Consider the following 41,985-nt stretch of genomic DNA (forward strand, 5'->3'; position numbering starts at 1 on the left):
GGACACCGCCGGACAACACCAAAAAGGGTAGAGGCCCCACACCACCAGGTGCGGGGCCTCCCCACCTTTAACACCACAAACACCACCAGCCGCCCCCCAGGCGGCTCCACTTGTTTAACACCACAAAGACGTCCCAAAAACCGCGGAAATACGCACAGGTGCGTAATGCGCGATGTGGGTGCAGGTGTCCGTGCCCCCTCGATATATGGTGGGCGCATCGATAGCTATTGGGAAGACTGACACATGATTTCATTGACTCCGCACCACGACGGGTCCGCACTGTATGTAACAGGCGGTGGCACTCTTGGAGAACGCTGCACTTTAAGATTGCGGGTGCCCCAGAGCTGGGGTAAAGCAGAGCGCATTTGGGTTCGCAGCGTGCAGGACGCCGAGCCCCGTTACGACGAAGCCACAGTGATTGGTGAGGGCGACGGGTGGGTCTGGTGGGAAGCCAGCATGTTGCACGTGAACCTTGTGGCTCTCTACCGCTTTGTTATTCAGGTTGCTGGCAACGAGGTGGGCAACAGCGAGCAGGACGGGCCCAGCTATTGGCACCTGAATAATGCTGGCCTGCACAATCGCGACACCTCCGATTACAACGACTTCCGGGTCACCACGGCCAAGGCCGCTCCGGCATGGTCGCACGATGCCGTGATGTATCAGGTCTTCCCTGACAGGTTCGCCCGATCATCGAAAGCTGACGCGCGGCCCACCCCTGACTGGGCCGTGGCTTGTGACTGGGATACCCCGGTGCAAGGCAGTGGCCCGGACGTTGGCAGGCAGTTCTACGGCGGCGATCTGGACGGGGTCACCGGCAAGCTCGACGAGCTCGAAGCGCTGGGTGTGGATATTGTCTACCTGACACCATTCTTCCCGGGGCGCTCCAACCATCGCTATGACGCCTCCACCTTTCATGCCGTGGATCCTTTGCTCGGTGGGGATCAGGCTTTGATTAACCTGGTGGAGGCGGCTCACGCCCGTGGCATGAAGGTCATGGGCGATCTGACCTCCAATCACACCGGCGATGCTCACGAGTGGTTCAAGAGGGCGCAGGCGGACCCCAGCAGTGTTGAAGCCGGCTATTACTATTTCAACGAAGACCACACCGCGTATGAATCTTGGTGGGGTGTGCAATCGCTCCCGAAACTCAACTGGGGATCAGAGGCGCTGCGGGAAGCGTTCGTCACCGGCGAGGACTCCGTGGTGGCGCATTGGCTCAAACCTCCTTTCAACCTTGACGGCTGGCGCATTGACGTCGGCAACATGACCGGAAGGCTGGGCGCTGTGAACATTAACAAGGAGGTGGCCGCGTTGATTCAGGACAGGATTCTTGGGATCAACCCGGATGCCCTGCTCCTGGGTGAGGAAACCTCCGACGCCGGCGCTGGCGTTGACGGTTTCGGCTGGCAGGGTGCCATGACTTACTCCAATTTCACCCGGCCCATCTGGCAATGGCTGGGTAACCCGAGCGCGCGCGTTGACTTTTTTGGCACCCCGCTGCCGGGCCCGCCCAAGGTAAGTGCCGACGTCGTGCTTGCCACCCATAAGGACCTCTCCAGCGCCTTCAGCTGGACGGTGCGCAAGGCAACAATGAACGCTCTGAATACCCATGACACCGCGCGAGCAGCCAGTGTCATGATTGCTGGTGGGCCGTTGGTGGCGGCCACGTTGTCCATGCTGCTGCCGGGGATTGCCGTGGTTTTCGCTGGGGATGAGTACGGGCTGGAGGGGTGGAATGGTGAGGATTCGCGCACCCCGATCCCGTGGGATGAGCCGGCGCGTGTGGTGACGGATTTGCGTTCCGCCTATGCCGCGCTGGCGGCGGTGCGGCACTCCAGTGCGGCCGTGGCGGACGGTGGCATGCGGTGGTTAATGGCCGACGGCGATGTGCTGGCTTTTGTGCGGGAGTCGCCGACAGAGTCGTTGCTCGTGGTGGCTGTTCGGGCGGCGGCAGAGGTGCCTGTGGCGGACCTGGGTTTGAGTTCGGAGGATGTGCAGGCGCTGCAGGGCCCGCCAGTAATCCGGACGGGCGAAGTTGCAGCCACGGAGCAACGGTTGCATCTAGCGGGTCCTGGCGCTTATGTGTGGCGTCTAAGTGGCGTCACGGTGCCAGCTGTCTAAGCGGAGCGCTCCAACGTGTGTCCTGTGTGTATTCCTCTTAGACTGGAGGGACACACAGTTGTTTTTAGGAAGGTCTGCAAGGACATGGCAGTACAGAAGATGACCCTCAGCTCACCGTTTGCCAGCGCGTTGGAGGAGGTGCTGCGGCCGGATCAAATCAGTGTCGCGGAAGAGGACTTGCAGACGTTCGCTATAGATCAGGGACCTGTCACCGATTACCAAGAACCGCTTGCCGTGGTGTGGGCTGAAACCATTGCCGAGGTGCAGTCAGTAGTGCGGCTGGCAGCTGAGTACACGGTACCGCTGGTGACTCGAGGCGCAGGAACCGGGGTCTCGGGCGGAGCCCATGCCACTGTGGGATCTGTGGTGCTGAACCTGACCCGCATGAACAAGATTTTAGAGATTAACGCAGCCGATGAGATTGCCCGGGTGGAGCCGGGCGTCATCAACGGGGACCTGAACGCTGTAGCTGCTGAGCACGGGCTGATGTTTGCCCCGGATCCTGCCAGTTACAAGATCTCCACTATTGGTGGCAACATTGCCACGAACGCGGGCGGGCTGCGCTGCGCTAAGTACGGCGTGACCCGCGACGCCGTACTGGCGCTGGATGTTGTTTTGGCCGACGGTACTTTGATCCGGACCGGACACCGCACGTTCAAGGGTGTTGCCGGGTATGATCTCACCAGCCTTTTTGTAGGCTCTGAGGGGACCTTGGGCGTTGTGGTGGGCGCTACCGTGCGGTTGAAGTACCTGCCCACCATTGTGCGCACGCTGGCAGTGTTCTTCCCATCGGTGCAGGCTGCGGCTGCGGGCGTGCTGGCACTGGGTACGGCCCGTGTACAGCCGTGCATCCTGGAATTATTGGATGGACCGTCACTGACCGAGCTTGACTTCCGCAATGGCAGCAACCTCTCCACCCGTGGGACAGCGCTGCTATTGATTCAGTTCGACGGGTTGGCGGCTGAACAGGAAGAGGCCTTGGCAGCTACCGCTCTCGAGGCACTGGGCGGGACCATCAGCCGTGAGGACCCGGCAGAAGCCCAGCGCCTGGTTGATCTGCGCCGCAACAACCGGGGCTTGGACGTAGATGCGCAGAACCGGGTAGGCGAAGATGTAGCGGTGCCGCGCTCCCAGCTGGTCCACTACATTACGGCGCTGGAGGAAATGGCGCGTAGGCACGGGGTGGACTTGCAGGTGATTGCGCACGCTGGCGATGGTAATCTGCACCCCACATTCTCTGTGCCAACCTTTGAACCGGCCGGCATTGCCGCGTTAAACGCTGCCCTGGATGAATCCATTGACAAGGCGTTGGAACTGGGTGGGACCATCACGGGCGAACACGGGATAGGGCAGTACAAGCTGCGCTGGCTGGCGTTGGAGCAGTCGGCGGAGGTACTGGCAATCCAGCGCCACATCAAGGCGCTGTTCGATCCGCAGGGCATCCTCAACCCAGGCAAAGCCATCCCGGCGTGACCCCGTACCCAAGGCAGGTCCTATCCCACTAATGGCGTGTTTTTCCCGGACCCTATCCCACTAATGGCTGAAAACAACGGGACGCTGTCGCATTCACGGTTGATGATTGCGACAGCGTTCCTGTTTAAGTAGCCGTTGCTGCACTAGCGTCGACGAAAAAGTGACCATTGGTGGGATAGCGTCCGCGGTAGGTGGCGGGAGCGTCTGGTGGTGGTGGCGGTGGTGGGTTAGTCTTCGAAGGCGGCGTCGGGGAGGACTCCGCCTTCTAGCATTTTGATGGTGTCCGTATCGGTGCTGAGCATGATGGCGTCCTCATCGCGGCGGTAGCGCAGGATGTTATCCACGTACGATTGCACGGCCTCGGCGAGGGGCACATTGCGTTCCTCATCCTTGGATTTAAACCAGCGGTGCTCCAATATTTCGTGAACAACCTCGGCGGGTTCTAATTTGCCGCCGAGCTCACGTGGGATGGAGCGAACAATGGGTTCGAAGATGGTGCTGACCCAGTTGTGCGCGCTAAGTTCCTCATCCACAGCGGTTCCGGAATCGGCCCGGAAGGAGTCCATGTCGTTGAGGAGCCGGCGGGCCTGGTTCTCCTGCGCGTCAATGCCTGTCAGACGCAGCAGACGGCGCTGGTGGTGACCGGCGTCCACCACCTTGGGTTGGAGCTGGATGGTGGAGCCGTCCGGAGTGGTTTTGATGGCGTATTCCTCCACGTCAAAGCCGAGCTCGTTGAGGCGGCGGATGCGGGCGCCCACGCGCCAGCGGTCTTCCAGCTCAAAGGATTCCTTCTCGGTGAGCTCGGCCCAGAGCCGGCGGTAGCTTTCCATGATGAGCTCGCTGGTGGCCACTGGGTCAACTTTTTCCTCAATGAGCCCACCTTCCAGCAGGTCCATCAGCTCCCCGGCAATGTTGACCCGGGCAATTTCGAGATCGTATTCGCGCTGGCCCGTGGACAGGTCAGGGTAGAGTTCACCGGTTTCGGCATCCACCAGGTACGCGGCAAAGGCTCCGGCGTCGCGGCGGAACAGCGTATTGGAGAGGGAGACGTCACCCCAGTAGAAGCCCACCAGGTGCAGGCGGACCAATAGCAGGGCCTGGGCGTCAATGAGCCGGGTGAGGGTATCGCGGCGCAGCTTCTGTGAGAACAGGGCACGGTAGGGCAGGGAGAACTTCAGGTGCCGGGTGACAAGGACGGGATCCAGGGGCGCGCCACTGGGTGTGGTGCGTCCGCTGATGACGGCAACAGGTTCCACGCAGGGAACATCCAAGCGGGCCAGCTTGCGCAGCATGTGGTATTCGTGGCGGGCCACGTGTTCGGAGGTTTCCTTGATGGCAATGACTGAGCCATCCAAATGGGCGAAGCGGACCACGTGCCGGGAGATGCCGCGGGGGAGTGCGGCAAGGTTCGCGGCCGGCCATTCCTCCAAGCGAATGTGCCAGGGCAGATCGAGCAGGCCCGGATCGGCGCTGGCAGCCGTGATATTCAAGGAGCCCATGACAGGCACGGGAGGTGTGCTCATACGGGGTAGCTTGCCACGCTGGTCAAAGTCGGTGGGCTCGTGGTTCCACTTGGCGCCTGGTTGTTCAGTCATTGATCAAATTCTCTCTTAAAAGGTGAGGCGCGGTTGCCTGCTGGAAATCCAACAGGCAACCGCGCCTCAAGAACTACTAGTCGCGCGAGATGGCCTTGTCGCCCAAGCGGGCGCCGGAGGTTGCATCGAAGAGGTGCACGTGGCCAACCTGCGGGCGGACGTGGATGGTATCGCCCTTCATCGGTGGGCGGCGACCGTCAACACGGACCACCATGTCACGCTCGTTGCCGTCGATGATGGCGTGTCCGTAAACGTAAGCATCGGCACCGAGTTCCTCGACGACGTCGGCCTCAACAGCCAAGCCTTCACCGGCGTCAACAATCTCGAGGTCTTCGGGACGGACACCCACGGTGACCGTGTTGCCTGCGGCTTCACCCAAAACGGCGCTCTGTACGGGGTAAATTGATCCACCGAACTTCACACCGCCGTCAACAACGGGCAGTTCCAGCAGGTTCATGGCGGGGGAGCCAATGAAGCCGGCAACAAACACGTTCTGCGGGGCATCGTAGAGGTTGCGCGGGGTATCAACCTGCATGAGCAAGCCGTCCTTGAGCACTGCAACGCGGTCACCCATGGTCATGGCCTCAACCTGATCGTGGGTCACGTAGACGGTGGTGACGCCCAGGCGGCGGGTCAAGGATGCAATCTGCGTACGGGTCTGCACGCGGAGCTTGGCATCCAAGTTGGAGAGGGGCTCATCCATGAGGAACACCTGCGGGTTACGCACAATGGCGCGGCCCATGGCAACACGCTGACGCTGACCACCGGAGAGGGCCTTCGGCTTGCGGTCCAGGTAGGCCTCAAGGTCAAGGAGCTTGGCGGCTTCCAGAACACGCTTGGCGCGCTCTTCCTTGGAAATGCCGGCAATTTTCAGGGCGAAGCCCATGTTATCTGCCACGGACATGTGCGGGTAAAGAGCATAGTTCTGGAAAACCATGGCAATGTCGCGGTCCTTCGGCGGAACGTCAGTGACGTCGCGGTCGCCAATGAGGATGCGGCCTGCGTTGACATCTTCCAGGCCGGCGAGCATGCGCAGCGAGGTGGACTTGCCACAGCCCGAAGGGCCAACGAGAACGAGGAATTCGCCATCGGCGATGTCAATGTTGAGCTTGTCAACGGCGGGCTTGGTGGTGCCCGGGTAAATGCGTGTTGCGTTATCAAAAGTTACTGTAGCCACAGTGATAAATCCCTTCATCGGCAGGTACGTGCCGAACGATCCTCAAGTGAATGGTTGTTTCATGCACAATCCGCACACTACCGAGGCAGTGAACGGACTGATCTATGAAGTATGACACATTTTAGTTATGGCTGGGGTCACGTTAAGGACTCAGGTAGGCCGTGCGCTCTGCGAGCAGCAGCTCCAAAACGTCAGGGAGTGAGGCCGGGGCCGCTATGCGAAATTGGGCCTGTGTGTTGCCGGGGCCAACCTTGATGCCCAGATCGCCGGGGCGCAGGGCGGCAAAGGCGTGCTCGTCAGTGACGTCATCGCCAGCAAAGAAGATGGCGGTGGCACCGGTTTCTTGTCGCAGAAGGTCCAGGCTTTGGCCCTTGTTGGCGTTGATGACGGAAATTTCTAAGACCATTTTGCCGTGGCTCAGGTGCAGGGCCGGAGTGTGCGCCAGTTCCGCCATGAGGCGTTCGACGCCGGCCCGTGCCGCGGCTTCTTCAGCCAGCCGGTAGTGCAGAACCACGCCAGCTGGCTTATTCTCCGCTAGCGTTCCCGGGATGCGGCTAAGTTCCCGGGCGACGGCGGCGCGGGCCGTTTCCAGCGCGGATTCCTGTTCCGCTGTCAGGGACACGGCGGGGGAGTCTGGGCCCAGCCAGGTCTCAGCGCCGTGGCTGCCTACCAACAGTGTCCTCTGCGGTGGGGTGGCGACCAGCCGCAAACTGGCCAATGCGCGCCCGGAGACCAGGGCCGTCGTCGTGCGGGGCAGTGCGGCGAAGGCGGCCAAGGCTGCGGCGGAGCGGGGGAGTGGGCGGGCGTCCTCGGCATGGTCTACAAGCGGGGACAGGGTGCCGTCAAAGTCCAGAGCCAGCAGTAACTCTGGGGTGCGGGCCAAGGTCTGCAGGGCCACCCGCAATTCTGCCGTGATACCAAGTGAAGGGATATCAGCTGTCATCGCGGACTGCCTTCTGCGCCAGTGTGGAGAGGAAGTCCTCACTCCAGCGCTGGACGTCGTGGGCGAGGATTTGCCGGCGCATGGAACGCATCCGGCGGCTGGATTCGGCCTTGGGCAGCGTAACAGCGCGCAGGATGGCAGCTTTGAGGCCGTCAATGTCATGCGGATTGATCAGGAGGGCCTGCTTGAGTTGATCGGCTGCACCGGTGAACTCGCTCAGCACCAAGGCTCCGCTGTTATCGCCGCGAGCAGCAACATATTCTTTGGCGACCAGGTTCATGCCGTCGCGCAAAGCAGTGACCAGCATGACGTCTGCGGCGAGGTAGAGGGCCACCATTTCCTCCACAGGGTAGCTGTGGTGCAAATAGCGGATGGCCGTGTTTTGAATGGTGTCATGCTGGCCATTGATGCGGCCCACCATGCCTTCAACATCTTCGCGCAACTGCTTGTAGGTTTCTACGCGCTCACGGCTGGGGCTGGCCACCTGGATGAGGGCGGCGTCTTCTACCTGGACAGTGCCGTCATCGAGGAGCTCGCCGTAGGCCTTGAGGCGGTGGGTGATGCCCTTGGTGTAGTCCAGCCGGTCCACGCCCAGAAGCACTGTTGTGGGGTTTCCCAAATCCTCGCGGATCTGCTTGGCGCGGGCAATGACATCCGGGTTCTTGGCAAGCTGCTGGATCTGGGCCACATCAATGGAGATGGGGAACGGTTCTGCGCGGGAGATGTGGCTGAAGTGGCCGGAGGCGTCATTTACGTGGACCTGCCGGGCCTTGACGCCGGCGCCGAGGAAACGACGGGCCGAGCGCAGGAAGTTGGCGGTGTCATTGGGGCGCTGGAAACCGAGCAGATCTGCGCCGAGTAGGCCTTCCAGGATTGCCTTACGCCAAGGCATCTGGGCAAAAATCTCCGGTGACGGGAAAGGGATGTGATTGAAGAAGCCGATCCTCAGGTCCGGGCGCAGAGCGCGTAAATACTGCGGGACCAGCTGGAGCTGGTAATCCTGCACCCAGACGGTGGCGTTGGGTGCAGCTGCGCTCGCAGCTGCCTCGGCGAAGCGCTTGTTGACTACCTGGTAGGTATCCCACCAGGTTCGGTGGAACTCGGGCGTGGCAATCACGTCATGATAGAGCGGCCAGAGGGTTGAATTGGAGAAGCCCTCGTAATAGAGCTCCACCTCATCCGCGGAGAGGGGGACCGGGAACAGGTCCATGTTGCCATGGTGGAACGGTGCCAGAGTCTCATCAGCAGCTCCATGCCAGCCGATCCACGCACCTTCACGGGTAGCCATGACGGGAGCCAAAGCGGTGACGAGCCCGCCGGGGGAACGCCGCCAGCCGTCGTCCGACTCTTCTTGCGGAACCCTGTCCACGGGGAGGCGGTTGGAGACAACAATGAAGTCTGAACTGCCGGGCTGGGCAACGGGGTGGGCTGGATCAGCGGTGGCCTTAGCGGGCTTGGCGGGCTTGGCGGACGATTCTTGTGACACGAACAACTCCCAATAATTGGTCCCTCGGTTTGTACCAGCTTATCTTGTAGGGGTTCGAGGCCGTCATGAACAGTGTTTTTAGGGTGGGTTTGGGGTGCTGGTGAGGAGCTTTCGGGAAGGTTCCGGGAAGGTTTCGGGGAGCTTTCGGGGAGCGAGGGCAGTTTTCGGTCTTCTCCAAGGTTTGTCCCATAGGATGATCCGTATCTAGCCGTACCACGGCCTTTTTTCATGCCCAAAGACTTGAGGAAATATGAGCTCCAAAAACGAACCGCGGTTGAGCAAAGCAGAGCGCACAGCACAGGCCCGCGAGCAGGCAAAGGTTATTCGCGATGCCCAAATTAAGGCGGAAAAGCGCAAGGGCTGGCTGATCCGTGGGGGTGTTTTGGCGGCGGCCGTGGTGATCATAGTGATCATTGCGCTGGTGGTCATCAACACTCAGAAGGCTAATGAGCCGGTAGCGGATAGCGGGCCGGTGGCGGCGAATATGAACGCCTATGGCGGCATCACGCTCGGTAAAGGTGACACCGTAGTTGCTCCCACCACCACGGAAAAAACCGTAGACGTCAACAACTTGGGCGCGGCTCCCACGGCTCCAGCAGAGAAGGCATTTGATCTGGACAAGATTGGTATTGAGGCGTCTGCGACCGGCAAGCCGGTCCAGACCGTGGTTTACCTAGACTTCCTGTGCCCGGTCTGCAATCAGTTTGAAAAGACGTACGGCGAAAAGCTGGACACGTTGCGCAACGACGGCAAAATCACTGTTGAGTACCGTCCGCTGGGTTTCTTGGACCGTCTCTCCTCCGGTACAAACTACTCCTCGCGTTCAGGAGCAGCTGCAGCATGCGTTGCTGACACCTCACCGACTAGCTACAAGAAGTACTTAGACATTCTCTTTGTCAACCAGCCTGCTGAGAACAGCAAAGGCTTGGATAATGCGACGCTGAAGAAGTACGCAACCGAGGTAGGAGCCGCTGACATCAGCTCCTGCGTGGATGCGAAAACCTTCCGCCCGTTCATGGCCAACACCACGGGATTGACCTCCGTTCACGGCATCAATGGCACACCCACGGTGTTCATGGATGGCCAGCAGTGGCAGACCCCGGAAACCTTCGATGACTTCATGACGCGGATTCTGGCTGCGAAGAAGTAAGTTCTTTTGCCGGTGAAAAGCGGCCCTTCTCTGCGGCATTACTGCAGGGGAGGGCCGGTTTTCTTTTTTCTGAAGCGGTACGGTAGCCTTGTCTAGCGCTTGATTGCGTTTGCCTCCTTAGCTCAGCTGGCCAGAGCACCGCTCTTGTAAAGCGGGGGTCATCAGTTCGAATCTGATAGGGGGCCCAAAAAGCCCGGATTTACAGGGATTTTGGATGTGAGAATGGCCCCGAAAGGGGCCATTTTCAACTTAACTCATTAAAAACTCATTAAATTGACGCTTCTTTTTGGGGTTGAGGGTTCGCTGATTACGGCGGTTTGTCGACAGTGGTCGACAATTTTGAGGCTCAGCGCGGCAAAACGAATCATTCCTCGGCGTCAGATTCGGAGGCTTCGGGCTGGGCCTGAAGTGGCTTTTTCGCTTCGATGGCCAAGGGAGAGGCGAATCCATCGAGAGCTGCGCGGGTGTCCAGAGCTTCCTTGTATTCCTCGATGTAGTGCTCTTGGGTCATCGCGATTTTTGAATGCCCGAGTTGGTAGGCGGCGGCTTCGGCACCCATGGATCTCGCGATGACGGTGGCATTGGACTTTCTCAGGGTCCTGAAGGTGACCCAGTCGTAGCCGATGCTATCCGCGGCCTTCCGCCAGACCTTGCCAACGTTGTTTGCATCGATGAGAGTACCGGTGGACGAGGGAAAGACGAGGTCTATTGGATTCGGCGAACTGGCATTTTCCTGGCGCACTAGCCTCTTTCGAAGTTCGACAACCAAGAACGCCGGCAGCGTCAGACGGCGGACGCCGTGTCTGGACTTCGGATGGTCCTGAATCCTCACACCGCCGCTGGTGGTTCTGATCACCGTGGCGCTGATCGACACCGTGGGCGGGTCGGATTCCAAATCGATGTCCTCCCAGTGGAGCGCGAGGAGTTCGCCGGGGCGAAGCCCTGTGCCGACAAGGAAGTCTGCGATTTCGTGTAGTTCTTGCATGCGGGGCCTGCCGAGGGCAGGTGCCTGCTCCCAAGCGATGAGTTTGCGGCGCAGGTCTTGATATTGCGTCATGTCGAGCGCCTTGGGCTTTGCTGTCGAGTTCTTGGGGATGGAAACGCCGACGACGGGGTTTACAGTGACTGCGTCGTGGCGGAGCGCAACCTTGAACATCCACGACAGCACAGCCCCGCACGACCTGGCGGTGGACGAACCGACGTCCGAGACGAGCGTCCGGATGAAATGGTCAACGACTCCGGAAGTCACTTCGCTAATGCGGACAGAGCCGAGAGCTGGTTTGATGTATTTCTTCACGCAATATGAGTACTTATCCTTTGTGCGGTCTGCCTTGTCGGAGGCTTCCATTTCAACGAGAAATACGTCAATGAGCGTGTTAACTCTGTCCTTAGCAGACACGACTCCATACCGGGGTGTTTGGCGTTCCTTTAGCTTCACTTGAATGTTGCGCTGGGCCGCAGTAGACGATGGGCCACGTGCCTCGACCAGCCGAAGCGCGCCGTCCATGTCGCGATAGTAGGCGCGGGCGCGCCAAGAATGGGGTGTCATCCGTTTTGTCCGAATAACACCCCAGTTTCCCAAGGGGATGGGTAACCTGGACATGATGATTCCGTCGGTTCTGCAGGGCTTACGGATCCGACCGGAGCGAGAGCCAAGCTTCAAAGTCTTCCTTGCTGACGCGCAGGTGACGACCGATCCGGTAGGCGTGCGGACCGATACCCTTCGCGCGCCACTGGTAGAAGGTCTGCAGCGGAATCTGCAATTCGCTGCAGATCTCCGTGGGGGAGAGCCACTGAGTGGTGTCGGAATTGATGTGACGGCTGTTCTGGGTGGAGATGCTCATGTCGGTACCTTGCCTTCAATCTTGCCGGCGGCTGAGTGCCGGAAGGATGGATTCGATACCTAACCATGGCTGGAAATGACTTTTACTACGTGACCGCAATCTTTGCCGAGGTATCCCCGGCTCACAGCCAAGGCGAAAAGAATTGGCGCGCCTGTGCTATTTCGGCGACAATCGTGGGTATGTCCACGGTAAATAGTGGCCGGGAATCGGCGGAAGGGGAGCCAATCACTCTGATGATGCCGGCGTCTGACAGGATGCCTATTTCCTTGGTCAACGTGACTGGACTTATGGCCAGCGTGATAGCAAGGTCTTCGGCCGTTGCAGGTCCGAGGCTCGCCAGCATGTGGACGATTCGGCCACGCCTCAGATTCATTAAAATTGAAGGTTCCATGGAAACGCTCCCTGGCGGCGCACACGACGCGTGCCGATTGGATCTGTCTAACGAAAAATCTACTCTCACTTAACCATGGTGTAAATGCTGCTAAACGACATGACCGAGATAGGTGGACGTGTTGTCAGGAGACAGCTGACCGCAGCAAGTAGTAGTCGACGGCAGACCGGTGTCGCATGACATGGAGGCGTGCAAGCGCCGCAACGTTGCTCGAGACGTAAACCCCGTTCTGATAGGGCGCTAAACTCGGCCAGGTGACACTACAAACACCATTTACTGGGCAGCTGGTTTTCGCCGACCTCATCGACGCTTCGAGAGTCGATCGGCAGCAGGTCTTGCTCCTACGGCACACCTACAATCCTGATGGGCTGACCGGCCCCGCCGATCTGACGCCGGAAAAAATACATGAGTACGTGCGGTGGCAAGGAATCGGCAACAAGATCGGGAAAACGCCGCCCAAATATTGGTTGAACTTCATCGCTGCCGGCGGCCGCCGCTCACGGTTCCTTTTCGCATACGAAAATCACGGAGAGATAGACGACCAGCGGACCGAGGGCATGCGCTGTTTCGATCTGCAGCCGTCAACATTCCTCAGCAACCTCAATGAGCGGCTGGTCATTGAATGGGCCAAGGACACTGTCAACTGGGCAAAGACGGCCGGGAGTGCGCTCAATTTCGCGGTCACCGAGATCGCCGATGCACGCCCAGAACCTTTTCCCGGCTTTGACCAGTTGGTCATCCCCTTCAGCGAACTTCAGGCTGTCGTAGCCGATTCGCGCTATGAGCATTGGCGCCAGGCACTGAGCTCCGTCCAAGGCATTTACCTCATCGCAGACACAAAATCAGGACAGCTATATGTAGGCAAGGCCGACGGAGCTCAACGAATCTTGGGGCGCTGGAGCGAATATGCGAAGACGGGCCATGGTGGCAATGTTGCGCTGCGTGAGCTCAACAGCCTGGACATGGCTCATCGGCAGCACTTCCAGTTCAGCATCTTGCGGGTCTTCAGCCCAGGAGCATCAACCGCCGAAGTTGACGCGGCCGAGAGTCATTTCAAGCATGCCCTTCTCACGCGTCAGTTCGGCCTGAACAGGAACTGAACTCCCGAGGTCCAATGCCAGCACCGCAATGGTGTGTCCACCAAAGGTGGGCCGCGCTATTTAGCGCGCTCTTGCAGGGCTGGACGCCACGGACAATACTGGAGAAGACAAAACGGTGAAACCAGATGCTGTTGGCCAACCGGCCCCGCCATCGTGAGGAGTCCGTCTTGAATGCTGGACGCGACGGCAACGCTTCTGAGCTGCCAACGCCTCAGGTGGTCATGGGCAAGCGCATCAACCTGCTCTTAGACGCCGCCGCAGAGAAGCGCGGTTCTGCAGTGCTCTTTCCTGAGATCAAGGCCGAACTAGCGGCTCGCGGCGTGGGCATGTCGCGGGCCCGATGGTTTTACATGAAGGACGGAACAGGGCCCCTGGTTAAGGACGAAAAGGTCTTGACGGCCATTTGTGGCATGTTCGACGTTGCTCCGTCGTATCTGCTCGATTTGGATTCCAGCGAACTTCCCGAGAATATCCAGGCCCGGCTTGAATTCGTCAAAGCGCTGAGGGTGGCCCGGATCCAGGCCTTCGCTGCACGTACGTTGGATGACGTTACGCCAGAAACCTTGAATGCGATCGCAGAGTTCCTGAACCATGGCATCCCGGCGCCTGATGACCGAACTACCGCTTTGGGGTCGTCAAATGATGAAGATGGGCCTCGAAAAGAACCCTAATACGATCGGGATTGACGAAGTATCTTGGTGCGCGGCCGTGCCGGCGCCCTGGTTCGACATCGGCACCGACGATTCCGGCGTCTTCTAGGAATACTAAGTGCTTGGCCACGCTGGCATCGCTGGCGTCCACATTGGCGACAATTTCCCCGCGAGGCTCCGGGCCGTGCTCAAGTAAATAGAGGATGATGTCATTGCGCGTTTCGTTGCCGAATGTGGTCATGGCAATCCTAGCTTCGGGTGACCAATCCCTGACTACTGGATGCGTGTTTCGTGCCATGTCTTCATTCTGCCCCATAGTTGTCAACAGTGTAAGACTGACCCCTTGACAATATTATCTTGATACTTGCACACTAGAAATATTACATTTTGACGAGGGTTGTCCGCGATCGTTGACCACGCCCAGCCCGCTGGGTCCGGCTCCCACCGGCACGATCTTGCCGCCACCAACGGTGTCCGCAAGGTTTTCCACGCAGCGCCTAACGGCGTCGCGCTTGATAGTCAAGCAATCTACAAAGCGGTGATCATCATGGGTCCCAGGGCCAGCAAAACTTATGAAGCATTTGGCACCAGCACGGCGGAACTTTCACTCATCCGGCCGCCCGAATACGATATTCCCACTGATCAGCTGATGAGGGCCGTCGAAGGTGTGCGGCCCTACGTCAAGATTCACTTGGGCAGGTTTGGGCTCAGCGACGACGTTGACGACGTGTTGCAGGACATCCGGTTCGCCGCCTGGCGAGGCACAGTTCGGGGAAGCTACCAAACGGTTCCCGGGGTGAAATTTGATGCTTGGGTGCAGGGGATCGCCTGCAACCTGTGCGCCCATCACGCACGGCGGAGCATTGCCAGGTCAACGGTGCCGCTGGACGAGCGGTTTGAATCCAAAGTCAACGAGGTGATGGACATCCAGATGACGCGCCTCGAAGAGCAGTCCATCAACCACATCTGGGTCATGGAAATTCTGCAGCTCGTCAAGACGCACGTCCCCGAACGCACTTGGGAACTGGCGTTGGTCAGTCTGGCTGATTGGAAAGACCAGTCTGCAGTGGCGATGACCAAGGACGCATCGACCAGGACTCGCTGGCACGCGATCTTTGTGGTGCGCCAGATGGCACTGACCATAAGTCACGCATTGGACGTTGAACCGCAGCAGATTGTCGATCTGGCAGCTCTGCGAACCGCCACTGTCGCTGCACTGCCGACGCCGCTGTTCCAGCTCATCGCCAGGGACATTGTCATGCCAGCAGTGGTCCGGAAGACCCGTGCCGCCGCTGTCTCCGGCGTCGCCGAAGAGGCTGGTGTGAGCGTGCGCTACGTGAAGGTGCAAATTGGATTGGTACGCGACCTGGTCCTGGCGGCCGAGGAAATCCTCCGTGCTGGTGCCTCATTGGAAGGCTCAGTCATTGAAACACCCGCGGCGCTGATGGGCCACGCAGTGTCCGCGGCCTGAGCAGTTGCGAAGCTATGAGGTGGACGCATGAACACGAGATGGCTGACATCCAGGGGCAGGCCAAGTCGACGCCGAGCTTGGCTGCTGGTGCTGGTCACTGTTCTGGCTGTGGCCGGAATCGCAGTGGTGTTATCGCTCAGAACCCCCGCGGTGACGCCTGAAGGAAGTAGTCGGACCCGGTCGACTGCGCCCGCGATCTCACCTTCTTCTGCGGCGCCGACTGCCGCCGTGTCACCGGCTACAAGCTCGTCGGTAAATCCGCAGATTGCTCCAGCCGATGAACCTGTCACGCTGGACTTCCGCCAACTGGCTACAGCAGCTGCCACCACCATTTATACGTGGGATACGCGTGAGGCCACATATTCGGAAACCTACGGAAGGATACGTGCCTGGTGGCATGTGCTCCCCGACGGCTCAAACCCCTTGACCGTTTTTGCTGATCAGTTCGAGGCCACGGGGACCAACGCGGCAGCATATGTGTCCCTCACCGGCGCGCATGGACATCGCACGGCCAAGGCTGAGAATTCCACGTGCGACGCGCAACTGGCCCAATTTGTCCAGTATCCCGCGCCGTGGGAAGGCCTTCATGTTTGTACGGTGACCTTGGCTGTGACGGAGCATGCAACCTCGGGCACGAACAGCTATACGGCGCCCATCAGCGTTATGGTGAACTGCCCACCGGCCGCGACTGCTCCGGCTGATCACTGTGAAATGGTGGCGTTCTATGCGTCGCCGGACAGAATCGTCTACTGATGCCAGCCCCGGCGCTCCTCCTGGGACTGATCAAGAAGCGGGCCGCGCTGCGACTGATTGGAGCGATGGCCAGCGTATTGGTGCTGTGTTGTGTCATGGGACTTTGCGGGTCAATCGCTCTGGTGGCCTTCGCGTCACAGGGAACGACGGCCGCCTGTACTGTCGCCGCAAGTGGATCGGGGGCAGCGGTATCGATCACGGTGCCCGCGCAGTCAATAGCCACGTTGAGCGACTCCCAAGTAACGGTGGCGAAGGCGTACATTGCTGTCGGACGCGCTCTGGGTATCCCAGATGACGGCATCGTTATTGCCCTGATGATGGGTCTCCAAGAATCCAACCTGCAAATGTTGGCCAACCCATCAGTACCCGAGTCCCTGACATTCCCTCACGACGGCGTCGGAAGCGACCATGACTCCATTGGTAGCGCCCAACAGCGCCCTTCGGCAGGATGGGGAAGTGTCGGGAACCTCATGCAACCGGCCTACAACGCCGAAGCGTTCTACGGCGGCCGGCAGGGACCCAACCATGGATCTCCGCGGGGTCTGCTGGATATCCAAGGATGGCAGAAGTTGGACAAAGGCGCCGCAGCACAAGCGGTTCAAGGATCGGCTTTTCCGGAGCGGTACGCCAACTGGCAGCCCGAAGCTGCAGCCATTCTGGCCGGGCTTGGGGCAGCGACGGCACCGGCTGCGTGCAGTCCTGACAAATCGGGTGTCTCCCAACCTGTGCTGCCCTCTGACCTGAGTCAGCTCCGGCGTGAAATCCTCGTATACGCCCAGGAAGGCGTTGGTGGAGTCTACGTCTGGGGCGGCACGGCGTTCAAAGCCTGGGACTGTTCGGGCTACGTTCAGTGGGTCTACGGCAAGGCCGGCATCACGTTGCCACGCACGGAACAGTGGACGGCGGGAACGCCAACGAACAATCCGCAACCCGGGGATCTCGTGGTCCAGAATCCAGACGGGCCAAACCACTGGGGGCACGTGGGCATCTACGCCGGCAACGGGATGATGTACAGCGCTCTCAACCCCGCCGTTGGGACGCTGCTTCACCCCGTGACGTGGAATAACGGAACAATCTACTTTCGCGTTCCCAAATGATTCTAGTCTGAGCGGAAGATCGTATGGCTTGGCCTCACCGGGCTCTGCTTGCGGAATGTCACGATACTTGAACTAACTGCGGTAATGATGAATGTTGAGCAATTCGACCAGTTTATTCTCGAAGAAGTTTAGAGGAGAGAGAATGTTGAACTTTATGTACACCACCGAGTGATCTAATGAATGAATTTCGGCAATCTGCAAGTTCAACAAACGCTTTCCGATATCGTGGATTGTCTTCGAAATTCCATTCACGAGGGACCTCTAGGTATTCTTTATTACCCTTTTGCCACATAAACTCGTCGATTTTTCTTTCGTAGGCGTTGGCGGACTTTTCGAGCTGCTCCCATGCGCTGATGACGACTGGATTCGCGAATTCTCGGGAGTCTCGGTTCCAGCTGGCTATAGAATCTTCGAGCTCTTTGACCAGCTGCATGGGGAGTTGGGTGTGTGTCACGTTCTCGGATAGGTAGATGTAGGTACTGCTTTCCAGTTCCCAGTGAGTCATGCGGTCTGACAGGAGAGGGAGATCCAAGATCCAATCCTGGCGAGAAATTGCGTCGATTTTTGCGTTCCATCGCTCAGTTAGTGTTGCTTCTTGCTTATGCCAGTGTGAAGAAAGCGTTTCCACCTTGCCTCCCCAATCTGTTTCAAGATTCTTCTTGATCGATCGGGTTCTTATGGCTATATATTTCGAAGATGCAAGTATTGCGACGGCAAATAGAAGCCATCCCACTAGGGAGTGCTTCAACATGAAGTCTTGAATTGGGCCGGGGGCGAAAGTAAGCGCGATTGTGATGAGCGATGCTACGGTCCCGATAATTTCTGCTGTTGAGACACTTCCAGAATGATCCTTTGACATGAGTAAAGTATATCCCGAGAATTTCAAGGAAATACAAATATGGATGGCGTCGCAAAATAGTTGATTGGTGTTCGTCGGAGTTTGACTTGGACCGATTGTGGCTAACCAATACTCGAAGGCCCTGCATGAGAGAGAATGGCGAATGTCTGCATGGTGCCGCTACTTCCGATTTGAGTCTTGCCTCTGCATGCCCCTCCAGTCACGTCCATCACTACCATGGCAGCAGACCATGCGTCGGCCTCGGCCTGCACTCCTTACCAGCCTGAACAGGGGAAGTAGATTGAAGCCAGCAGGTGGCCGAACGTGTCATTTGCAATCAATTTGTCGGTTTTTAGACAATGCCGCGAATTGGTAGGAAGAGGCATAGATGTTCCTATCATCGTCAGTCATCGACGACAGTCCACTCGCCAAGCTTAACCAATCTGTGCCGGGCACTAGAACCAGCGAGCGGAGGGTGAATGACCCCGGCAGCAGTTCCCAACTCTCCCTGAATTGTCAGACCTCCTTCGCCTGTAGTCGTCAGATCCGTCAACCGCACCGACTTCGCTTCGCAGGCTGTTCCATTTCCATATAGTCTCAAATCGCCTTGCACGTCGGCACCCCAAAGATCGACGTCACCTTTCCTGCTTCCGTCGGCAACGGTGATCAGCAGCGTCCCATCGGCGTCGATCATGGCCTTGCCCAAGCCGATTCGAGTCTTCCCACCGTGCGAACTCGGTGACAGCGACATCCATGCACCGCCATGAATGTGCAGCCCCCATGCCGACACGTGGCCTTCAGCGTCACCCAGGTGCACACTGGCATTTCCTATGATTTGAGTGTCGCGCATGCTCAAACGCCCGCCGTCCAAGTCCGCGCGTAGATTAAAGTCATGAAGATGTGCGCGATCTAGGATTAGGTTCGTAAATCGGTTCCCACGTGCCTGGAGGTCATCAATTCGAGCATCCGATAGGTCTAGACGCAATGCGCTCCACGATCGCTCCTCTAGGCCGTCGATCCGAGTATGATCCAGAATCTCATCTAGGATCGCGCGCTTCAATACGGCATCCAGCGGGGTCACGTCATTGTTGGTTGGGCTTGAAAGTCGCAGGTTGGCACAGAGGACGTCAACACATTGCTGACGTTGGGCGAGCCACTCATCGGCAAGCCTGGACATCGCATATGCGCCTGCCAATCGAACGGCCTCCCGGTCGTGTCCCAGCTGATTTGCTGCATCTTGGTAGCGTTGCGACAAATGCTGGCTATCTTCTCGTCGACCAGCAGCTTCTTGGACTCTCTGCTTCCTGTATGCGTAAACTATGGCAAATATTCCAGCCAAAATGCCAGCTGCAGTCGCAGTCGAGCGAACGAGATCGAAGACCCTCTCCGGCGGTAGAGATCCTAGCGACGGGTTCCAAGGAGCCAGATCGAAACCCGCTAGCCTGGAAAAGCCGACAAACAAAAGCCAGACTGTGAGAGAGGATATCGCAAATACTGCCAGCAAGCTCGGTAGGAATTTCGGCATTCGTGGGGCATGTCTCCCGTTGAGAGGAGTAAGTTCATCCTCAAATATTAGGTTCCTTCCCGTTGTTTGAATTCGCCGAAGCCGTAAACGCCTCGGCACTTTCTTGGGCTTAGATGATGTCACCATTGCAAGCTACCAGACCCGCCCATGCTCGAAATCCCTGACTCCGCGGACTCAAGCGCGACCCACTCGTCAACATCGACCGCACTCTGTGAAAATGCGTCGCCCGCTTCCCAGAAGGACAGATCGCAGGTTTGGACGTCATGCCGGAGGCTGTGACCCTATGTAGATACCCTCCGCGGGCAATGTTGCCGGCAAATTCGTTCCGACCAACTCGCGTGCCTCCAACGCGGCCGGAACTCCTAGCCAATGCGCTGGAGTTCGTTCCGAAAGGCCAGATCCTGGAGTTCGCTTGGCTCAGGAGGACCTTGAAGTCCTAGTAGCAGGAAATACCGAACTCCTACAAGACGATGAGAGTAACAAACGAGCTCCTCGGCTCAGCCAGAGCAGTCATGTGGCAAATTCGGCGTGATGGTACGGGCAGTCCGGGTAGGTGGTACCGCTGGTTTCGGGGACCGGATACTGACCAGAAACCGGTGGTCTTGATTTCTGGTCAGTACTGGGGGTTACCGCCGGCGGGAGCCGGTCATTGCCGTTGGCAGGGTGTGGTGGTTATTCCCAGTGGTCGGTAGCGGCGCGGGCTTCGTCGGCGTGCAGCCGGCGCATGTCGATGATGCCGAGGTTGATCGTGCGGGCCCGGCTGGCGAGCCGGTTCACGATTGAGCCAGCGGCAACCCGCTCGGGCAGACTTTCTATCCAGTATCTTGGTCCGGATTGGCTGGCGATCATGGTCGGCAGGCGCTGGTCCCTGTTGACCAGGATCGTGAACAGGTCGTTCGCGGCTGTCTCATCGATGCCGATGCTAAGGAAATCATCGACGATCAGCAGGTCCACGTTGCTGAGTTTGTTCAGCAGGTTTTGGTGGGCAATCCTGTCGCCGCGGGAGATGGCCAGTTCAAGGGCCAGCTCGTCCATGCGGGTGTAATGGACCGATTGCTCGGCGTGGCACGCGGCGATTCCTATGGCGCAGGCGATGTAGGTTTTCCCGGCGCCGGTGGGAGAAATCAACAGCAGATTCGTGGGGTCTGCCCGCCAGTCGTGGGCTGCGTAGCGTTGCATCCGCACCGAGGAGACTCCGCGTTCTGGCAGGTACCGTATCTCTTCGATCGATGCGTGCGGGATGGGGAATCTCGCCTTGCTAATGAGCTTGTCGATCCGGGTTGAGCGCCGGACCTCCAGTGCCTCGTCAACGGCGGTCAGGAAGAGCTCTTCGGGTCTTTTGAGGTCATTGCCATCGTCTGTGAGGAGTTCCTCCAGTTGGAGGGCGACCTGGGTGATGCGCAGCGCCCGGAATTTCTCATAGTCAACACTGGTGAACATTCCTTGTTACCAGCCTTCCTGGTAGTAATCGGCGCCGCGAACATACACATCAATGTGTTCATCAAGATCTGGGCTGGCGGCTGGCTTCTTCGTGTTCGGCGGTGCCGGCACTGGCGGCGGGGCTTGTTTGCTGTCGCTGTTCATCGAGGCCGTCAACCGCTTCAGTGTGGTGTAGGTCGGGTATCCGTTTTGGTTCAGGATTTGCTGGCATGTTGCTTCCAAGCGCTGCCTGTTGTTCTTGCCGAGGCCGCTGAGGATGTTTTGGCAGTCCAGGAAGGCCTGGGCCGGAATTTTCGCTCGTTCAAGGATCGCCGTGATGACCGCGACGGTCGCCGGCCCAAACGGGCGGGCGCGGTCAAGGAACCATTTCGGGGACCACAACCCGTCGATGTTTTGGTGCTGCTTGGGCACATGCTCGGCCAGGGTCGAGTATTGGCCCTTGCGACCATGCTTGCGCGGATGTTCACAGGCCACAGACTCGCCGTCAAAGACCGTGATTTTCACGCCGGTCAGCCGGACCTTTAGAATCTGTCCGGTCAGTTTGTAGGGCACCGAGTAGTGCTGGTAATCGGCGGTGACATGGTAATTCCGCCCGGCTTTGAGCTGCTTCCATTCCACGGACTCAAAGCGATCCGCCGGCAAAGGCTGCAGCAGTTGCGCTTCTTCGGTGGTGAACTGCCCGGCCCTGGTCGACCCATCCACGCGTTTGATCTGCTCGTTGATCTCATCAACCCGCTCATCGATGGCCGTGTTCAGCTCGGCCAGGGTCATCCAAACTTCCTCGCTCAGATACCCGATGACCCGCTTGTTGACGACGTTGACCGCAGATTCCGCGGCGGCCTTGTGGCGAGGGCGATTGGGTCCAGCGGGCACGATCGCCGTGCCATAGTGGTCAGCCAGTTGCTGATACTTGGGATTGACGACCCGGGTGCTGTCACCCTTGCTATGCCGGTTCGTTGCGGTCGCAGCGTTATCGGGCACGACGATCGGGGTGACACCGCCATAGGTCTCAAAAGCCTGAACATGGGCGCTGTTCCACGCCTCCTGCTTCATGTCGGTAAACGCCTTGCAAAAGACCATGCCCGAATACGGCAACACCGCCACGAACAGGTACGCCTTGGCCACCTCGCCGGTCACAGCGTCAACGAGCGGCAGCGTGTCCCCGGCCCAATCCACCAACATCGTCCGCGCTGGTTCATGGTGCAACGTGGCCACGACCTCATGAACGGCCGCGTAGTCATTGAACAACTGACAGAACTGCGTGTACCCGTACTTCTTCTTGTCCTGTCCTGCCGGCGCCTGCACATACCGGTGCCAAGCCTGCTGCAAGGTGTAATGCCGATTGAATTTCATCGACTTCACAACGCCGGCGAAGTCCGGCTGCACGAACCCGGCAGAGACGTTCTTCCGTCCGTCAGGGAACAACTCAGCCAGCTCATCCCGGCTCAACGACGCGGCCAGTGCCGCCGTGATTCCCCGTGCCTTGACGGTCTTGCTCACCAAGGAAATCTCCCGGCGTGAACAACCCAACATCTGAACAATTTCGCTGTAGCTACGGCGTTCCAACACCAACGCCATGATCGCACTGTAATCCGCCATCAAAGAGCCCTCCGATTCCACACGGCAGCACCGAATGCGCCGCCGGTTTCACCAGAAGACCACAACCCAGACCCCAGCGGTACCGCCTAGCCGAAACGCGCAGTACCACCTACCCGGACTAGCCGTACCCTAAAGCCGTATTTGCCAGTCATGGAGACGCCACGGTGGATCGCGCGAGACTTCTAGAGTTTCCGAACTACAGACTGCTCGCTGCAAACGGCAGCAGCCAGTGTCGAAACAGATACGCAGGCCATGCCTCAATGCGAAGAGCCGTACGAAAGATGGATTGCGGTCCCATTCTGAAGGCATCGAATTTTTGGAGCGACTGGTCATGTAGTTTTCCCTTCCCAGCGACATGAAGCAGGTGAACAAAACGTCCACGCATGTGGGCAACCAGCGATTGGAGTTCACTATGTTGTATCTGGCCGCGGTGGATCCCGGGATCACCCCGAACACCAACTTCCCATTCCTCGAGTCCCTCAAAGAAATCGGCGGCGGTATTCTCGTCGGCGCGTTCATCGTGATTGCCATTGTGGCGATCATCGGCGCCGCCATGCTGTTGGCTGGCAAGCTCAGCCAATCCTCGCGTCTGGCATCCGGCGGTGGCATGATCTTACTCTGGACGGGGCCCGTCGCGGCTATCCTGGGTGGCATCAATGGCTACATCCTGTGGTCCCAGAACGCGTTCAACCTCGGTTTCTAGGCGTGGACCATGCTACCGATGGTCAAATGCAGCATGGGCGGCTGGTGGCCGCCCGGCTGTGGCATCGTGTCCCAAGCGAACGACAACTTCGCCTCGTCGGTTACCTCCTACATCGCCGGCATCCTCGAGAGCATGGCGTCGTGGATGTGGTCGTTTATTTCTGGTGCATTCGGTGTGTCAGACATTGACGCATCAGAATGGGGCATTGTCAGCGGCCTGACGAATTGGTGGGTTGTCGTCATGATGACGCCTTTGGTTGTGGTCATGATCGTCCAGCTCATCGCAGGCTTGGTCAGTCAACAGCCGCGTCGTATCGGCCGCGCCCTTCTTGGCGGCGCGCTGGCTGTCCCGTTGGTCTACTTGGCGACGAACCTCATGGCAAAGCTCTCCAGCTTCACAGATTCGGCGTCCACAGCCTTGCTCGCATCGCTCGGTAAAGATCCGTATGTGGTGTTCATGAGATTGTTCGGCTTCCAGCGAGCCGAAGCTGGTTCTGGACGTGAGTGGGATGTCGTGTCCCTTAGCGCCGGGACGAACGGAGACCTATCCGGGGCAGTGGTCGTGACGGCCATCGCCGTTCTTGTTGTGTGGGTTCTGGCATTCATTCTCATGTGCTCAATGATCTTTCGGTCATTTGCACTGATTGTTTTGGCTGCTGTTGCTCCGGTGGCTCTCATGCTCCTGCCCTGGGAGAAGACGAAGTCCTGGAGCAGGATGTGGTGCGAGACGGTCATTGCGCTGTTGATTGCGAAACCACTCGCTGCGACTGTCCTTGCGGTGGCAGTGAAATTGTTTGCGGATTCGACGTCGTTCAGCGGACTTGCGTCTGGCGCCGTGGGAATGGTGTTGGCCTGCGGGGCGCCATTGATGGCCCTCAAGCTCGTTAGCTTTGCCGGCGGTGAGATTGCCGGCGCTGCCCAGATGGCAGGTGGCGGCCATGTTGCCAGTCGGGCCGGAAGCTTCACGAGCCGGCAGCTTGGTCGTCAGTTTGGCGGCAAACTGCACATGCCAGGTGTAGGTAGCAAGGGGCCGACGCCGGTGGCGTCCAAGCATTCTGCAACACCCTTGCACCCCGCCGCCATGCATGCAGGGGCGAGTAAGGCCTGGATCGGCAACCCCTCACAGACAGCGGGCCCAACAGCCTCGAGACCTAAAACCCATGGTTCGGCCCATGCAGGAGCACCGGAGCATAATTCCGGAGCGTCAACGGCTTGGCCCATGCCGCCAGGTCCATCGGCCAAACGGGGACAAGCCAGTGCCCCGTCGAGTGGACACGAACCACCTGCTACCTCTGGCCGATCTGCCTCGACACCACCGACGGCGTCCACTGGGCCAACTACGTCTCGTTACCCCGGAAGGAGCACTGGCTCCCCAAATGGCACACCAATGCCACAAAAAGCAGGGTCGTCCCGGCCGGCTCCGCCGAAGGTGGCCCCTCCGGACCCGGCGCCAAAGGCTGGCCCAACGAGTCCTGTGCCTCGCCCGGCACCGACTGCACCGCACTACCCGGTGGACCCTTCCAAGCGTCTACCGAATAAGCCTCCCACGCATGGAGATGGACATCATGACTGAAGACACCCGCGTATTGCAACCTGTTCGATTCCCGCGCCATGAACGGCATGGACTGTTTATGGGGTTGCAGTGGTACCAGCTTTCCCTGGTTGCTTTGGGAATGCTGATTGCTGCCCTCTCATCGGCTACGGGCGGCCCGATTGCCTTCATCTTGATGGCTCCGGTGTGGCTAGGGCTCATGCTGTTCGGAGTCCTGCAATACGCCCGCATTCCTTACCCTGTGTGGGCATTTACGGCGTCGATCTTCTTTCTGCGTTCAGTCCTGAACGAGACCCGCTACCTGGCCCGCCCGGAGCAACCGAAGAAGGTCGGAACCATGGCATTGCCCGGCGGTCTGGGCAGTCTGGAACTGTGCAAGACAGTGAGTGGCGAAGGGTTCGTCCTGGACCGCAACGGGCATGAGGCCATGGCCTCGCTGCGTTGCACCACCACGTCCTTTGCCCTCATGGACAACGACGACAAAGCCTTCGCTGTCCAGTCCTGGTCAAGGGTTCAGGCGGCCATGGCCCGGCGGCCAGCCATTGCCCGGATCGCCATTCAGGATTACACCGTGCCCTACCCATCGAGTGCGCTCCGCGCCTACTACGAGCGTGCCGTGCCCCCGGAACGAATTGCCGACGCACAGTGGGGAGACGAGTCCTATCTGGACTTGATCGAAGCAGCAGGGTCTGCCATGAGTCACGAGATCATCATGACGATTGTTCTTGATACGGCCAAGGCGCACCGCAGGATCAAGGATGCAGGCGGCGCCATGGCCGGATTGGAGCACGTTCTTCGCTCGGAAGTCGAGGCCTTTAGTACCGGGTTGAAAACGCACGGAGTGACGGTGACGGAGTGGTTGTCAGACACGGCTGTGACGGCTGTGGTCCGCGGTTCGTTTGATCCAGAGACGGTGGCGAAGTGGGCGGCTGCGACAGGCACCGGGAAAAGCAGCACAGTGGTGTCACCCGGACCTATGGCCACCGAGGAGCACTGGACTTATCTGCGAACCGATTCAGGGTTTCACCAAACATTCTGGGTTGCCGAGTGGCCCCGCCAGCAGGTCTACCCAGGGTTTCTGCAACCGCTGATCTACGTGGGGGAGTTCCGGCACATCATCTCCCAAGTCATCCGGGCCGTACCTACTGACCAGGCGCTGCGGGACATTCGTTCCGCACAGGAAGCCCATGAAACACGGCGCCGCATCAATGCCCGGCTGGACCGGCCCCTCACGCGGGAACAGCGTGCGGAGGAGGAAGAAGTTGCCCAGCGCGAGGAGGAAATTGTCGCCGGTCATGGGGATGTGCGTCCTGCGGCCTATGTAACTATTACCGCGGCAACACTGGACGAGTTGTCGCGTTGTCGCCAGGAACTTGAGTCCGCCGCTGCCGGTGCCTTTGTCGAGTTGCGGCTCATGCCAGGTCAACAATGGCCCGCGTTCATCGCCGGCGCTTTGCCCTTGGGAAGGGGACTGAAATGAACAAGCATGTCGCCACCGTCAGTATTGCTCCTGCCGATGAGAACCGTTCGGAGCGGAAGGAACGACGGCGGCGCGAACGTTCGCTGGACACCTCGCCGACACTGTCGTTGAGTGAGTTGAGGGCACAGCGAGCCGAAGAGTCAGGGCAACGCGGCTTGGCTGTGGATTGGGGCAAGCGGGATGGAGCCACGCTCTGGGGCCCGCACCGGGTACACCCAGCCCCGCATCGGGCCTCGACCCTGACCATGGCGGCAGCGTACCCGTTTCTTACCGAGTCAGGGCTCGGACCGGAGGGAACCTATATCGGCACGGATCTCTTTGGATCTGGTGCGTTCTGCTATGACCCGTGGGTCATGTACGACAAGGGGTTCATCAGTGGCCCGTCCATTGTCGTCATCGGAACAGTGGGCACGGGCAAGTCCATGTGCGGCAAGTCCCTCGTGACCCGTTCGGTCACCCTGGGTCGCAAGGCAGCAGTTGCTTCGGATCCCAAGGGGGAGTGGGTTCCCGTCGCCAATGCCATCCCGGGAGGGAAAGTCATTTCCGTGGGTCCGGGCCGTGCAACGAGGGTCAATCCCCTCGACGCCGGCCCACGCTCCAGCGCGTTGTCCGATGCGCAGTGGCTGGCAGTGGTTCGTCAACGCCGCCGCCACCTGCTGGTTGCACTTGTCTCGCTCATGAGACCCGGCGTTCCGCTGAGCCCCGTTGAGCACACCGCCTTGGACATGGCCCTGACCGATGCAGTGGCAGCCAACAGCACGCCAACGCTGCCCATGGTCCTGCAGTACCTGCTCAACCCAACTCCAGCGACGGCCGCGCTGGTCGGACCGGACGGAGGGATCGGCGTCGGACATTCACTGCGGAGAACAGTCTCAGGTGACCTGGAAGGCATGTTTGACGCACCCTCCACCGTCGCCTTCGACGCCGATGCCCCCATCATGGTCATGGACACCTCGGCCCTGATCGGCGCCTCGGAACAAGCTTTGTCCCTGGCGGCTGCCTGCGGTGCGACCTGGCTGGAAGCGGCCGTGACGAACCCCGACGGAGCCAAGAGGATCGTGGTCTATGACGAAGGCTGGCGGATGCTCGCGGACCCTTACATGCTCGCCAAGATGAGCGAACAATGGCGACTGGCCCGCGGCTACGGGATTTCGAACCTGCTCATCATGCACAAGATTGCCGACCTGAACGAGATTGGCGACAGCACCAGCGGTCTGCGGCAAAAAGCACTGGGCCTGCTCACCGAGGCCGACACCAGAGTCATTTACCGGCAAAAGCACGACGCCATGCAACTGACCAAGGAAGCACTGGGCCTGACCGAAGCCGAATGCGAACACGTGGAGAAGCTCCCCAAGGGTGTGGGCCTGTGGAAGGTCGGCAACCGCTCGTTCATTGTGGCGAACCAGGTCACCACCGACGAGCTGGCTGTGTTCGGCACCGATGAGAGGATGCTCTGATGCCCCGGCGTCTGGATGATGGCAATCCGATGGTCACCTTCGGACTGGTTTCCACGTCAATTTACGTGGTCCTCAGCCTCTTCATCGATGCTGCTGCCCACATTGCCTACTCAACGCAATGCGAAAGGACTGCGCCCTGGAATCTCAGCCCCGCCGTTCTGCCCGGCCTGTTCAGCGGACGGATCCAATGGATCCTGCCCGCACAAGGCACCTGCCGCATCGGCACCGGACAGGTCTGGCTCATCGTCGCACCCATCCTCGTTCTCATAGCTGTTGCCGCACTCGCAGGCATCCTCGGCTGGCATGTCTGGCGCCAATCCGGAGCCTGGCTCCGGCAAGACATCCTCAGCCGCGACGGCGTGGCACGACGGGCAGAAATCGCCCGCGAATTCGGCGCCAAGGCAGCACTGAAGAGAGGCCGGTACACCCGCCCCAGCGCCAAAGACCCCAAAGTTGAAGAAGTCTCCTGGACCATCGGTAAATCGCGCGGCGTCACAGTCCACGTCTCCACCGAAGAGTCACTCGTCATCCAAGGCGCACCCCGCTCCGGCAAGGGCCTCTACGTCATTATCAACGCCATCCTCGACGCACCAGGCGCCGTCGTCACCACCTCAACCCGGGCAGACAACCTCGTCGTGACCATGAAAGCCCGCGCCACCAACGGCCGCCCCGTCACAGTCTTCGACCCACAAGGCATGTCCGGCCTGCCCACAACCCTGCGCTGGTCACCAGTGAGAGGCTGCGAAGACCCCGACGTCGCCACCCGCCGAGCACTTGTCATCTCTGCAGACGCCGCACTCAAAGGAGAGAACGCCGCCTGGCAAAAGCGCTCGCAGATAGTGCTGCAATGTTTGCTGCATGCCGCTGCGCTTTCGGGTGAGGGAGTTTCGTCGTTTCGCCGCTGGGCGTCAAACCCCGTGCTGGCCAGGGAGGCCCTCAACATCCTCGGCCGGCCCGAGGCTGCTCTGGGCTGGCAAGCCGATTTGATGGGCATCGTCGACGACGATCCCCGCAACACCTCCAACTCCTGGATCGGCGTGACAGCCGCCGCAGCGCCGCTTTCCTCACCCAAGGTCCTCGCTGCTCTGAACCCGAGAGAGAGCAGCGAACAATTCGACCCCAAAGTCTTCATCGAACAACGCGGCACTCTTTACCTGATCGGGACCAAGAGCGGTGCAGCCGCGGCAGGCCCCTTCCTGTCCGCGTTGATCGATGACATCGACTACGCCGCCAGGGAGATGGCTTTCGTCTGCGCGGGTGGTCGGCTTGATCCGCCGTTGTCGCTCATCCTCGACGAAATTGCCAATCTCTCCCCATGGCCGGGGCTGCCGGTGGTGCTGTCGGACGGTGGCGGTATTGGCATCTCCACCATTGTAGTGTTGCAGTCCCTGTCTCAGGCCCGCTCCGGCTGGTCGATGGACGAGGCCGCCACCATTTGGGATGCCGCCATCATCAAGGTCATCTTCGGCGGCGGCTCGGACGAACGCGACCTCCGCGCACTCGCTGGCCTCATTGGCGAACGGACGCTGACGTTCAACACCCGATCATGGTCATCGCAGGGCCGCCAGGACGGCGAGCAAATCCGTGAGTCGCCGGTAATCCCGTTGCATGAAATCCGGCGGCTCCCGGCCGGTACGGCCATCATGCTCGGGCGACGCAGCCGCCCCATCCTCTTGGACCTGCGCGAATGGCACAAGCGTAAGGACGCGGCGCAACTTCGGCGGTCCAAGGAGCAGACCGAGCTTGAACTGCTCACCGGCCACCTCAAACGACAGCACGAACAACAAAAGCCAATCCCCGCACAAGAACAGGAGTCATAGCCATGGACGAGGACGAATCCTTTGAATACGACGTCGAGAACGGTGCCGAAGACAATTTCGCGGCGCTGCTCTTCGGCTCAACGCGCGGCCTGCGCTCCGAGCGGGTACCCATGACGTACCGGTGGAGGGACATGGACCCCCGCACCTCGGAGACCGTGTGGAACCACCTCGGTAGTTGGGTCCGCTGGTTCGTGGAGACCTACCACCTGCCCACTTCCGTGATCCCTGACTGCTGGTGGCGGCACTCGGACATTGTGGCTGAGCTGTATGCGCTGCAGCGGGCGGAGCAGGCCTCCTATACCGAGGACGACGGCGGTTTCGGCCCCTTGGGTTTTCATGAGCGCATGGAGCACAGCGTCGTCCGGTTGAGGGATCTGACCAGGACGGCTGGCTGCGTCAGCTTGCAGAAACACCGCGAACCGCCTGTGCGTCGGTTGCCTGACGACGGCCCCGCGATGACGGGGTTGCCGCTTTCAGGCGTGGACGGAGCGAAACAGTCCGATTCGGGAACACCCGGCGGTGCGGATTCAGGCACCACCGATTCCGGGCAGTAACGGAGGAATGGAGCCATGGAAGCTACATCCGAACCAACACCACGATCGCTGACGGTAGTACAAGCAAATGGGGGAGCGCCGCCAGCCACCCACCCCAGTCCTGAACAGCGCGTTGCCGAGCTGACGGAGGGCCTATATGCGCTGCTTGCGGACGCTGTCGACCAACCGCAGCAATGGCACCGCCTCCTCGACGCTTCAGCGACCATGTGGCGGTACTCGGGAGGTAATGTCGCACTTTTGATGATGCAACTGGCCCAACGAGGCCCTATGAAGCCGACCCTTGTTGCGGGGTACAAGGAATGGGAACGGCATGGCCGCTATGTTCTCAAGGGTGAGCACGCCTTGTACGTGATTGCACCTAGAACCGCTCGAATCACGTCTGCTGATAAACCGGGTGAGGCCTCCGAGGCACGGGAACCCGACCCTGGTCAACCGGGCGACGGTGAACATCGGTCAAGGATTGTCGGATGGCGTGGTCAAGCAGTGTTCGATGTGTCGCAGACCGAGGGTGAGCCTTTGCGCGTTCCTGTTGCAGGTCAGCCGGAGGTGCCACTCCAAATCGATTCATGCACGCAGCTGTGGGAGTCTCTTACGGGAGTCGCGCGAAACGCGCGATACAACATCGTCGTCTCGGATACGCAGGCAGGACTGGCAGACGGCTACACCGACCACGGACGCCGTCTAATCAGTGTTGGATCATGGCTGGATGCTGAGGATCGTGTTGCAACGCTCGCGCACGAACTTGCCCACGCCTCATTGCACGTTCCAGGTGACGCCATAGGAGCCCTCTATGGCAGCAGTTCCGAACACCGCGGCCTGGCTGAGATCGAGGCCGAGTCCGTCGCCTACGTGGTCCTCCGGGCCCATGGCATCGACCGAGGTGAACGGTCAGCTGCCTATTTGGCGGGATGGGCAGACGCTGTTCTCGAGGCCGAAGCCGACTCGATTCTGCGCTGCACGCGGGACAGGATACCCATGTCTCGGGTAGATATTGCTAAGTCTGTATTGGGTCGTGTGACGTCCGTGGCAAAGGCGATTTTGGAGACTTCGAACCCTTCAATGCTTGGAGGCCAGCTGTCCATTGCAGTCGCCCGCCCGAGAAAAGGGGTCATTCCACGTGGACTCTGGGCCTATTCCCCTATGGCCTATTCAACTTCTAGTCAGCGCCGACGCAGTCCGGGGGTGGAAGCGTGACTACGCTTCTTCGAGCGTTCTGAGTCCCACGCCCTGCTTCGGATTACGACTCGCGAAACCGTTGTTGGCTGGGGGAATCGGTAGCAACAGCCGCCGTGGCAGGCATGCCCTCAGTAGGCAAGGTCTGACGGGTATCAGGACTTGGCGCCCCCAGCGCACAATGTTGGTGGATCCTTCGCGGAAGGCATACCGTCTGTGGGGCGTTAGGTCTTCAAACCATGGTAACCAAGTGATTGGCATTGCCCGATTCGTTTGACGCGGCTGAGAACTTATCCTACATTCGCGATGGGCCAAGTATGAAGAGCCAGAGATCGCGACGACCAAGCAGGTGTTCAGTTCGCCGGGCAAGATATTGCTGGCAGGCCGATGACTTTGGGCGTAGTTGCTGAGACACGCGTTGTCAGAGGGGCGCCCCGAATCGTCAGCTAGCCACCGCGCGGGTAAAGTCATTAGAAGCCACTCCAACAATCTTCCCTAGGGTGATGTTTGCCTGGCTTCATTGATTTCATCTGAGGAGAACCGTGGCACACTTGGACACACTGATCGAAAGGATCACTGACCCAAGACTGAGGAGTGAGATTCAGGAACAGGTCACTAAGCTGGCTGCAAAGACCAGTTTTGGCCTTGTCTTTGAAGAACATCGACCTGAGTCAGTAGTGTTGCCCGGTTTCGAAGTTAGCCGCGGTGGGAAGGTTGTCTTTCGCGATAGCGCAACTCCTGGAATCTGGGAAGTCGCAAAGATCGAAGGCGATAATGCTAGGTTGGTTTCCCGAAATGATCGTTCAGTTCGGATGGTCGCCCGCTTAGATGAACTCATTGTAATTAGGGAGTTCGGAGATTCAATTTACCCAGGACTGAAGTCAACTGGAAAGATTGAACGCGGAGGTACGAAGCCATTCCATACCTTGATAAACGCCGAGAATTTTCACGCGCTACAGGCCCTTCTTTACGGTCACCGTGGCAAAGTTGATGCGATCTATGTTGATCCGCCATACAACACAGGCGCCAAAGACTGGAAATACAACAACGACTATGTTGACGGCGAAGATGCCTATCGGCACTCTAAATGGCTTGCCTTCATGGAGCGCCGTCTCAAGATTGCCAAAGACCTTCTGAAGCCAAGCAATTCTGTTCTGATTGTCACGATCGATGAACGAGAAGTACATCGGCTCGCACTCTTGCTTGAACAGATATTTCCAAGCGCCAAGATTCAAATGGTTTCGGTTGCGATCAAGCCTGGCGGAATCGCGAGAACTAGTGAATTCTCGCGCTCGGATGAGCACTATTTCTTCGTGATGTTTGGCAGTTCGGGACCAAAGGCACTTCCGCTCGACTCGGCTTGGATCGGCGGCAACGGAAAAACGACGATGGATACCATCCGTTGGCGTGGTCTTTTGCGTGCGGGCAATAATTCGAGTCGCACTGATCGACCGACGATGTTCTTCCCAGTGTTTGTCCTAGAGGACGGCTCAGCGATTCATTCGATTGGTGATCCGATTCCCTTGACGGCAGATCGCTCAACAGTTACATCTCCCGAAGGGACGATTGCGGTCTGGCCAATCAGAGAGAATGACGCAGAGGGGCGTTGGCAACTGGGAGCCGAGAAAACGCGTGAAGCCTGGGCTGACGGTTTCGTTCGTCCGGGAACCAAGTTCCACAGAAGAGGAATGCGGATTGCCTATCTTGCCGCCGGAGAACAGAAAAAGATTCACGATGGGCTAATTACTGTTGTTGGGCGTGCCGATGACGGGTCTGTCATCTTAGATGAAACTGGCTACCGTCCGCGATTTGTACCGACTACTCAGTGGGCTATCCCCGCCCATTCAGCTTCCGAACATGGTTCGAGACTCTTGAAGTCGATCCTGCCGGACAGGTCATTCCCATTTCCCAAGTCGCTGTACGCCGTTGAAGATGCACTGAGGTTCTTCGTCTCTGACAACCCTGACGCCGTCGTGCTCGATTTCTTCTCCGGTTCTGGAACTACTGCACACGCAGTGATGCGTCTCAACCGACGGGATGGGGGGCGCCGAAGGTCAATCAGCATCACCAACAACGAAGTTAGTGTTGATGAACAGGCCGAACTAAAGCGTCAAGGCCTTCAGCCTGGTGATGCGGAATGGGAAAAGTGGGGCATCTGTGAGTACATCACGAAGCCAAGAATTTCGGCTGCTATCACTGGAGCGACCCCAGGAGGCACTCCGATATCCGGAGATTACAAATTCAACGATGAGTTCCCTATATCAGATGGTTTTGACGAGAATGTTGAATTCTTCGAACTGACCTATGAAGACAACCAGCTTGTCCGGCTCGGGCAGAAGTTTGAAGCCATCGCACCCATCCTGTGGATGCGAGCTGGGTCCGAGGGTGAACGCATTGATGAGCTTCCCGAGGATGGGTGGATCGTTCCAGACGCAGCTTACTATGGTTTGCTGACTGACATCGATCAGTGGGAGCCATTCGTGCGAGCGGTCAATGCGCGTGAAGACATCCGTTCCGTATTCATTGTTACTGATTCTCAAGCTGAATTTGAGGCGATCAACGTACAGATTGATCAACATATCGATTCCGTGCGGCTTTATTCGGATTACCTTCAGACTTTCGAAATCAACACTAGGCAGGGCTAGACCATCACATGAAATTCAAACTTCGTGGCTACCAGGCCAAGGCTAAGCGCCAGATACTTGAAGACATCAGCGATGGGATTAACCGCTATCAGATAAGTGATGGAGCACGAGTTACTGCCGTCCAGCTCACTGCTCCAACGGGCTCTGGAAAGACCGTCATCGCGTCAGCTGTAATTGAGGCGGCCTTGTTTGGATCTGAAGATGTCTTGGGTCAACCGGATTGGACGTTCCTTTGGGTATCTGATGACCCATCGCTGAACGAGCAAACGTCACGCAAGTTCCTCACGGCATCAGACAAAATTTCGCACGGAACCATCGAGATCATCGAGTCCAGTTTTGATCAGAAGGTGCTCGATCCTGGCAAAATCTACTTCCTCAACGTTCAAAAGCTCAGCTCAAGCGGGAAATTGGTCAAAGAAGGGGGCGATACCCGCGAGTATTCCTTCTGGTCAACATTGACCAATACGATCCAGTCCAGGCCCGACAAGTTTGTCGTGATGATAGACGAAGCCCACGTCGGCATGAAGATGGAGCGTTCGCGCGATACCATCGTTTCTCGCATCATCGGAGGGGCCAAGACGGGTCGGCCTGCTGCTCCGGTCATCGTGGGCATTACTGCTACGCCCAAGCGCTTTGAGAAGGCGATGGATAGCATTGATCGGCGTGTTATCCCAACCAAGGTTGCTGTAGAAGAAGTGCAACAGTCTGGTCTTCTCAAAGATGGATTGGTTCTGTCATCACCCGAGGCGCCAGGGGCATCCTTCAACGAGTCAGCGCTACTGCGTCATGCCGTCGCAACTACTCTCAAGTACGAGAAAACTTGGAAGGAGTATTCGGAAGTCGAGAGTGAACCGCAGGTATTGCCAGCTCTAGTCGTTCAGGTCGTCAACACATCCGCCAATGAAGCGGACGAGCTGGCCGGTATCGTCACGACGATCATGGAATCCTGGCCAGGGCTTAAGTCCGTCAACATTTGCCATACTTTCTCTGACCACAAGACGCTAGTCGCTGGGCCATACAACATCGCTTACTCGAACCCCGAAGATATCCAGGATGACTTGGATATCCGTGTTGTGCTTTGCAAGCAAGCCATTACGACGGGCTGGGACTGCCCTCGGGCAGAAGTTCTTTTGTCCTATAGAAAGGTCGAGGATCAAGACGCGATTACTCAGATCGTCGGCCGTATGATTCGTACGCCTTTGGCTCGACGGGTCGAGAAGAACGAAGCACTGAACTATGTTCATTGCTTCCTGCCACGCTTCAACAAGGCCGGTGTGAAGCAGATCGCTGATCGACTGCGACTTGGTGATGATAGCTTCCGCCAGGAGTGGATTCATCCTCAGGGTGAAGACAACGAAGCGCCTCAGGAGACTCTGCCGATATTCCCCTCTACGGAAGAGACACTTGCATCCAGCCCTGTAGCGGAGCGTGCAACAACCTTTAATACGGGACTATTCGCGGAACGTAGTCGGCAGCAAGCAGCTGAAGACCAGACGAAGCCGTTGCTTGATGATGAAGGCGACGTCGTCCCGCCCAACGTTTCCACGTTGCCTGTTCAGGTTGAAGACGAGCCGATCAAAGTCGCGCATGATCCGGATGCTGACTCCGACAAGGATACTGGCGGGATGAGTGTGATCACCCAAGAGGCGGTGACACTTCTCCGTAACCCAATGCTCGACGGTGGTGTATTCGACCTGGTCTCGGAGCTGCGGTCTTACGTCATCCCCAGCTTCCAATACCGCTCACAAGTAGAACGTCTCAAGAGCTTTGCCACCCTCATCACAGGAGGTGGGCCGAGCGCTATCCTTCAGGGAGCGGCAAGGATGTCCAATGAACGGCTGCTTGCTGTACTGCGCGAGGCTCGCCTTCAATTGGATGCCAGCGAGAAGTTCGAGCAAGAAGAAACGAAGCTTGCTCACTTCCTGATCGAGAACCAGGTAACAACTCTCTTCGAGGGTGGTCAGGTACTTGAGATTGATGCGCAAGAAGAAGTGGAAATGGACTCCAAGGGCATCGAGCACCTCTACTCACAGGCTGGCCGCCGTATCGGCAAGTCTATGGCTGACAGCTACCTCAACGAACGTCTCTCGGCAGACGGCGACGTTTACACGGCCATGATGTCGGTGGCCGTCGTGGCCTATCAGCCGAACGTCAAGGATCGACTTGAGAAAGTAGCCAACGAAACAATCTTGGAGTGGTTCAAGGAATACCAGACTGAGATCAATAAGTCGTCGGCTACGTTGAAGGCTCAGCTCGATGAAATCCGTTCTGAGGCTACGGATCCAGAGCCAACAGTCATTACGTTGCCGATCAACAAGCCGTTCCCAGTCGCTGAGATTGTTTGGCCGAAACATCTGCTTTCTTCCGAATCCGGCCACTACCCCGTAAAGCTGAATGAGTGGGAAGTCCATGTCCTGAATTCCGAGCTCCAGGATGGCAATTGCATCGGCTGGTACCGAAATCCCAACTACGGTTCCGCGTCATTGACCATCCCATACTCGATGAACGGAAAGTACCGAGGTCTGACACCAGACTTCATCTTCTTTCATCAGACGAGCGATGGAATCGTTGCGTCGATCCTTGACCCTCATGCCCAGAGCCTTAGCGATTCCGTTCCGAAGCTCAAGGGCATGGCAAAGTACGCCTTGGATCACGGTGCTGACTATCAGCGCATTGAGTCCGTCATCAAGATCAACGATGTTTTCTATTCATTGAATTTGAAGGACGCGTCAGTTCAGGACGCGGTGGCAAAGTACACAGATTCACGTCCTGAGCCGCTATATGTGGAGCATGCCGGCAAATACTAGGCGGCCAGCCGATGACGAATAGTAGACCATGGTCTTTTTTGCTTTTCATTTACCATTATCCAGCGAAGAGCAGAATGCTTCGTGTCGTCATGGTGTATCGATTGACCTAAGGTTTTTAGGGCCCGCTTTATATAGTGGATAGGACCGGTGCAATGGCCAAACACGCGTGGGACCGAAGATAGTAGGTTGGCGGCCATGGCGCGCCGACCTGGATTTGTGTCGGATCTGGACGGATAAGCAGGACGGAATCTGGCCAGATGGCAAACGTTCCGTTCTCGATCCAGACTGGTTGAACGTAGCCGAACTTGTTCCAGCGTATGGTTGCCCAGGAGCCAGTCGGTTGGATTTCTTCGAAACTGATGACTGTGATCTCAGTGGTGGCTTCGTGTTCGCCTTTGATCCGGGTTAGGTATTCCCACTGCCGGTTGGCAAATTGCTGCCACTGTCGCCGCCCCTGAAATCGTCGGGCCCAGCGCCAAGCAACCCAGCCTGCCGCCAAGAGCGCTATTCCGAACGCGATCCAAACACTCTGGAATCCTGGCCACGCGATGGCAATCGCGAAGGCCAAGTACAGCAGAGCCACTCCGACGATGACGGTCGTCGCGACTAGGAGGCCGCCGCTGAGCTGTGGCTTGATCATCGGGTTGCTCTCCATAGCTACCTCCTCCGCTCTTATTCTAAATTTTCCAGCCGACATTGGTAAGGGCAGCACCAACGGAAACCTTCACGGCGGTAGATCCATCGCGGGCGGCAACAGTGGATTGTAGCCGAGCCAGTTCTGCTTCGAGCTGCCGCCGGTCGTTGGCGCGTTCCCACTCGTAGTCTGCCGGGTGAGGGCCCAGCGGTTCCGGGTCATTCCCGATCTGCCAACGATCCCTGTAGATGGCTATTTGTTCCAGCAGCGCATTTCGTACTATCGCATTGGTGACGCTGGGAAGCGTGCCGTCAACTCGCTGTGTCCACGGATCGGTGCCGGCCAGCACCTTCATTTTCAGCTCCTGGACTCTGCCGGCTGCGAGGCGGCGTACTTGGGAAATCATTTCCGTGAGATCTGGACGGCTACTGGCGAACTCCTCATGCAACCAATCATCGAGGCCATCTGACGCGCTGCCACCGAGAAGGCGGAGTCGTGCATGGAGAACAGCCATAAGGTCATCGGCGTCGCCGGGGCTACGAATCGTGTGTTCCAGTGTTGTTGTCGCCGCACGTGGCTGGGCCGCCGTTGCCCGTCTCCAGGCAGCCACACCCGCACCCCACGATGGCGAGCACTCCAAGATGCTCGCAAGGCCTGGCAGCACATGGTCGACGGCGGTACGCAGGTCGTCAGCGGCCGCGAGCTGGGCGAGGTAGTCGTATTCAGCGGCGAGACGATGCAGGGAATGCGCATTCTCCTGTTCCTCGTCGCGAACCTCGTGCGCGGCTCGCTCGGATCCTTGGGCTGCCAGGACTTCACCGATGATTTCCAACCAAGTCGACTCGGGCACCTCATGCAGCTCGTCGTCACTGGCGGGGCTGGATTCACACACGTAGGCGGTGTTCATGTCCCGTCCGCGGGTCATGCCGACGTAGAACAGTTCACGCGTCAGGCAACCTTGGGTAAGCAAGGTGTGGCTGGTGCCGACAGTGATGCCTTGGGAGCGGTGCGCTGTCGTCGCGTATCCGAGCTCGGTGGATTCCGTGAGGTACTCGCTGCTCAGCCGGATGCTCTTGCCGGTGTCGAGCCGGCGACCCATCACTGATCCATCGCGGTCCGGCGTCGCGGTGATTTTGATGAGCGTGCCATTGCGGATGAAGTCACCGGAGTCATCAGTGAGGCGCCGGTCGTTCTTGCGGGCAATGACGGTGTCACCGCGGCCCGCGTAGAGCTCGTCGCTGAGCCGCACTGTCCGGACGGCATCAACAGTGCCCTTGTCCACCAGCTCCGCGTGGGCACGTTCATTGAGGGCTGTGACGGTCTCGTTGTCCGGTGCGATGAGGATTGACGAAACCCCGGCTTGGATATCCGAGGCCCACCACTCATACGCCTTGTCAACCATCTCGACGTAGTCACCGTGGCGAAAACGACCATGTGTTGCATAGGCCTGGATCGCCGCCACATCTCCCACGCGCAGCAGGAGCGACGCCGGTCCCTCCCATTCGTGGCTGAACCTCCGCACACTGGTCAGCTGCACCGCCTTGCCCTGCCGGTCCAACCAGCCCAGGATCCCGCCGGCATCGATCGCGTCCAGCTGCGCAGGATCACCCACCAACAGAATCTTGGCACCGATATCGCGCGCCTGATGTACCAGTGCCGCCAATTGCACGGTCGAAACCATCGACGCCTCGTCCACGATCACAAGCTGATCGCGCCGAAATTGCCACTGCTCGTGCTGCATAGCCAAGGCAGCCATCCGCTGCGTCGTTCTGGCCCGCTGCCACGACGAGGCTGGATTCGCAGTCTCCAAGTCCAGAAACTGTTCCGCCCGGTGGACAGCGCCTTGGCCGACCGTTTCATACAGCCACTTGGCTACATTCTCAGCGGCCAAGCCCAGCTTCCTGCCGAGCACCTCGGCACTAGCAGCTGCCGGGGCAAGTCCAACGACGCTGCCTGGACCGTAGGCCTGTTCCCAACCGTCGCGGATGGCGGCCATGGTGGTGGTTTTGCCTGACCCTGCTGGACCGACGACGGCGTCAAGGAACCTGCCGCTGGAGAGCACCTCGTGCGCTGCGGCACGTTGGTCAGGTGCCAGCCCAAGGTGACCGGCAGAATGGTCGCCCGTGGTGAGGAAGGTGTCGGCGAGGTGGGGCGCGATGGCGGGTCCGCCGTCGTCGTTCCTGGTGTCCATGACCAATTGTTCGTTGGCTAGGATGCCGGCGTCCGTGTAGAGGCGGGCGCCGGGGAACTCGAAGACGGCGTGGCCGGCGAAGGCGATGTCATTGCTGGCGTTGAGCGGGACGTTGTAGCGGTAGGCGTTGAGCGCGACGCTCTGGTACTCGGCGGCGGAGGTGACGGCGTCGAGCATGTGGCGGCGATCGGCGGGGGAGGCGCACCGAATTTCGGCGCAGATACGTTCTGCCTCGGCCAGGAGGTTCCAGCGGTTCCATGTGGCGCGGCGTTGCGCCACCGCCTGGCGGGTGGCGTCGGCAGCGGCGGTGACCCATAGACCGGTGAGGTCGGCAGTGCTGACGGGGCGTTCGTGGGAGCGGTTGATGGTTTGGCGGACGACGTGGGCGGGTTCAAAGCCGAGCTGCTGGGCTCGGGATCGCCAGCCGGCGGCGAGGTCGCTGAGCGGCAGCGGGTCCTTGCCCTTCGCCTGCCGGGTGGACAGTGTGGCCTGCTGGCGCAGCTTGACGATCACGGTGGGGGAGGGCTCACGGCCGTGTTCCTGCGTCCACGCCTCGACGAGCCGATCCTTTTCTTCATCGATGCGGTGGGTTCGGCTGGAGAACTCGTGAATGAGGGCATTATCGACGCCGACGAGCTCATGGCGGGCGTTGCGCACGCGACTGGTAGGTGGCCGGAAGCCCGGGACCGCGCCGAGGCGGTCTTGCAAACGGTCAAAGAGCAGGCCGTTGTAGTGTTCGCTGGCCGCCACAGTGGCCTTGTAGAGCGTCCTTGAATCCAGGGTGGTCCAGGCGCCGTCCGTTGCACGCTGCACCCGGTTGGCAATGACGACGTGCGTGTGGAGTTGGGGATCTCGGGCGCGGGATTCCCAATGGTCAAACGCAGCGGCGACCGCGCCTTTGGCCGCGACATGTGCGACACCGCCGCGACCGGTGCGGGTGTGGATGGCTGATTCCTCGAGCCACTCGAGGACCTCGTCGACGGCGTTATGGTGGGCGGCGAGGATCTGCTGCTGTTCATCGCGTGAAGCCAGCGCCCACAGGACGGAAATGGACTTCGGGACGCTGAACGTCAGATCGAATCCGGCCACGGCCACGCGTTGGATTTCCTCACCATTGCGATGGGCAATAGTCGTTTTTCCGTGGTGGTGGCCCAACGCCTGATGCGTGTCCGGGTGGTCGGCGTCGGTGAAGACTGCGGTGGCGTCGTCACTGGTGACGGGGTCCAGCCTTTCACGGCTTATGCCAGCCAAGCCGCTGCCGATCCACCTGCCCGGGGGAGTGCCGGCCTTCATGTAGTAGCTCGTGGCGTCGCTTGGGGTGAGGGGGACGTCGTCGTGCATGGTGGTTTTCAACAGGTACTTGACGCCGCTCTTCGCGGTCAGGCGGGCGATGGAGATAGTCATCGGGATTCCGCCGAGATATTCGTGTTCCAGCCGCGGCGGTGGAAGATTTCCGCGGTGGGCCGGTCAAGGGGGATGCCGAGGTGGTCGGTGAGTTGGAGCATGCGAACGGCGATCTGCATCAGGTCCTGCAGATCAGCGTTTCTAGTCTTTAGGATTCGCGAGACCTCCAGTTTTAGCTCGACGCATTCAGCCTTGGCCTCTGCAAGCTGACTGGACTGATCAAAATACTTGTTGGCCAATAGGTGCAGCTGGGTTCGCTGATCGTCGATGACTCTGTCCCGAGCCAGGACAGTTTCCTGGGACTTGGACAGGATGACGGATGTTCCAGATTGCAAACTGCGCAGGTGCTGTTTCTCCGCATTGAGGAGGCGAGCGTTCCCATTGGCATGCTCAAGGGCAACAAGGGTTTGGGTGCTTGTTCTTGCTGTGGCTCTCCGGGTGTCCCGGCGACGCCTCTCACGGGATCGTCCCGAACACGAGGCTGAGCAGTACAGCTGAGTGGTGCGCCGCGGTTCAAACGGGGCTTGGCATTCTGGGCACTTTTTCGTAGACATACAGAATCATGGCCAAATGGGCCCAGATCACCATGACTGCCCGTGGAACTTCCCGCCACGGGCAAGGCCTTGGATGCCAGACGTGTGAACCTTGGTCTGAACCTTGGTCTGCCGCCTTGGTCTAACGCCTTGATTTATGGAGGTGAGTCTCCGTTTATGTAGCTCTTCTTGTAGGACGCGCGATTGAGCGGGTAACACGTTGAACGGATTGAAGTGGCCCAAGGCGCGTTGGTAGTGTTTGTCTGATCAGTCCATTGGATAGTGTGAAGTAGCAGCTCAATCACCAGGGCTCCTGATATCACGATTTAATTGATGAGAGCCGGCGCCTTGGTTTTGATTGCGTATTTGAGGATCAGGCT

At 58.9% G+C, this 41,985-nt stretch carries 32 protein-coding genes and 1 tRNA gene; 18 read left to right on the forward strand and 15 right to left on the reverse strand.

Going from position 1 to position 41,985, the window contains the following annotated elements:
* The first annotated feature begins 243 nt into the window (after positions 1-243).
* Together CVS29_RS17465 and CVS29_RS17470 are read left to right on the forward strand one after the other, a co-directional pair.
* Positions 244-2,121 (forward strand): glycoside hydrolase family 13 protein, encoded by a 1,878-nt coding sequence (locus tag CVS29_RS17465; protein WP_110107842.1) that lies wholly within the window; start codon positions 244-246, stop codon positions 2,119-2,121.
* An 84-nt stretch (positions 2,122-2,205) separates the two neighbouring features.
* Positions 2,206-3,594: an FAD-binding oxidoreductase gene (locus tag CVS29_RS17470; RefSeq protein WP_245932324.1), complete on the forward strand. Its 1,389-nt coding sequence runs from the start codon at positions 2,206-2,208 to the stop codon at positions 3,592-3,594.
* A gap of 227 nt (positions 3,595-3,821) precedes the next feature.
* On the opposite strand, the gene CVS29_RS17475 is transcribed toward CVS29_RS17470, so the two are convergent.
* The 4 genes from CVS29_RS17475 to CVS29_RS17490 form a co-directional block, all read right to left on the reverse strand.
* Positions 3,822-5,189, reverse strand: coding sequence for a DUF4032 domain-containing protein (locus CVS29_RS17475; RefSeq protein ID WP_110107843.1), 1,368 nt, complete (start codon positions 5,187-5,189; stop codon positions 3,822-3,824).
* A gap of 76 nt (positions 5,190-5,265) precedes the next feature.
* Positions 5,266-6,366, reverse strand: coding sequence for an ABC transporter ATP-binding protein (locus tag CVS29_RS17480; protein WP_110107903.1), 1,101 nt, complete (start codon positions 6,364-6,366; stop codon positions 5,266-5,268).
* A 142-nt stretch (positions 6,367-6,508) separates the two neighbouring features.
* Entirely contained in the window at positions 6,509-7,309 is an 801-nt protein-coding gene (otsB, locus tag CVS29_RS17485) for a trehalose-phosphatase (RefSeq protein ID WP_110107844.1), read from the reverse strand.
* Complete coding sequence (locus tag CVS29_RS17490; RefSeq protein WP_110107845.1) at positions 7,299-8,795, reverse strand: alpha,alpha-trehalose-phosphate synthase (UDP-forming); 1,497 nt, start codon at positions 8,793-8,795, stop codon at positions 7,299-7,301. Before CVS29_RS17490 ends, otsB begins: the two co-directional genes overlap by 11 nt.
* Before the next feature lie 250 nt (positions 8,796-9,045).
* On the opposite strand from CVS29_RS17490, the gene CVS29_RS17495 reads away from it, so the two are divergent.
* Both CVS29_RS17495 and CVS29_RS17500 read left to right on the forward strand, forming a co-directional pair.
* Entirely contained in the window at positions 9,046-9,945 is a 900-nt protein-coding gene (locus CVS29_RS17495) for a DsbA family protein (RefSeq protein WP_110107846.1), read from the forward strand.
* A gap of 111 nt (positions 9,946-10,056) precedes the next feature.
* Positions 10,057-10,130, forward strand: a tRNA-Thr gene (locus CVS29_RS17500).
* A 179-nt stretch (positions 10,131-10,309) separates the two neighbouring features.
* Here the strand turns inward: CVS29_RS17500 and CVS29_RS17505 are convergent.
* The 3 genes from CVS29_RS17505 to CVS29_RS17515 form a co-directional block, all read right to left on the reverse strand.
* Positions 10,310-11,452, reverse strand: a complete 1,143-nt coding sequence (locus tag CVS29_RS17505; RefSeq protein ID WP_170121033.1) for a site-specific integrase — start codon at positions 11,450-11,452, stop codon at positions 10,310-10,312.
* Between the two features lie 121 nt (positions 11,453-11,573).
* Positions 11,574-11,789, reverse strand: a complete 216-nt coding sequence (locus CVS29_RS17510) for a helix-turn-helix domain-containing protein (RefSeq protein ID WP_110107848.1) — start codon at positions 11,787-11,789, stop codon at positions 11,574-11,576.
* A gap of 121 nt (positions 11,790-11,910) precedes the next feature.
* Positions 11,911-12,180 carry a winged helix-turn-helix domain-containing protein gene (locus CVS29_RS17515; protein WP_146213114.1) on the reverse strand — a complete coding sequence of 90 codons (270 nt, stop codon included), beginning with the start codon at positions 12,178-12,180 and terminating at the stop codon, positions 11,911-11,913.
* Between the two features lie 254 nt (positions 12,181-12,434).
* Between CVS29_RS17515 and CVS29_RS17520 the strand changes: the two genes are divergently transcribed.
* Both CVS29_RS17520 and CVS29_RS17525 read left to right on the forward strand, forming a co-directional pair.
* The gene (locus CVS29_RS17520) at positions 12,435-13,280 is read left to right on the forward strand and encodes a GIY-YIG nuclease family protein (RefSeq protein ID WP_110107850.1); all 846 of its coding nucleotides are present in this window, start codon (positions 12,435-12,437) and stop codon (positions 13,278-13,280) included.
* Between the two features lie 167 nt (positions 13,281-13,447).
* Entirely contained in the window at positions 13,448-13,951 is a 504-nt protein-coding gene (locus tag CVS29_RS17525; RefSeq protein ID WP_146213115.1) for a hypothetical protein, read from the forward strand.
* On the opposite strand, the gene CVS29_RS17530 is transcribed toward CVS29_RS17525, so the two are convergent.
* Entirely contained in the window at positions 13,899-14,228 is a 330-nt protein-coding gene (locus CVS29_RS17530) for a helix-turn-helix domain-containing protein (protein ID WP_170121034.1), read from the reverse strand. The genes CVS29_RS17525 and CVS29_RS17530 overlap by 53 nt on opposite strands.
* A 99-nt stretch (positions 14,229-14,327) precedes the next feature.
* On the opposite strand from CVS29_RS17530, the gene CVS29_RS17535 reads away from it, so the two are divergent.
* The 3 genes from CVS29_RS17535 (at position 14,328) to CVS29_RS19015 (ending at position 17,251) form a co-directional block, all read left to right on the forward strand.
* Positions 14,328-15,401 (forward strand): hypothetical protein, encoded by a 1,074-nt coding sequence (locus tag CVS29_RS17535; RefSeq protein ID WP_110107854.1) that lies wholly within the window; start codon positions 14,328-14,330, stop codon positions 15,399-15,401.
* 228 nt (positions 15,402-15,629) lie between these two features.
* Complete coding sequence (locus CVS29_RS17540) at positions 15,630-16,154, forward strand: hypothetical protein (protein ID WP_146213116.1); 525 nt, start codon at positions 15,630-15,632, stop codon at positions 16,152-16,154.
* Complete coding sequence (locus CVS29_RS19015) at positions 16,154-17,251, forward strand: C40 family peptidase (protein ID WP_110107857.1); 1,098 nt, start codon at positions 16,154-16,156, stop codon at positions 17,249-17,251. Before CVS29_RS17540 ends, CVS29_RS19015 begins: the two co-directional genes overlap by 1 nt.
* 112 nt (positions 17,252-17,363) lie before the next feature.
* Here CVS29_RS19015 and CVS29_RS17550 read toward each other — a convergent pair whose 3' ends face one another.
* From CVS29_RS17550 to istA, 4 genes are all read right to left on the reverse strand, one after another.
* Complete coding sequence (locus tag CVS29_RS17550) at positions 17,364-18,110, reverse strand: hypothetical protein (RefSeq protein WP_110107858.1); 747 nt, start codon at positions 18,108-18,110, stop codon at positions 17,364-17,366.
* A 382-nt stretch (positions 18,111-18,492) separates the two neighbouring features.
* Entirely contained in the window at positions 18,493-18,939 is a 447-nt protein-coding gene (locus CVS29_RS18300; protein ID WP_146213117.1) for a hypothetical protein, read from the reverse strand.
* A gap of 1,347 nt (positions 18,940-20,286) precedes the next feature.
* A complete protein-coding gene (locus tag CVS29_RS17560) occupies positions 20,287-21,054 on the reverse strand; it encodes an ATP-binding protein (RefSeq protein WP_110107862.1) in 768 nt (255 codons plus the stop codon).
* Between the two features lie 6 nt (positions 21,055-21,060).
* The gene (gene istA, locus CVS29_RS17565) at positions 21,061-22,653 is read right to left on the reverse strand and encodes an IS21 family transposase (RefSeq protein WP_110107864.1); all 1,593 of its coding nucleotides are present in this window, start codon (positions 22,651-22,653) and stop codon (positions 21,061-21,063) included.
* Positions 22,654-23,065: 412 nt separating this feature from the next.
* Between istA and CVS29_RS17570 the strand changes: the two genes are divergently transcribed.
* From CVS29_RS17570 to CVS29_RS17610, 9 genes are all read left to right on the forward strand, one after another.
* Entirely contained in the window at positions 23,066-23,356 is a 291-nt protein-coding gene (locus CVS29_RS17570) for a hypothetical protein (protein WP_104111952.1), read from the forward strand.
* A gap of 66 nt (positions 23,357-23,422) precedes the next feature.
* Complete coding sequence (locus CVS29_RS17575; protein ID WP_170121035.1) at positions 23,423-24,928, forward strand: type IV secretion system protein; 1,506 nt, start codon at positions 23,423-23,425, stop codon at positions 24,926-24,928.
* Positions 24,921-26,387 carry an SCO6880 family protein gene (locus CVS29_RS17580; protein ID WP_110107886.1) on the forward strand — a complete coding sequence of 489 codons (1,467 nt, stop codon included), beginning with the start codon at positions 24,921-24,923 and terminating at the stop codon, positions 26,385-26,387. The genes CVS29_RS17575 and CVS29_RS17580 overlap by 8 nt, the downstream gene beginning before the upstream one ends.
* Positions 26,384-27,844, forward strand: coding sequence for an ATP-binding protein (locus CVS29_RS17585; RefSeq protein ID WP_110107888.1), 1,461 nt, complete (start codon positions 26,384-26,386; stop codon positions 27,842-27,844). The genes CVS29_RS17580 and CVS29_RS17585 overlap by 4 nt, the downstream gene beginning before the upstream one ends.
* Positions 27,844-29,664 carry a type IV secretory system conjugative DNA transfer family protein gene (locus CVS29_RS17590; RefSeq protein ID WP_110107890.1) on the forward strand — a complete coding sequence of 607 codons (1,821 nt, stop codon included), beginning with the start codon at positions 27,844-27,846 and terminating at the stop codon, positions 29,662-29,664. The genes CVS29_RS17585 and CVS29_RS17590 overlap by 1 nt, the downstream gene beginning before the upstream one ends.
* Positions 29,665-29,666: 2 nt before the next feature.
* Positions 29,667-30,218 carry a hypothetical protein gene (locus CVS29_RS17595; protein ID WP_110107892.1) on the forward strand — a complete coding sequence of 184 codons (552 nt, stop codon included), beginning with the start codon at positions 29,667-29,669 and terminating at the stop codon, positions 30,216-30,218.
* A gap of 15 nt (positions 30,219-30,233) precedes the next feature.
* Positions 30,234-31,412: an ArdC-like ssDNA-binding domain-containing protein gene (locus CVS29_RS17600; RefSeq protein WP_110107894.1), complete on the forward strand. Its 1,179-nt coding sequence runs from the start codon at positions 30,234-30,236 to the stop codon at positions 31,410-31,412.
* A gap of 521 nt (positions 31,413-31,933) precedes the next feature.
* Positions 31,934-34,036 (forward strand): site-specific DNA-methyltransferase, encoded by a 2,103-nt coding sequence (locus CVS29_RS17605; protein WP_110107896.1) that lies wholly within the window; start codon positions 31,934-31,936, stop codon positions 34,034-34,036.
* An 8-nt stretch (positions 34,037-34,044) separates the two neighbouring features.
* Positions 34,045-36,843 (forward strand): DEAD/DEAH box helicase, encoded by a 2,799-nt coding sequence (locus CVS29_RS17610; RefSeq protein ID WP_110107898.1) that lies wholly within the window; start codon positions 34,045-34,047, stop codon positions 36,841-36,843.
* Between the two features lie 127 nt (positions 36,844-36,970).
* On the opposite strand, the gene CVS29_RS17615 is transcribed toward CVS29_RS17610, so the two are convergent.
* Genes CVS29_RS17615 through CVS29_RS17625 form a run of 3 tightly spaced genes read right to left on the reverse strand, consistent with a single transcriptional unit; the run spans position 36,971 to position 41,407 of the window.
* Positions 36,971-37,498, reverse strand: a complete 528-nt coding sequence (locus tag CVS29_RS17615) for a phage holin family protein (RefSeq protein WP_110107899.1) — start codon at positions 37,496-37,498, stop codon at positions 36,971-36,973.
* 22 nt (positions 37,499-37,520) lie between these two features.
* Positions 37,521-41,072, reverse strand: coding sequence for a MobF family relaxase (gene mobF, locus CVS29_RS17620; protein ID WP_110107900.1), 3,552 nt, complete (start codon positions 41,070-41,072; stop codon positions 37,521-37,523).
* Positions 41,069-41,407 (reverse strand): hypothetical protein, encoded by a 339-nt coding sequence (locus CVS29_RS17625; protein ID WP_110107901.1) that lies wholly within the window; start codon positions 41,405-41,407, stop codon positions 41,069-41,071. Before CVS29_RS17625 ends, mobF begins: the two co-directional genes overlap by 4 nt.
* Between the last annotated feature and the right edge of the window lie 578 nt (positions 41,408-41,985).

The sequence above is a fragment of the Arthrobacter psychrochitiniphilus genome, assembly GCF_003185915.1.
Taxonomy (GTDB): domain Bacteria; phylum Actinomycetota; class Actinomycetes; order Actinomycetales; family Micrococcaceae; genus Specibacter; species Specibacter psychrochitiniphilus.

Bases quoted from the DNA above. Each gene is read 5' to 3' on its own strand.
- CVS29_RS17465 (WP_110107842.1), top strand. From the start codon at position 244: ATGATTTCATTGACTCCGCACCACGACGGGTCCGCACTGTATGTAACA.
- CVS29_RS17470 (WP_245932324.1), top strand. From the start codon at position 2,206: ATGGCAGTACAGAAGATGACCCTCAGCTCACCGTTTGCCAGCGCGTTG.
- CVS29_RS17475 (WP_110107843.1), bottom strand. From the start codon at position 5,189: ATGACTGAACAACCAGGCGCCAAGTGGAACCACGAGCCCACCGACTTT.
- otsB (WP_110107844.1), bottom strand. From the start codon at position 7,309: ATGACAGCTGATATCCCTTCACTTGGTATCACGGCAGAATTGCGGGTG.
- CVS29_RS17495 (WP_110107846.1), top strand. From the start codon at position 9,046: ATGAGCTCCAAAAACGAACCGCGGTTGAGCAAAGCAGAGCGCACAGCA.
- CVS29_RS17505 (WP_170121033.1), bottom strand. From the start codon at position 11,452: ATGGACGGCGCGCTTCGGCTGGTCGAGGCACGTGGCCCATCGTCTACT.
- CVS29_RS17510 (WP_110107848.1), bottom strand. From the start codon at position 11,789: ATGAGCATCTCCACCCAGAACAGCCGTCACATCAATTCCGACACCACT.
- CVS29_RS17515 (WP_146213114.1), bottom strand. From the start codon at position 12,180: ATGGAACCTTCAATTTTAATGAATCTGAGGCGTGGCCGAATCGTCCAC.
- CVS29_RS17530 (WP_170121034.1), bottom strand. From the start codon at position 14,228: ATGGCACGAAACACGCATCCAGTAGTCAGGGATTGGTCACCCGAAGCT.
- CVS29_RS19015 (WP_110107857.1), top strand. From the start codon at position 16,154: ATGCCAGCCCCGGCGCTCCTCCTGGGACTGATCAAGAAGCGGGCCGCG.
- CVS29_RS17550 (WP_110107858.1), bottom strand. From the start codon at position 18,110: ATGTCAAAGGATCATTCTGGAAGTGTCTCAACAGCAGAAATTATCGGG.
- CVS29_RS18300 (WP_146213117.1), bottom strand. From the start codon at position 18,939: ATGCGCGACACTCAAATCATAGGAAATGCCAGTGTGCACCTGGGTGAC.
- CVS29_RS17560 (WP_110107862.1), bottom strand. From the start codon at position 21,054: ATGTTCACCAGTGTTGACTATGAGAAATTCCGGGCGCTGCGCATCACC.
- istA (WP_110107864.1), bottom strand. From the start codon at position 22,653: ATGGCGGATTACAGTGCGATCATGGCGTTGGTGTTGGAACGCCGTAGC.
- CVS29_RS17570 (WP_104111952.1), top strand. From the start codon at position 23,066: ATGTTGTATCTGGCCGCGGTGGATCCCGGGATCACCCCGAACACCAAC.
- CVS29_RS17580 (WP_110107886.1), top strand. From the start codon at position 24,921: ATGACTGAAGACACCCGCGTATTGCAACCTGTTCGATTCCCGCGCCAT.
- CVS29_RS17585 (WP_110107888.1), top strand. From the start codon at position 26,384: ATGAACAAGCATGTCGCCACCGTCAGTATTGCTCCTGCCGATGAGAAC.
- CVS29_RS17590 (WP_110107890.1), top strand. From the start codon at position 27,844: ATGCCCCGGCGTCTGGATGATGGCAATCCGATGGTCACCTTCGGACTG.
- CVS29_RS17595 (WP_110107892.1), top strand. From the start codon at position 29,667: ATGGACGAGGACGAATCCTTTGAATACGACGTCGAGAACGGTGCCGAA.
- CVS29_RS17600 (WP_110107894.1), top strand. From the start codon at position 30,234: ATGGAAGCTACATCCGAACCAACACCACGATCGCTGACGGTAGTACAA.
- CVS29_RS17610 (WP_110107898.1), top strand. From the start codon at position 34,045: ATGAAATTCAAACTTCGTGGCTACCAGGCCAAGGCTAAGCGCCAGATA.
- CVS29_RS17615 (WP_110107899.1), bottom strand. From the start codon at position 37,498: ATGGAGAGCAACCCGATGATCAAGCCACAGCTCAGCGGCGGCCTCCTA.
- mobF (WP_110107900.1), bottom strand. From the start codon at position 41,072: ATGACTATCTCCATCGCCCGCCTGACCGCGAAGAGCGGCGTCAAGTAC.